The sequence below is a fragment of the Chryseobacterium culicis genome, assembly GCF_002979755.1.
In the GTDB taxonomy this organism is placed as follows: domain Bacteria; phylum Bacteroidota; class Bacteroidia; order Flavobacteriales; family Weeksellaceae; genus Chryseobacterium; species Chryseobacterium culicis_A.
Genome location: NZ_PCPP01000006.1, coordinates 50,958 through 108,628, shown reverse-complemented (window position 1 = coordinate 108,628; position 57,671 = coordinate 50,958). Strand labels below are relative to the sequence as shown.

The window sequence follows — 57,671 nt, the reverse complement described above, 5'->3', positions numbered from 1 at the left end:
CTCCACTTCCAGAACCAATCCCAAATTTTGCCCCAAAACAGAAGGTCCGCCTTTCAATTTGAGATCATGAGTGTACCAGACTTCAATCGTGTTTGAATTGACCTTTGTAACTGCTTTCTTACAGGTATAGCCCAGTATTTTTTTGGTTTCATTGGTGAGTTCAAAATCCTGTTTTCCTACTGATTCAGCATCTGATGTTGAGATAATCGATCCGGGTTTTAAAAAAGCATAAGAAACAATGGTGTTTGATGGTTTTTCTACCTTAGTGATCTCGTAGGGATAGCTGCTTTTTTGTTCTTTGATCGCACTGTTGAGAATGAAATTTTCTTTTTCATTGACCCAAACTATTGTTGAGGGTTGATCAGCTGTTGTTTTTCCGTTGTATGAACTTGTGTACTGAATTTCATATGTCTGTGCAGAAAACAGACAGTATAAGAAAACAGCCAGAAAATTGAGTGCAGTTTTTATATGCATAAATAAGTGAGTTTACTGCAAAGTTATTTTAAACTTTCTACAGCATCAAACAGTTTTAATCTATACAGTTAGTAGACAATTGGGGTGAAATGTTACAAAAATTGTTACATTTTTTTGAAAAGGGTTTTAAACAAAAAAACTACTCCAAAGAATAGAGTAGTTTTATGTATTGTTTGTTGGGTTTGGATTAAGAAATTCTCTCAATCAAAGCCATATAGAATCCGTCATAGCCTTCACTAGGCATTACTTTTTCATCTTTAATCATTTTGAATCCAGGATTGTTTTTGATGAATTCATCTACCTGAAGGTTGTTTTCAGAAGGAAGGATAGAACATGTAGCATATACCATTTTTCCTCCTTTTTTAAGCATTTTAGAATAGTCCTGAAGGATTTGTTGCTGTTCCTTTTTAATTCTGTCAATAAAATCCTGATCGATTTTCCATTTACTGTCCGGGTTTCTTTTTAAAACTCCCAGACCTGAACATGGAGCATCAATCAAAAGTCTGTCCGCTTTTTCATGAAGACGTTTGATCACCTTGTTATCAGCAATCATACGGGTTTCAATATTGTGCGCTCCGGCTCTCTTTGCGCGGCGCTTTAATTCAGCTAATTTCCATTCAAAGATATCCAGTGCTATAATCTGACCTTTGTTTTTCATGATGGCTGCTAAGTGAAGGGTTTTTCCTCCCGCACCCGCACATGCATCTACAACCCTTTGTCCTTCTTTAACATCAAGGAAATATCCAATCTTCTGAGAAGAGGCATCCTGAACTTCAAATAATCCTTCTTTAAAAGCGGTCGTAAGGAAAACATTTTTCTTTTCTTCCAGCTGAACAGCATCAGGATAATTTTTAATAGGAAAAGAAACAACCCCTTCATCCGAAAGATCAGAAATAAGTTCTTTGGTGGTGGTTCTTAAAGAATTGGCTCTTAAAACTGTTGGAGCCTGCTCATTTAAAGCAAGCATTTCTCTTTCCCATTTGGCACCCAGCTCTTTTTCAAGAGTTTCAGCCAGCCACTCAGGAATAGAATGTTCTATTGCTTTTGTAGGAACAGTATTTTTTTTAAGTTTGGTAAGAATGTCGGCAATCTTGATTCCGTCAAATTCTTCAAATTTTTTATAATTGGTTTTACTCCAAAGTAAATACGCAATAATCAATTTGTAAATATTGTTGGGTTTTACCCCTTCACCCATATAGTATTCAAGGCGTTTTTTCCAACGGATAATATTGTAAAAAATTTCAGAAACAACGGCTCTGTCCTGGCTTCCCCATTTTCTGTTTGCCTTCAAAAGTCTTTCAATAACTTTATCTGCATATTTGTTTTTCTCAAAAAATGTTTCGTGTAAGGCATCGTGAATCCCGATTGCCAAGTTTCTGTGAATAAGTTCCATAAATTTGCTTCGCTGTTTGAATCTGCAAAAATACGACTTTTAATTGAGAGTTGAAGATTGAGTTCGTAGTTTGGGAATTGGAGCCGTTTTGAGTAAGGAGTAATGTGATCTGATGGTATTGATCCAAGGTCAACCTGTTTATTGATTTTTTTAGGGGTCGAAATAAATTTTAATGCTGAATTTATAAAGATTTTCCGAATATTTATATTTTTTATTTGTTGACAATAGCCTTTCACTTTAAAACGAATAAACCTATGTTTTTGCTTAATGAAAAATTTTTGCTAACAAAATATACACTGTTCATTATTATCCTTTATTTTCTTTGCGGCAAGTTTATTTAATTTGTATTAATTCACTATATTGTGTAATGTTGACGTGTGCTTATTATCTACTATACTGAACTTTATCTCTTGACTTCAACCTCTAAAAAGCTCTACCTTTGCAAAAAATAAAAATATGAGTGATACAGTACTTTGTCCAAAATGCAGTTCTGAGTTTACCTACCCAAGCGATAATTTGATGGTATGTTCCCAGTGTTTCTACGAATGGGATCCTGCAGAGGTTGCTTCTGAAGCGGCAAACGAAGGAAAGATATTGGATTCGAATGGAAATGAACTTCAGGATGGGGATTCTGTAGTGGTAGTAAAAGATCTTCCTGTAAAAGGAGCTCCAAAACCGGTAAAAGCGGGGACTAAAGTGAAAAATATCCGTCTTAGACCAGGAAGCGATCATAATATTGACTGTAAAATTGATGGTTTCGGGGCAATGGCTCTTAAGTCAGAGTTTGTAAAGAAAGCGTAAGAAAACTGTGTTTTTTTATGGCCTAAAAATAAGAAAAGGAAAAAATTGGACAGTGTAATCTTTCATAAGACTTAATTGCAAGATTGCTAATGTCCGTCTGGAAGGCAGAAAGAGAAATAACCAAAAATTTCCTTATACTTTGGAAGTACAAATGTAAGAAAAAGTTTTATAACAGATTCTTATGTTTGTATTTTTTTTGTTGATAAGTATAAGTGAATGTATACGTTATGTGTAGAATAACGAAAAGGTATAATGGTGAAATTGATGATGATTTACCTTGGTGTTTTACCCTTTTGTACTCTAGTTTTTAGGTAAACGAAATGTTTACAAATCCTGATATTTTCTCATCAGTATACATTAAAAGTTCCTTTCCTTTTACGCTCAATTTATTCCAATAATAATTTCCTGCAAATCTGCTTTCCAGAACTTCGGCTTCAAGACCCGTTTCGGTGATTTTTATTTCTTTGGGATAGTAGGAAAATTTGGAAAGCTGGAAATCTTCAGCTTCACTGAAAATATTCACTTCTCCAAATAATTTTGCCACATAAGAATTATAAGGATTTCTGTAGGTCTCCTCCGGACTGTCATTCTGAATCAGTCTTCCATCCTGCAAAATGACAATCTGATCCAGCCATGGCATGATATCCTGAAGTTCATGAGTGGAAATAATTAAAGAAACTCCATGCTGCTTCACATATCTGAAAAGTCTTTCTCTGAGCTCAATTTTTCTCGGAAAATCCAGATTACTGAAAGGTTCATCTAAAATCAGGAGCTTTGGAAGCACAGACAGGGCTCTGGCAATAGCTACCCGCTGCTGTTGTCCGCCACTTAAATATTTAGGAAGTACATGCGCAAATTCCTGAAGTCCTACCACCTCAAGAAGTTCTGTTACCGTTTCTTTTTTTTGTTTTAAATTGATATTTGAAATAAATTTCCCTACGTTTTCAGCAACTGTAGCATAAGGCATAAGATCAAAATTCTGGGCTACGAATTTCATTTCGGGCTCTCCGGGAACAAGATTTCCTTTGGGGCCTAAAAGCTTTGTACCGTTAAAAATAATTTCTCCGCTTTCCCAATCCAGAAGACCATAAATCAGGTTGAGAAGAGTAGATTTTCCACATCCACTTTCTCCGGCAAGAGCTATAATTCTGTTTTCTTCAAACCTTAGGTTAAGGTTCTGAAACAGGGGATTTTCTTTGTTGTGAGAGAAAAATAAATTGTTTATTTCTAATAGCATATTACAAATGTAAGGTTTTTATGAAAACACAATTTTTTTTATTATATTAGCGGAACTAATAAAAATAAATCAAAAATGAGAAAAAAACTGTTTTCGATAGCTATTCCTGCATTATTTGTTGCTGCTGTAATGGTTTCTTGTAAAAAAGATAAACCGCTGACCAGTGAGAGTAATGAGGTGACGACTACTAAAGAAGGTAGCCAGTTCACTTTGGATACGCTAAACAGTAAGGTTGAATGGAAGGGATATAAAGTATTTAAATCTGAAAATACGAGCCATTTTGGAACTATCAGGTTTGAAAGTGGAGATGTGACGGTGAAAGACGGAAAACTGGAAAGCGGAAAATTCGTTGCTGATATGAACTCTTTAACTTCTGTGGATTTGAAAGACAGCCCGGAAGATTTAGGAAAATTAAATGGCCACCTGAAGAGCGGTGATTTCTTTGAAGTTGAAAAATTCCCAACAGCTTCTTATGAGATTACAAAGGTTACTCCAGCTACAGAAGGTGATTATAATACTCTTTTGGATGGTAATTTAACCATTAAAGGAATTACAAAACCTGTTCAGTTTAAAGCTAATGTTTCTGTAAAAGATGGAGAGGTAAGTGTAGCTACTGAGCCGAAAGATATCAAGAGAGAAGAGTTTGGGGTAAAGTTCCAGGCTCCTGCTGAAAACGGCGTGATTAAAGACGAGGTGACTCTTCAGATCAGCGTTAAAGCTTTAGAAAAGAAATAATTTTTTTATTTAAGTGAAATAAGTGATTGAAGTCTGCCTCCCGAAAAAGAGGCAGATTTTTTTATGACGGACTTAATATTCAACTTAAAAGTCGTATTTTTGCAAAACATTTTGAAAGGGTAAAATAATGATAGAAAAGATAGAAGAACTACTGGTCGAAGTAAACGGCTTCAATGCTACCTCTAAGGAAGATATCGAAAACTTCCGAATCAAGTACAACGGTAAAAAAGGGGTTCTGAATGATTTTTTTGAAAAATTTAAAGAAGTTCCTAACGACCAAAAGAAAGAATTCGGACAAAAGATCAATACTTTGAAACAGGCAGTGGCTGTAAAACTGGAGGATTTGAAAAATGCTTCAACATCTTCTGTGGTACTAGAAAAAGAAGATCTTACAAGACCTGCTTTTCCATTGGAATTGGGATCCAGACATCCAATCAATCTGGTAAAAAACAGAATTATTGAAATCTTTAAATCGATTGGCTTTGCCGTAGCAGATGGTCCTGAGATTGAAGATGACTGGCATAACTTTACGGCGCTTAACCTTCCGGAATACCACCCGGCAAGAGATATGCAGGATACGTTCTTCATTGAGCAGAATCCAGATATTCTTTTAAGAACACATACTTCTTCTGTACAAACCCGTTATATGGAAGAAAATCAACCGCCAATCAGAATTTTATCTCCGGGAAGAGTGTTCAGAAATGAGGCAATCTCTTCACGTTCTCACTGTATTTTCCATCAGATTGAAGGATTATATATTGATGAGAATGTAAGCTTTGCAGACTTAAAGCAAACGATTCAGTTCTTTACGACAGAGCTTTTCGGAAAATCTAAAATCAGAATGAGACCTTCTTTCTTCCCGTTCACAGAGCCAAGTGCTGAAATTGATGTGTATTGGGGATTAAACTCTGAAACGGATTACAGAATCACAAAAGGAACAGGATGGTTGGAAATCATGGGATGTGGAATGGTAGATCCTGCTGTACTGAAAAATGTGAATATCGATTCTGAGAAATATTCAGGATATGCATTCGGAATGGGAATTGAAAGAATTACGATGCTTCTTTACCAGATGAGTGACATCAGAATGTTCTTTGAAAATGATATCAGAACACTGGAACAGTTCAAAACATTATAAAAAATCAAACCTCCGGAGCTCCGGAGGTTTTTTGTTTTTAATTACTGACCTAAGAAACAAAACGTAACTAAAAACTGATCTTATTGAAAATTTACACGTGTCTGTTTCTTATGCCCATACTTCGGCAAAATTGAAGTATTGACATGCTGCAGCTTCATTATTGCTGCCTCTATAATAAAGACAACGGGTGTTAAGGATTTATTACATTTAGAAATAAAAAAAGCCTGTAAATGTTACAGGCTTGTATCTTTAAAAAAACGGATGATTGTTATTTACTGAACTTTAAAGGATATTTTACATTCTTGTAATCATCAATGCTTGCTTTCAATGCGCCTACTGCCAGTTCCGCCTTCAATAGCATAGGAACATGGTTCGCATCATTGGAAACCCACATCGTTACTCCTTCTTTTTCTTTAAATACTCTTCCGCTCTTCACAGATGGAATAATCTTCAAACAATTAATCGTACCGAATTTTGTTTTTAAATTTTCTGTCCCCACTACTTTAAGCTGGAAAGGAAACATTTCATCATCAATCCATACATTCATATTGATGATGGTTCCCACCTTCAATTCGTCCGGGCTTTTACTTCTCAAATAATAAAAGCATGAAAGCATATCCTGAACGCCTTTCACAGATTTTAAAACTTTAGAACCATTGGCCGGAGTTTTTTTATCTGTTAAAATCAACGTGTTATTATCATGATTGAAAACGGTTTCAAAATGCTGGCGGTAGCTTCCTTCACGTACATTTCTGACATAGAAGCTTGGTAACCCTGTCTGCGTATTGATGAAGCTTTCATATAAATCTTCCACTTTGAAGAATGCTTTTACGGCACCTGTCGTTTCTCCGGTTCCTTTTACATAGAGATGGGGTGCTCCTTTGTAAGTGGTCTGTTTTGTAGTAAGATTCGCTGTTCCTGCATTAAGGAAGCCGTAGTGGATCCTGAGAGTGATGGATTCGCCGTCCGCGATATTATCAATCTGGGCTGAACCTAAAAAGAATATAAATACTGCAAAAAGGTTTAAAATTTTCTTCATAACAAGACATTTACAAAAACATTGCCAAATTTAAAATCTTAAATGATAGATATTTGACAAATCTCAGGTTTTTATTTAGAATCAATTAAATATGCTTCGCATTAAAATTAGTAAATTTGCAGTTACATGTATAATTAAATTATCTTAAAGATTATGATAACCACTGATATATTGATCATAGGTGCGGGACCTACAGGACTTTTTGCAGTTTTTGAAGCTGGTTTATTAAAAATGAAGTGTCATATTATTGACGCACTTCCACAGCCGGGAGGGCAGCTGGCAGAACTTTATCCTAAAAAACCTATCTTCGATATCCCAGGTTATCCTTCAGTGAATGCTGGAGAATTGGTGGATAATTTGATGGAGCAGATCAAACAGTTTCAGCCTGGATTTACTTTAGGGGAAACCGCAGTTTCTTATACAAAGGTTGATGATGAATGGTTTGAGGTGATTACTAACAAAGGAACGGTTCACAGATGTAAAGCGATTGCTATTGCAGGGGGATTGGGAACTTTTGAACCTAGAAAACCTACTTTTGATAATCTTGCTGATTATGAAGAAAAAGGGCTTGAATATTTTGTGAAAGAGCCTGAGCATTTCAGAAACAAAAAAGTAGTAATCGCCGGAGGAGGAGATTCTGCACTGGACTGGAGTGTTTTCCTTTCTAATGTTGCAAGTGAAGTGACTTTGATTCACAGAAGAAATGAGTTCAGAGGAGCTTTGGATTCTGTAGAAAAAGTTCAGGATCTGAAAAACCAGGGGAAAATTAAATTAATTACGCCTGCTGAAGTTACCGGTATTAAAGGTGACGGAAAAGTAGAAGCTATCACTGTAGAAGTGGAAGGGCAGGAAGCTTATGATATTGAGACAGACTATTTCATTCCTTTATTCGGATTGACTCCAAAATTGGGTGAGATCGGAAACTGGGGATTAAATATCGAGAAAAATGCAATCGTTGTAAATAACGCTTTGGATTATCAAACTAACATTGACGGAATCTACGCAATTGGAGATATCAATACTTATCCTGGAAAACTGAAGTTGATCCTTTGTGGTTTCCACGAGGCTACTTTGATGTGTCAGAGTGTGTATAACAGACTCAATCCTGGTAAAAAATTCGTATTAAAATATACAACCGTAAGTGGTGTTGACGGATTTGATGGAAGCCGTAAAGAAGCAGAGAAGGCAGTTGTGAAAAAAATTGACTAATTTTGCAGAATTATGTCAGATGTTAATATTAAAATCACCGACAGAGAAGGTGTAATCCACGATGTCGTAGCTCCTACGGATATGTCCATGAACCTAATGGAAATTATCCGTTCCTATGAATTGGCAGAAGAAGGTACTATTGGTGTATGCGGAGGAATGGCGATGTGTGCTTCATGCCAGGTATATGTAATTAATGATCCCGGTTTGGAACCGATGGGAGATGAAGAAGATGCTATGCTTGCTGAAGCTTTCCACGTGAAAGACAACAGCAGATTAGGATGCCAGTTGCATATTGCTGATGCCATGGAAGGGCTCGAAGTGGAAATTGCTCCTTATCCTTAGAAAATATTTTTTAATCTTAATAAGAAACCCGTCCGAATTTTTCGGACGGGTTTTGTTTTTTATAAAGTTTTACCATTTATATCTCCTCCTTAGAAATCCACTTTCCAACCGTAGGAGCCTGATAATTTCTCATTTTTTCTAAAAGCTCATCGATAGTATCACTGATCAACAGCATGTCTCTGTTCACCTGCTTTAAGAATCCTTTATCCACCATGGTTTGAACCAGCTTGATCAGATCGTCATAAAATCCGTCAATATTCAAAATTCCGATCGGTTTTTTATGAAGTCCAAGCTGTGCCCATGTGATCATTTCAAAGAATTCTTCCAATGTTCCGTAGCCACCGGGAAGAACGATAACCCCATCACAAAGTTCATTCATTTTGGTTTTTCTTTCGTGCATGGTTTCCACAATGATAAGGTCGGTCAGGTTTTTATGGGCAATTTCTTTGGTTTGTAAAAAGTGGGGAAGGACTCCAATGACCTTACCTCCCTCTGTTAATGAACCATCTGCTATAGTTCCCATCAGGCCGACATTGGCACCCCCATAAATGAGTTGTATATTTTGTTTTGCTAAGGTCTGTCCAAGCAAAAATGCCTGCTCTTCATAAATTTTATCTGTTCCGAAACTTGAGCCACAGAATACGGTTATGCTTTTCATTGTATAAGGTTTTTTATGGTTTGGATGCTTTGACAGGCTCAGCATGACACAGCTAAAAATTCATCTCTAAAAAAAAGCATTAGTATTAGAGATGTCATGCTGAGCCTGTCGAAGCATCTTTATCATTAAATAAAAATATTTAGATTAAAACTAAAAATATCCAAAATCATAAGACTTTGGATATTTAATATTAGTTTATTCTATTTTGGTTATTTCCCAGGTGCCTTTCACTGCAAAAAGAAGATGAAATAATCTGTTGATGAAATCAGCTCCTTTAAATTTCCAATGTCCGGAATAAGAATTTTTAAGGTTTGAAATGCCAGTATAATAAATGGGTTTATGTTTCTCGTATTCATTTTCTATCCTTTTCCCATTCATAGACACTGTTGTTTTTATAGGCATTTGTTTAATGAATTCTATGTTTTTATCATTAATCTTTCCTGTAATAGTTCCTACACCTCTGGTTCCATAATCGTGATCATCATCCTGTACTGTTCCTATAAAATTTTCACCATCAAACTCTGTTATTTTTAATAAGAATTCAATTTCCTTATCATATAACTCAGAGTTTCGTCTAACACTATATTTATATTTTCCTTTCCAGGTTCCAATCATAACTTTTAATCTGTTTATTTCTGAGGAATATTCGCTAAAATATCTTTCAGGAAGCTCCAGAATTTTTGTGCTGAAGGGATGTTGGCTCTCTCATCAGGTGAATGTGCACCCCTAATGGTTGGTCCAAAGCTTACCATTTCCATTTCTGGATAGTTGGCACCAATGATTCCACATTCAAGACCTGCGTGGCAAGCTACCACATGAGGTTTTTCATTGAACTTGTCTGTATAAAGCTTCTCCATCAACTGTACAATTTCTGAACCTGGTTTGGGTTTCCATCCCGGATATGATCCGCTGAATTCAACATTCATTCCAGCTAATTCCGCTACAGATTTCAATTGCTCTGCCACTGAATATTTAGAAGAATCTACAGAAGATCTTGTAAGGTTTAAAATCTTAAGTTCTCCACCTTTCAGTTCTACTCTGGCTACGTTGTTGGAAGCTTCTACAAGATCAGCCACATCCGGGCTCATTCTGTATACTCCGTTATGAAGAGCTTTTAAAGTAAGGATCACTTTTTTAGAATCTCCTTCTGAAATCGCTTTGTCAGAAGAGGTAGAATTCTCAATATTGATTTGAAGTCCCGGTTCTACCGTAGCAAATTCTTCTAAGATATCTTTTTTAAGAGCAGTTACATTCTCAATAAATTCCTGAGCGTTTCTCACAGAAATTAGAGCAGCACCTTCTCTTGGAATTGCATTTCTCAAACCTCCGCTATCAATAGAAACCAATTCAATATTCTGATTTTCTAAACCTCTGTAAAGAAGTCTTCCTAAAATAATATTGGCGTTTCCGAAACCTTTATGAATATCCATTCCGGAGTGTCCACCCTGAAGTCCTTTTACTTCAATTCTTACAATTTGTCCTTTTGAAGCTTCTGTGGCATAAGTTCGAGTGATGGTTACATCTACACCTCCTGCACAGCCGATATCAATTTCATCATCTTCTTCAGTGTCAAGGTTCAATAGAATTTGTCCTGTCAGTTGTCCTGGTTTTAATCCTAAAGCACCAGTCATTCCTGTCTCTTCATCAATGGTAAAAAGAGCTTCCAGTGCAGGGTGTGGAATATCCGAGCTTTCAAGAATAGACATGATTGTTGCTACTCCTAAACCGTTATCAGCACCTAAAGTAGTTCCTTTTGCCTTTACCCAGTCACCATCAATTTCCATTTTAATTCCTTCCGTTTCAAAATCGAAATTAACGTCATTGTTTTTCTGACAAACCATATCAAGGTGCGATTGAAGCACAATCGATTTACGGTTTTCCATTCCTGCTGTGGCAGGTTTCTTAATAATAACGTTTCCTACTTCATCTACCGTAGTTTCCAGTCCTAAATTTTCACCAAATCCTTTGATAAAAGCGATTACTTTCTCTTCTTTTTTTGAAGGTCTTGGAACAGCATTTAATTTGGAGAAATTTTTCCAGATAATCTGCGGTTCTATATTAGATAATTCCATTGAAATTTATTTTTCTCAAATTTACAAAATAAAAAATGCTTCTGTGAGATACAGAAGCATTTTTGTGTGATTTCGCTTTTATTAACATCCGCATTCTCCATAGATCGGAGTTGTGAAAATGGTACCATCCGGTTTTTCAATCGTCAGAGTACCCTCGAATAATAGAGCTTCTTCACCTTTTATTTTTTTACCTTTTACAGAAATCTTATAATTATCATTTTCTATTTCTTTGGTAAGCAATTCATCTACTTCCATGTCACTTGATGAAATAAGATTCAGAGCCAGTCTTTTGCCATCCAGCATCATATAAGCTGTTTTTCCTGCGTCATCAGCATAGATGTATCTTTCGTTTTCAAAATCAGTTTTGCTTACTGCAAAATAGCAGGAACATTCTTTGATTTCTTTAGGAAACGGAATGGTTCCCACCAGGATATTTCCTGAAGAAGGACCAATAGAAGCAGTATCTTTTGTAACATGTAAAGAATCGGCAGGAGCAGAGCCTGAAGCCGTATCTTTTTCCTTTTTACACGCTACCAATAGAAATGCGGAAAATAAAATGATTAAATATTTCATGTGTTTGTGGTTTTATTATTTGTTTATCCTCTTGCTCTTTCAAGAAGTGTCATCATTAATAAAGAAAGGATTACCAGGCTTTCTTCTTCGTCATCAATGTCGATCAGCCTGTCCAGCTGGAATCTTCTTCCAAAGAATGAAGGCATTTTTTTCAGCTTGAAGTAAGCCTTTCCGTCAATACCTGTTACCGTATATGATGGATTCAGAAAATATCCTGTGAACATTCCGATGATAGGAAGTTCTCCTACAAAGCTGTCCCCAGAATCTTACCCATGCACTGTCTTCCTGAACCTTAAACTTAGGCTGATCATGAGCATCCAGAATATCATAACTCGCTTTCCAGATAGAACGCATTCCTTTTCTGGCTAATCTGCCGAAGTTTTTATTGTCAATAAGATCATTCAAAGAATACGAAGCATTGAAATCAATCCATTTATTTGCTCTGATTCTGAAAAGTTCTTTAGACTTGCTTTCATCATTGAAAACGACAACATCTTCTTTTAACTTGAACATTTTCTGACGAACATACGCTACATAATTACCGTTTTTGTCAGTAATGTTAAAGTCACTTGCTAAAGTAGTGATTTTGAATTTGAAATCCAGAGGATAATTAAGATTGTTAAGTACCATGTTAGTTTATTTTTTTCATATTTAATTTAAGCCGCAAATATAAAGGTTTTTTCCAGAGTTCTCGGCGATGGGAGAAATTTAAAATATCATAATGGGACATTAGTCTCATGGTCAATTGTCAATTTTTGCTGCGCAAAGTCAATAGTCAATAATCACTTTATACAAATTCACAAACGAAGTGAATTGACCATTCACGATTCACTATTAATTATCAACTTTAATCCTTATTTTTGTATCTATGGATTACCCTAGTAAAGTGTTGGCAAAGGCAGTCGATGAGATTTCAGGATTGCCCGGAATTGGTAGGAAAACGGCCTTGAGGTTAGCATTACATTTATTGAAGCAACCCAATTCCAGAGCTGTAAGTCTTGGAAACTCCCTGATTAATCTTGTCAACGAAATAAAGTACTGTAAAGAATGTCATAATTTCTCAGATTTTGAAATCTGTGAAATATGCAGCAATGAAAAAAGAAATGGTGAACTGATCTGTATCGTTGAAGATGTGCGTGATGTAATTGCTATTGAAAATACAGGGAAGTACACAGGGAAATATCTGATTCTTGGCGGAAAAATCTCTCCGATGGAAGGAATAGGGCCTGGACAGTTAAATATCCCAAGTATTGAGAAGAAGCTGAATGATGGAAAGGTGAAGGAATTTATTTTTGCATTGAGCGCCACCATGGAAGGAGATACCACCGCGTATTATATTTATAAGAAATTTAAAAATTTCAATGTAAATTTTTCAAGCATTGCAAGAGGAATTTCAGTAGGGGATGAATTGGAATATGCTGATGAAATTTCTTTAGGAAGATCTATTATCAACAGGTTGCCATACAACGAAAAAGACTAATATGAAGCTGTCTGTTATCATCGTTAATTATAATGTGACCCAATTGCTCAGAAGCTGTCTCGTATCTCTTCAGAAATACGTACAGGAGATAGAATATGAAGTTATTGTCATTGATAATGCTTCTACGGATAGTTCTTGGGGAGATCTTATTCCGGAATTTTCCAATGTACATTTTATCTCTTCTGAAACGAATGGCGGTTTTTCAAAAGCTAATAACCAGGCTATAAAAAAGGCAAAAGGAGAATATGTATTGCTTTTGAATCCTGATACTGAATTTGAAGGGTTTTATATGAAAGAACTTCTGGATTTTGCAGACTTACAGCCTTCTTTCGGATGTCTTGGAGTGAGAATGCATGATACACAAAGGAATTTTCTTCCTGAAAGTAAGCGTTCGGTTCCGGATATGTTCAATTCTTTTGAAAAGCTGTTTACCAATTTTAAAAAAAACAGCTCCAAATCCTATTACAGAGACGATATAGAAGAAGATGCTGTTGCAGAAGTGGAAGTGATTACCGGAGCATTTTTATTGGCTAAAAAAGAAGTTTATGAGAGAATAGGAGGGCTTGATGAAGCTTACTTCATGTATGGTGAAGATATTGATCTCTGTTATACGTTTTTAAGAAACGGATATAAGAACTTCTATTACGGGAAAGTTTCTATTCTTCATCACAAGGGTGAAAGCACGGTTAAAGATGAGGTATACCTCAATAGATTTTATGGAGCCATGCAGATCTTTATTGATAAATATTATAAAGAATCAAAACCTGTGCAGTATTCATTTTTAAAGGCAGGGTTGAAGCTCCGCCATCAGATTGAAAAGATCAAGTTAAAATAAAAAAGCAACTCAATTTGAGTTGCTTTTTTTGTATGTAAGATAATGTTCTTTTTATTTTGCCGGAGCAGCAGGAGTCTGTGCCGGAGTTGTTGTAGAAGAAGCAGGTGCTGACTGTTTTGCCGGAGCTTCTTTCTTTGCTGGCTGTTGTGTAGGAAGTGCCTGAGATGGCTTACCTGTAATAACAACGCTTAAAAGGATAAGAACGATGATAGTTCCGCCTAAAGTCCATGTTGCTTTTTCCATGAAATCATTGGTTCTTTGTACCCCGAACTGTGCTGATGATGCACCTCCGAATGTACTGGAAAGGCCTCCTCCTTTTGGATTTTGTGCCATAACGATAATTACCAATAAAACGCTGGCAACCATAACAAGAACCATCAATAGTGTAAATATAGTATCCATTAATTCTGATATCTTTTTGAATGGGCAAATTTAATCTTTTTTTACTGAATGACAAAAAAAGATGTCGCCAAATGTTGATAAAAATAAAAACGGCAACAATTGTTGCCGTTTTTTCTATAAAAATAGGATGTTATTATTTAAAATCAGCATCAGTAGCCTTATTGATCTCATAAGACTTCACGGCCATAGTCATATCCATTCCCATTTGGCTTACAGAGATGGTGTAAGGCATTTTCACCCCGTTTACCTCTTTGTAATTAGAAAATGTTGTTGGAATAGTCATTTCCTGACCTTTAGCCTTTACCTTTTTGGTTTCTCCGGTTTTTAATCCAGTTGCAACACTGTAGTAATAGGTAGTATCTCCGCCTTTAATTGCATAAGAATCTTCACCGCCGATTTTTTCAATTCCGCCTAATTTATAATCAGCAGATTTGGCGAAACCTAATTCTTCGAAGAGTTCAGGATTCTTTTGTTTTTCAGCAACTTCTTCCGGTGTAATGTCCACTTTTTGGCCCATTTGCATTGAGTAGCCCGTCTTTCCGTCGAATACCTGCTTCTGAACAACCTGTCCCATTGCTGTTACTGTAGTAAGCTCCTTTCCACCTTGTGCCCTAACGATTTTAAAATCGATGCTTTGTCCTTGCATAGACATGGACGCATTTGTTGTATAAGAAGTGATTTTTGCCAGATTAGCTTTTCCTCCGATAGCATTGATGTATTTGTCAACTACAGAAGCTACTGTTACGTTCGCATCTACTTTTTGTACCGTTGGCTTTGCTGCTGGGTTAGCTTCTTTATCGAAATATTTTACAGGATAACCTAGTTTTTCAAGACCTTCAGAAATATCAGATGCTTTACCAGCGATGAAAATTCTGCTTTGGTTCGGTAAAATAGTAGCTTTTACTGCATTGGAAACATCTGCTGCAGTTACTTTATCAATAGATTTTAAGTAATTGGTATAGAAATCAGCAGGCAGATCCTGAACTTTTTGATTTAAAGCAAATCTTGCGATCGTTGCTGGCTGCTCTAAAGACATGATGAAAGATCCTTTCAGTTTAGCCTTCGCATTAGCCAGCTCTTCAGGTTTTACTGTAGAAATAGCATTAAGCTCATTCATGAATTCTTTAACCGCTTTGTCGGTAACTTCATTTCTTACACTTGCGCTGGCAGAGAATTCCGGAGAGTATTTGCTGGCAACCATATTGGAGTAAGCCCCATACGTAAATCCGTTTTTCTCACGAAGGTTCATGAAAAGTCTTGCTTCACCACCTCCACCAAGGATATAGTTGGCAATGGTAGCCGGGAAGTAGTTGGCATCTTTCATTTTCAGGGTGTTCAGGTTGTTTAATGAAACAACAGACTGTACGGCTGAAGGAACGTCCACTACATTGATCTCTGTTTTAGCAACATTCGAAGCCGGCTCTAATTGAGCGATAGGAGTGTTTGCTTTTTTCCAGCCGCTGAAAGCTTTTTCGATCAAAGGTTTTACCTGGTCAAATTTTACATCTCCAACGATTACTAAGTAAGCATTATCCGGAGCGTAGTATTTTTTATAGATATTTTGAACGTCAGCTAACTGAATTTTGTTGATTGATTCAACGGTTTCAAACTCACCTCTTGAAGTATTTTTTCCGTACATTAAAGCTTTAGAAACTTTTTGTGCGATAGAAGAAGCATTTTTTTCTTCAGATTTTAATCCTTCAACAGCTCTTTCTTTAGAGTTTTGGATTTCTTCAGCAGAGAATTTAGGATTAATGATCGCATCAGCCATCAAATTCAAAATTTCAGGGAAATATTTTGAAAGAGAATTGGCAGAAGCTCCTCCCGAAGAAAAATTAAGATTTGCTCCAAGGTAGTCTACTTTTTTGTTGAAATCATCTTTGCTGATGTTGGTGGTTCCGTTTTCGAACTGTTCAGCCATAATTTCGCTTACTCCGGTTACAGCTCCCTCATGGTATGGAGGTCTGTCCATAGAAAGGCTTGCACTTACTCTTGGCAGTTTGTTGTTCTCTACTACCATTACCGTAAGACCGTTGCTTAGCTGGAAAGTTTTTGGCTTCGCTATGTTAATCGCAGGAGTAGGCCCTGGTTTTGGCATGGCATTAAGATCTATTTTTTGTGCTGAAACCATTCCTGTAAAGAAAAACGCTGCAGCTATATATGTTAATTGCTTTTTCATTTGTAAAAATTTAATTTTTAATAATCATATGGTAACCTAAAAAGTTGAAATGATTACTTTTTCTCAGGTACGTAATTAATGATTATTCTTTGGTTGGAATTAAGATACTTTTTAGCTGCATTTTGCAGATCCTGTTTTGTGATAGATCTGTAAATGTCGATTTCTTTGTTGATCAAATTCGTGTCACCCATCAATACGTGGTTGGTTGCCAATGAAGCAGCAATTCCCTGAATGCTTGAGTTCGCATTTACAAATTGGTTCTCGTATTGGTTTTGAAGTTTTTGGTAATCTTCTTCAGAAATTAAAGTAGTCTGAAGCTTTTTGATTTCAGCATCAATATCAGTCTGTAAAGCCTGTTTCGTAGTTTGTCCCATTGGAATCGCGAAGAAGGCAAAAATACTGTAATCTTCAAGGCCCTGATTGAAAGCAGCTACCTGAAGCGCTTTTTTATCCTGGTCTACTAATTTTTTGTATAAAACAGAAGACTTACCACTGCTTAAATAAGAAGAAAGCATATCTAAAACATACGCATCTTTTTCTTTGTTAGCCGGAGTTCTGTATGCGAAAACATAAGCCGGAAGCTGGATATTCGGGTCCGTAGCAGTAATCTCTTTTTCCTGTGTGATAGGAGCTTCTTTCGGGTAATCTTTTGGATAAAGTGTTCCTTTTGGAATTCCTCCGTAATACGTTTCAATCCATTTTTTAGTCTGTTCAGGTTTGATGTCTCCTGCTACTACTAAAGTTGCGTTATTCGGAACGTAATACTTTTTGTAGAAGGCCTGGAATTCCTCCAGTTTCGCTGAGTTTAAATCTTCCATAGAACCAATTGTTGGCCAGTTGTATGGGTGATTGGTAAATAAATTTTTCTGAATCGTTGTGAAAAGATTTCCATAAGGCTGGTTATCCATTCTCAATCTTTTCTCTTCTTTTACAACTTCTCTCTGTGTATCCACCCCAATCTGGTTGATTACAGCTTGACGCATTCTTTCAGCCTCCATCCAAAGTCCAAGTTGCTCATTGTTGGAAGGGAATGTTTCATAATAATACGTTCTGTCATTAGTCGTATTGGCGTTGTTTTGCCCTCCGTTTGAAGAAACGATTTTGAACCATTCTCCTCTCTTGATGTTAGGAGTTCCTTCGAATAAAAGGTGTTCAAAGAAGTGAGCAAAACCTGTTCTGCCTTTTACCTCATCTTTTGCACCTACATGGTACATTACACCTGTCGTTACAACCGGTGCCGAGTTATCCTGATGAAGAATTACGTGAAGACCATTAGGAAGGTCATACTCTTCGAATTTGATTTGCTGTGCATTCAGCATTAGCCCGAAGAAAGCTACGGCAGCAGCAGAAAGAAATCGCTTTTTCATAAAATTTAGAAATTGTTTACCAATTAGTATAAAAAGTGAATTAAATGTTACAAAATGTATAGAAATAGTTAGGTAAACGTGAGTGGTGAATGGTGAGTTCGCTTTGCTTGTGAATTTTTTGTTTCGGGATTCGGGTTGCGTGATTTAAGTTTATGAATAATCAATAGGAAGAAATTTTCTAATTGATGGTAATTCGCTGTGTTTGTTTATTTACGTGATTTGGGTTGTGAGATTTAAGGTTACCAATAATCATTATAGAGAAATTTTCTAATCGATGGGTAATCATTCACAATTCACTTGCGAAGCAAAATTGACCATTGACAAATAATCCCACGATCCAATCCTGGTACTCAAAATTTCGAACTTCTCTATGAAAGTTTGAATTCTGCTCTGAATACCTTAATTTTGTGTTCCCAAAATTTTTTTGCTGTATGGACTATTTGAAAGGACTCAACGAATCACAATATGAAGCCGTTACCTCTTTACAAGGACCTTTGATGGTACTTGCCGGAGCAGGTTCCGGGAAAACGCGTGTATTGACCATGCGTATTGCCCATTTAATTCACAATAGAATAGACCCTTTCAATATCCTGGCGCTTACCTTTACCAATAAAGCGGCACGTGAAATGAAAGACCGTATCGCAAAAGTAGTAGGAGACAGCAATGCAAGAAGTCTTTGGATGGGAACTTTTCACTCCGTTTTTGCCAGAATTTTAAGAATTGAAGCCCACTACCTGGGATATCCTTCCAACTTTACCATTTATGATCAGCAGGATGCCCTGAATGTGATCAAAAAAGTATTGAAGGATATGAACATTGATGCGGATCTTTATAAACCTAAAAAAGTTCAGGCAAGAATTTCAACGTATAAGAATAATCTGATCACCGTAAAAGCTTATTTCAACAATCCAGAGCTGATGGAAGCTGATGAAAAAGCGAATATGAAATTCATTGGACAGATTTATCAGAAATATGTAGATCAGTGTTTCAGAAACGGATCTATGGACTTTGATGACCTGCTACTGAAAACCAATGAGTTGCTTACCCGTTTTCCGGAAGTGCTGGCAAAATATCAGGATAGATTCCGATACATCATGGTAGATGAGTACCAGGATACCAACCACTCTCAGTATCTTATCGTAAAAGCTTTAGCTTCAAAATTTGAGAATATCTGTGTGGTAGGAGATGATGCACAGTCTATTTATTCTTTCCGTGGAGCGAATATCTATAATATCTTAAACTTTAAAAAAGATTATACTGATGCCAAAACGGTATCATTGGAACAGAATTACCGCTCTACACAGAATATTGTAAATGCGGCTAATGTAGTCATTGCGAAAAACTTACAGCAGTTTAAAAAAAATGTATTCAGTGATAATGAAGAAGGAGATAAGATTAAAATCTACCGATCTCTTTCCGATGCTGATGAAGCCAATTTCGTAGCAGGAAATATCTGGGAACTTCGTAACCGTGACCAGAGAAAGTACAGCGATTTTGCCATTTTATACAGAACCAACTCTCAGACCCGTGCTTTTGAAGATGCACTGAGACGTAAAAATATCCCATATAAAGTGTATGGAGGACTTTCTTTCTACCAAAGGAAAGAAGTAAAAGATCTTATTGGCTATCTTCGTCTTCTGATCAATGAAAATGATTCTGAAGCTTTAATGAGGATTATCAATTATCCTGCAAGAGGAATTGGGGAAACGACTCAGAATAAGCTGATCGTTTTTGCAGATGCTCACAATATTGCGGTTTCAAAGGTATTGGATAATCTTCCGATGTACGCACCTCAGCTAGGTCTGAACAATGGAGTTTTAAACAAACTGAATGACTTTTGGTCTATGATCAAGGCTTTTCAGGTATTGCTGAAAACAGAAACGGCTTACAGCGTTGCGATGGAAGTGGCAAAACGAAGCGGTTTAATTAAATTTTTAAAAGATGATCAGACTCCTGAAGGAATTTCCAGAGTAGAAAACGTACAGGAATTGATGAACTCTATGCAGGGATTCATTGAAGAACAGATGCAGCTTGAGGATGGAGATCCTAGTCTTTCTAATTTCCTTGAAAATATTGCTCTTTCCGCAGATACTCAGGATAAAAACCTGGAAGATGATATGGTTTCTTTGATGACTATTCACCTTTCAAAAGGACTGGAATTCCCGGTTGTACATTTGGTTGGGCTTGAAGAAAACCTGTTTCCTAGTTTTATGAGTTCTGCCACCAGAGAAGATCTGGAAGAAGAGAGAAGATTATTTTATGTAGCATTGACAAGAGCTGAAAAGCAAGTATTCTTTTCATATGCTGTTTCCCGTTTTCAATGGGGAAAAATTACCGATGCAGAGCCTTCAAGATTCTTAAGTGAAATTGATGATGAATATATTGAATTCCTTAACCCTGCTTTGGAAAAAAGGTTTATCAATAATTCAGGAGTAAGATCCAATATCTTTGATGAGCATCCTTCCGAAATGAAATCATTCAAAAAGGTCGAGAAAAAGTCAATTGACAGAGGAGATACCTCGAAACCGGCACCGGAAGTCAGAAAGCTGAAACCCGTAAGCACGGCTAAAATTATCAATCCAAGCGGTGCTTCTTCTCAGGATATTGAAGTAGGAGATAAAGTGAGACATGACCGTTTTGGGATAGGTGAAGTTAGTTTTCTGGATGGAACAGATCCTCAGAATATCAAAGCAAAAGTTATTTTCATTCATGAAGGAGAGAAAAACCTGATCCTGAAATATGCGAAACTGACTAAGATTTAATTTCAGAACAAAACAATATAAAACGAACGGATTCAATTTTTGGATCCGTTTTTTTATGGATGTTTCCTTAAATTATCTTAACTTTAAGTGAGGGATAGAAAGAAACAATAACCGTTTTTTACAAAAACAAAGTCTATTATTTTTGTAGACTAATAAATATGTTCTACATTTGCACCTTGTAAAAAACATAAATGTTATCAAATTCTAAACTATGAAAAATAAGAAAACTATTCTTTCGGCCTCTGTTTTATTTTTCCTAGGCGTATTTACTTACGGACAGGAAAAAGACAGCATAAAAGCAAATAAAGACACCATAAAAACCAATACGGTTGAAGAAGTAGTTGTATTGGGTTCAAGAGCCGGAGCCAGATCTAAAGTAGACAGCCCGGTTCCTGTAGACGTATTCAATGTGAAAGAATCTTCAATCATCCTTCCGCAAACCAATATCGGACAGATTCTGAATGCGGTAGCGCCTTCGTTTACTTCTACTATTCAGACTAATTCCGATGGAACAGACCATTTGGATCCTGCACAGCTGAGAGGATTAGGTCCGGATCAGGTTTTGGTTTTGGTGAATGGGAAAAGAAGACATACTTCAGCATTAGTGAATGTAAACGGAACACCCGGAAGAGGTACTGTAGGAACCGATTTGAATGCTATTCCATCTTTTGCTTTAAACAGAATTGAAGTATTAAGGGACGGTGCTTCTGCCCAATATGGATCTGATGCTATTGCCGGAGTAATCAATCTTGATCTGAAAAGAGACACCGGAAAACTGGCAGGACAGATCAGTTATGGAGGAAATTTAACGCCAACAGCTAATGACCATACCGGAGATTTTGACGGACAGAATATTCAGCTGGATTTAAACTATGGTAATAAAATCGGTACTAAAGGAGGTTTCTTTAATATTACCTGGTCTTCACAGTTCAGAAACCCAACATACAGAGCCGGAACTGAAAGTGGTCCTATTTATAATGCTTATAACGCCATTGAACAACGTGCTTTGAATGACGGAGTGAATCTTTCTTCTCTTTTTACAAATATCAACAATACTCCCAATTCACAGCAGATTGTAAATTATGTACATCAGTATGCGCAAAATGTAAGCTATTTCTCTCCGGATCTGCAAAATTCAATCCAGGGAGCCAATACCATTTCTGCGTTACAAAATGTTTTGAAATCTGCAAATTTCACCAGAGATCAGCTTAATTATATCACAGATCAGGAGCTGGCTTACAGAGGACAGACGAGAAAGGATTTTAATATGCAGGTAGGGCAGTCTAAGCTTAATAATCACCAGCTTTTTGTAAATGCTGAAATTCCTGTAAGTGACAACTGGAAAGTGTATACTTTTGGAGGATATAGCTTAAGACACGGAACTTCCGGAGGGTTTTACAGAAGGCCAAGCGAAAGCAGAACCTTTACAGGATTATATTCTAGTGGTTATCTACCACAGATCGGAACAGATATTCAGGATATTTCATTAGCAGCCGGAATCAAAGGAAAATGGGACGGCTGGAATATTGATTTCAGTAATACTTACGGACAGAATTCCTTTACCTATAACATTCAGAATACAGGAAATACCTCTTTGCGTTTTGCTTCACCAAGAGAGTTTAATGCGGGTGGACTGCGATTTTCTCAAAATACCATCAATTTAGATTTTTCTAAAAAATATGATGTATGGGAAGGAATCAACGTAGCATTTGGAGCTGAACACCGTTATGAGAATTTTAAAATTACTCAGGGTGAGGAAGCTTCTTATGCCACATATGATGTTTCCGGAAATGTATGGAACGGAAATTCTGTGAGACCTACAGACTTCTTCGGAGCAGCGCTTCCCGGGGGATCACAGGTCTTTAACGGATTTAAACCTGGAAATGCCGTGGATAAAAACAGACAGTCGGTGGCAGCCTATGCAGATGTTGAATTTAATTTTACCAACTGGTTACTGGTAGATGCGGCAGCGAGATATGAAAACTATTCGGATTTCGGATCGACTTTCAATTATAAACTGGCTTCAAGAATCAAGGTAGCCCCTAATTTCAATGTGAGATTTGCAGGTTCTACAGGGTTCAGAGCACCATCTATTCACCAGATTTATTATAACGTAACGTCTACATTGTTTACGAATAATCAACTTCTGGAAGTAGGAACTTTCAGTAATGATTCGCAGCTGGCAGGGCTATTAGATATGCCAAAACTGAAGCAGGAGACCTCAAAATCGGCAAGTGTAGGATTTACTTACAGAATCCCTGCTGTTGGACTTAGCTTTACTGCAGACGGATATTTCACGAGAATTGATAACCGTATTATTCTTACTGACCAGTTCCTGAGAGCAAGCGTTCCTCAGAAAGCACAGGAAGCTTATGATCAGTTGGGAATCAATGCCGCACAGTTCTTTACCAACGCCATTGATACTGAAACAAAAGGTTTAGATGTGGTAATTTCACATAATGCAAGATTCTCAGGATTTAAACTGGATAATAATTTTGCGATTAACCTTAATAAAACCAAGCAGGTAGGAGATATCCATTCTGCAGGACTTTTGCAGTCGCCACAGCTTGAGAAAGTATACTTTTCTGAAAAATCAAGAGTGTATCTGGAAGAAGCTGTACCGAGAGTGAAAGCCAGTCTTTCGCACACGCTGTCATGGAAGAATGCAACTTTCTACCTGAGAAATACCTATTTCGGAAAAGTAACAGGCGCTGATATTATTGATGTGAATGGAGATGGAATCATTGATTTTAATGAACACCAACCGATCGGAGATAAGATCATCACTGATTTATCTGCTGCCTATCAGTTTACTAAAAATGTAGGATTAACTTTAGGGGTAAATAATTTGTTTGATATTTATCCGACAAAAAACCTTACCGCTTCTACCAATAACGACCAATTCATCTATTCACGTTCCACTTCACAGTTTGGACAGAATGGAAGGTATGTTTTCGCAAGACTTAATTTCAATTTTTAAATAAAAACAAAAGATAATGCTTAAAAAAAACAGTTCAGAAATCCTGAACTGTTTTTTTATGTAATATGAATTAAACTTTTATTTTTGAACCATTAAGATATAATAAGAGCTTAAGAGTATTAAGATAAGCTTCGCTTTTAGCTTAAGAATCAGAAAGATTCATCTTAACTATACTTATTTCTTCAATCCTCCTTAATGGTTTTTCTTTATAAAATTTGAATTTTACCTTTCTACCAGCTCCTTCACGGGTTCACCATAATGATCAATTTCAGTGGTGTTGATTTTAAGCAGCTGATACCACTTGATGAAAGCTCCTATAAATACAATAAGCATAAGAGCCATTGCTGTGGCTGCTAAAACTGCCAGTAAATACTGTCCTTTTGGAATATAAATAGCTGTTACCTGAATATAGCCCGCCCAGAATGTAATTCCAGCCATAAAAACGCCGGGAATAGCCGAGCATAAAGCATATTTTCCTCTGTTCATCCTGATCAGCATTGTTGTGCAGACAATGAGTCCGCAGGCTGCCAATAGCTGATTACTGATTCCAAATAATGGCCAGATACTGTTTACATTTCCGGTATACACCAGATATCCCCAGGCAAAAGTGAAAAGAATACTGCTGATAATAATTCCCGGAATCCAGTTTTTATCATTGAATTTTGGAACTACTGACCCCAGCATTTCCTGTAAAAAGAAACGTCCCACCCTTGTTCCCGCGTCAATAGCGGTAAGAATAAATACTGCTTCAAACATAATGGCAAAATTATACCAATAAGCTGTCAGCTGATCCATGTACGGGATTTTATTGAAAATATGAGCCATTCCTACAGCCAGAGATACAGCACCTCCGGTTCTTCCATAAAGATCAATACCAATTTTCTGTGAGTAATAATCAATATCTACTCCGTGTAGTGATGGATGGGCTGCAAGAAATGAATCATAAGCTTCTTTTGGAGTATTGATGGCAAAATAATCACCAGGCATTAGCGTACAGGCAGCAATAAGTGCCATTAAAGCTACAAAACCTTCCACAAGCATGGCTCCATATCCCACGAAAAGAATTTCTCTCTCTTTGTTAAGCATTTTCGGAGTGGTTCCTGTTGCAATCACAGCATGAAATCCGGAAATGGCTCCACAGGCAATCACAATAAAGATAAAAGGAAGTACGGGGCCGCCAATAATAGGGCCACCACCATTTACAAAAGCTGTAATGGCAGGCATCTGTATCGTAGGATGAATAACAATTACCCCGATAGCCAGCATAATAATAGTTCCGATCTTTAAATAGGTTGAAAGATAATCTCTAGGAACTAAAAGAAGCCAAACCGGTAATACAGACGCAATAAAACCATACAAAGGAATTGCAATAGAAATTGTTTTAATATCCCATGAAAATAAACCATTCATCGTAGGATTCTGCATGAGCGTATGTCCCCCAATAATTCCGGCAATCAGGAGGATTCCTCCAAGGATACTGGCAAACAGAACACTGTTCTTTTTATAGCGCATAATCAGTCCCATAATGATGGCAATGGGCATGGTAATTACAACGGTAAAAAGAGACCATGAAGCTTCATGCATAGCATTGATACAAGCCAGAGACAATCCTGCCAATGTGAGAATCAAAATAAAAAGGATGGCAAAACCTGCTACAGTTCCTGTTGTTTTTCCTATTTCTTTAGAGGCGATAGTGGCAAGACTCTGTCCTTTATGTCTTACTGAAGCAAAAAGTACGATCATATCATGTACTCCGCCACCCAGTACGCATCCTATCAGTATCCATAAAGCACCGGGAAGATATCCGAACTGTGCTGCAAGAACAGGCCCTACCAAAGGTCCGGCAGCAGCAATAGCAGCAAAGTGATGTCCGAAAAGTACATTTTTATTGGTTGCCACATAATCTTTACCATCTGCAAATTCCACGGCAGGGGTGGTATTCTGGTCGTTGAGCCGGAGGACTTTATTGGCAATAAAAATACCATAGAAACGGTAAGCTATTGCAAAAATAAGAACAGATACAAATATGAGAGTAAGCGCATTGATATTGTTTAAAGATTCCATATTGCTTATTTTTATTGATAAATAATTAATTGATTGGTGTTTTTGTTGTTAATAATTTAAACAATAGCCAAGGTAATTAATTCTCAATGAAAAAATATCAATATGTATATCAATCTAGCAAATTTGTTGTTGAAATGTATTTTATTATATTGATTTATAGTTATTTGAATTTAAAATGGATAGGTAAATGTATATTACTTCTTTTGTGAAAGAACAAAATCTACCATTTCATCCGTGAGTTTATCCAGATAAGCTTTATCAGTTGTTCCAAAACCATGTACTCCGCCATCAACAATGATGAGAGCGTTTTGTATTTTGGCTCTGTTTAATTTTCTGTGAAGTTTTTTAGATTGGTTTAAAGGAACAATTTTGTCATTATTGCCCTGAACAATTAAAGTTGGAACTCCTTCCGAAACAAAATTAACTGGAGATAAGGTATTCAGATAATCGATGGCTCTGTCCTGATCTTTTCTGATATCATACCCGGAAATTCCTTTTACCAGATTTTCCTGTAAACCGACAATCTTTTTTGACATTAATCCGATCAGTGCTACAGGGATTGTTCCTAGTTTTGTGTGGAAAAGTTTGTTGAGATCAGCAGGACCATAATGATCAATTACATAATTTACTTTGGCAGAATAAGACGAAAGCTCCGGACTTCCAAGATAAGTATTGTCGGGAGTATAAGCCGCCATCAGGGAAAGGTGAGCTCCGGCTGAAGCTCCGAAAAGACCTATATTATTGGTATCGAAATGATATTTATCTGCATTTTTTCTTACCCATCTGATAGCATCTTTGGTATCTTCCAGAGGCAGTGGAAAATGAGTACTGTCATTCAGCAGCGTATAATTAATACTGATCACGGCATATTGCTTTGCCAATAATTTTTCAACAGTGGTTTCCAGATAATTGTCTGCATGAACTACTTTATCACCTTCAATCCATCCGCCTCCATGAACATAGATCAGTACAGGTATTTTTTCAGCGGCAACATTTTTAGGAATATATAAATCCAGGGCAAGAGGATTCCCTTTTTTATTGGTTTTATATACGATATCCTCAGACAGATTGGCTATTTCAGGAAGTAAGGTGCTTTTTACAGGAGGAGTTTTAACCTGTACCTGTGAAAAGTTCTGGGCAAAAAATAAATTAGAAAAACCTAAGAATAAAACAAAAAACAGGTTTGTAAAAAACCTGTAGATTGATATGTTGTTTATCGATGAATTCATAATAAATTTTTAAGGATGTGTTATTTTACTAACTCCTCAAAAAGCTTACCAAAAGTAGTATCCAGATCTTTGGATTTTCCAGGATGAGGTCTTGAGGTCTGTACCACAGAACTTCTTACAGCCGTAAGCCAGCGGAAGCGTTCCGGAATATCCAGAAAAGAAATAGGTCCACCATCTTTATCTCCATTCGCAATTTTCTGAAAACTTTCCAGATTTTGGATAATGTCATCATAATCCAGTTTGCTGTGCATCAGTTTGAATTTGTCCGGACACAAATAGAATTCTGCTTTGATGAATTTTTCCTTCTTAGAAAACATCACCAGTCCGATATTGAAAAACTCTTCTCTTTCAACTTTGGGCACCAGGCGTATTACCGCGTATTCATATATTTTATCCTCTTGCATTTTTCGCTTCGTTTACAAAGATTTGAGAATTTTCTAATCTGGTTTTCATAAACTGAAAATAGATCTCACGGATTTCATCGGGTGTTTCATCGGCATCATTCCAATGTAACCAGTCTTCAGGAATCATATTGACAATTTCTCTGAAAAGAGTATCATTCAGGATTTCATGAGCAAATGCATCTGCTTCATCAAGCATTTTTGCCTTAGGAAGAAGCACATGGTCTTTCACATATTTGAAAGGTGTTTTTGCTGCTGTATCAAAATTCTGCCATGAGTGGTGGAAATAGAACGAAGCACCATTATCAATGATCCAAAGTTCTTTATGCCACATCAGCATATTGGTATTTTTAAAAGTACGGTCGATGTTGGTAATGAATGCATCCAGCCATACAATTTTCGAAGCCAGAAGCGGATCTACACTTACTCCCGGGTCATAGGTAATAGAACCGGAAAGATAATGCAGCCCAAGATTCAGGCCTTCAGAATGTTTCAGAAGATCCTGTATTTCTTCATCGGCTTCCGTTCTCCCAAAATCAGCATCCAGATTCACAAAAACAAGTTCAGGAATTTTAAGTCCTAAAGCTTCCGTAATCTTTCCGCCTATAAGTTCGGAGATCAGCATTTTTACTCCATGGCCTGCACCACGGAATTTTAACACATACTTGAAATCATCATCAGCTTCTGCCAGAGCGGGAAGAGACCCTCCCTCTCTCAATGGCAGAATGTAACGCATTACGGTTACAGTTCTTAAATTCTGCATGAAGCAAAAATAAGGTTATTTTTTAATAATTTTTTTAGTGAACTCCTTTTCATCTGTTTTATATTGCAGGAAATAAACTCCACTCGTTAAATGCTGAAGTGAAATACGGTAGCCAGTCTCTGTCTTATTCAAACGATAAGGCATGATTTTTCCTGAGGCTTCAGTAAGTGAAATTACTTCAAATTTCTTTTTAGAAACAATGTTAATATGGTCCAGCGCCGGATTGGGATAAATTTGAATCCCGTTCTCCAGAAGTGTTTCTGCGGTATTTAATGTACTTACAACCACCAGTTTCGTTTTGGTCGTAGTAGCTCCACATGCATCTGTTGTAAGTTTTACGTTATAATTTCCGCCTGTAGGATAGGTGTGTGCTGGATTTTCCAGAGTAGAAGTCGTTCCGTCACCAAAATCCCATGAATAGTTGGTTGCATTCTGTGTGGTATTGGTAAATTGAACGGTTCCTGCTCCATTTATCTGATAGGTGAATCTGCTGTGAACATCATTGTTCGTTATATACCATTTACCAGGCTGATTATACACCTCTGTTTTAACAATATCTTTAATCAATTGAGCCTTTGCCTGACTAAGATTCCCGTTAAAAGGAATCTGTGTGGGATCTTTTTTAAATATAATGGTGTAAAATGTATATGCAGCAGCCATAGAACCAATGTAACTCGGATGTGATTCGTCCTGATCATACAATTCAATAGCCGGATTCTGTTCTCGGATCGTTCTCCAAACCTTGCCTACGGGAGAGATAATCCCTTCATTATTCATGGCCATTTCCATGTAGCGTGCATAGATCAAATCATCCATTCCCTGATATGTACAGACTGATGGCCAGCCCGGGCAGATTGTTCCATCCCCATTTTTACGGCCCCAGGTCATGTAAAAGATTACATTTCCACATGCATTTGCATTTTTAAAAAGATTTGAAAGTTGAAGAGCAAAAGGATATACCTCATTTTGAACCTGAGAATAAGGAAAGGATGGCAGCTGGCTCTGTTCCTGCAATACCACGTAATCCCAGTTTCCCTGATTCATGTCTGAAGCAACATTGGGATTATTGGCATGGTTCTGTAGGGTAGCTCCTCCCGGAGTCTGGCTATGGTGTTCCAGTACATCTCCGTTAGAAGCCGCAATACTTTGGATGAGGTTAGGCAAATCATTAACGTAAGTATAACTGTTTCCAATAAAGAAGACCCTTTTGGTGGTCTGACTGAGGAGTAAAGAAAAAGTAATTAAAAATAAAAAAAGTAGAGTTTTTTTCATAAATTTCAGTTTAAATTAACGTTATAAATATAAATATTATTAAACAAAATTTAATTATATTATGAATTTGATTGTTGAAAAGAATATATACTTAGAAAATAAAGAAACAAAAGGTTTTCTTGCTGATGTTTTTTATAAAGACACCACAGAAAAACTTCCCCTGATCATATTTGTTCACGGATATAAAGGGTATAAAGATTGGGGAGCCTGGAATCTGATGGCTGAAAAATTTGCTGAAGCAGGTTTTTTCTTTGTTAAGTTTAATTTTTCACATAATGGAACTACGGCTGCTGATCCGTTACACTTTGCAGATCTTGAAGCCTTTGGTCATAACAATTATTCTAAAGAGCTTTCCGACCTTGGTGTGGTCATTGATCATTTTAGTGGAAATCCTCATGTGGATGGGGAAAAGATTGTTTTGATAGGACATAGCAGAGGAGGAGGGATTTCTATTATTAAAACCTTTGAAGACGAAAGAATCAACGGATTGGTTACATTGGCCAGTGTAGACACATTAGAACGTTTTCCCAAAGAAGCGGCGTTCGAAAACTGGAAGAATACGGGGGTGTATTATGCTCTGAACGGACGTACGAAGCAGGAAATGCCTCATTATTATCAATTTTATGAAGATTATGAGAACAATATTCACCGTTTTGATGTAGAGCGGGCTACAGAAATGGCTAAAGCTCATATGCTTATTATTCATGGAACAGACGATGAAGCGGTAGAGGTGAAACAGGCGGAACACCTTCATATTCTTCATCCGAATTCTGAACTGTTTCTGATTGAAAATGCCAATCATACCTTCGGAGCAAAAGAACCATGGGCAGAAAAGGATCTACCAAAGGATCTGCATACTGTAACCGAAAAATGTATTGATTTTATCAAGGAAAAATTGAAATAAAACAGATGAAAATCCGTTATTATAAATTAACCACCATATCAGTATAATTATGAAAAAAGTTATTGCGGGCGCATTCGCACTGTCATTATGTGTTGTTTCCTGTAAAAAAGAAACTAAAACAGAATCTTCAACAAGCACAGATACTTTGGCTACAGTAATGCCTAAAGATTCTGTGTCCACTCCAAAAAATGACTCTGTTGCACCACCACCACCTTCTGCTACATCTGCTCGGATTATTACTAAAAATGTAGGGAAATATCCTCATGATATTAAATTTTTTGAAGATAAAAGTATTACAGAAAGACTGAAAAAGTTGGTAGGAACTCAATATGATGAAATGGTAAAAAATTTCAATGTAGAAAGTCCTGTGGCTTCGGAAAATGGAATTTATAAACTGACAGGATGTAAGCAGCACGACTGTCCGGGATATGCTACCAACATTTACTATGATGCTAAAAATGATAATCTGAATGTTTCCATTGATAAAAATGGTAAGATAACAGACTTTGCTGAAAAAGGAAAAATTGTTGTTTCAGAAGCATTGAAAGCGAAATAATATAAGTTGGGAAGATAGAAGCTGGAAGTCATTAACGGTGTTTCCTATCTATTGAAATCAAAATAGAACTGTTTTCCAAAAGGTCATTAATTTGGAGAAAAGTTATTCAGAAGACTTTATGAACTTCCAGCCTTCCACTTCTGGCTTCCCGCATACAATAAAAAGGCGGCCTGAAATTTCAGGCCGCCTTTTTATTGTATTGTGAGTAAAACCCACGCTTCTTCAACTTTGCTGTCCAGAAGCAGTTTCTGAACCTCTATGTGAATGTTTTCATCAGCATGGAAGTCACCTGCAGGTAATACCTCTGTATTGGCTAGCATCCCAAGATCGTTTCCTGTAAATACTTTGCTGTATTTGATAGAATCAGGTAACAGATCAAAACCAATTCCTTTTGTGACCAAAGGTTTCGGTACTTCAAAGAGATTGTTTTCATTGCTTCTGGAATACCAGTTGCTGCCTAAACGGGCTACCATATCCAGTTTTTTCTGATCCAGATTTCCTGCTTCATTCAGATATTCTTCTCTGATGTGGATTTTCTGAACTTCGCAGATCACCAGATTTCCGGCACCACCCTGATCTCCCAATGGTTTTACCTCTAAAACTTTACATTCAAAGTTGACAGGACATTCTTCAATCAGTTTAGGCTGTACAAGATCTGCATCCTTCATGGTAAGTCCGGATTTGATAAATTCATTGACTCCGGTTTCATATTCTGTAGAAGCTAAAGATATCTGCTGTACAATTGGAAAATTCACTGTTCCAATGACTACTTCAGGTACTTCAAGAACATTTTCCAGTGTATGTTTAGTCGTATTGTCACGGACTCTCCTTGATGGTGAAAAGATAAGGATAGGTGGAACAGTACTGAACATATTGAAAAAACTGAACGGAGATAAGTTATTATTGCCGTCTTTATCTACAGTAGAAGCCAGTGCAATCGGACGTGGTGAAACGGCAGTCTGCATGATCGTCTGTAGTTGTACGGAGGTTATCTCGGAAGGGATTACTGTTTTCATATTTTATTTAACCACAAAAGGCACAAAAGTTTTAAGTAAAATAGCTTTAATCTTTAAAGTTTAAAAAAGCATATCATAATATTGATTCACAAAGGTTTCCTGTCCTTCGTGGTATAGATTTTTGACATTAAAATTGACTAAAATACCTTTGGGTTTCTTCATTAAATTAATATAGTTAAGAAGTTGAGCTCTATGAATATCATTAAGCTTTGCAACTGACTTTAATTCTACCACAATTAAGTCTTCAATTAAAAAATCACAAAAGAAATCACAGTTAATTTCTTTTCCTTTATAATGTACCGGAACTTTAAACTCAGATTTAAAATTAATATTTCTTAATCTAAATTCTTCTTCCAGACATTTATGATATACGCTTTCCAATAAACCAGGCCCTAAAACTTTGTGGACTTCTATACAAGCACCATTTATGTTATAGGTAAGATCTGTTAAATATGACTGCGTAATCATAAATCCTTTTGTGACTTTTGCGGTAAAAAAAATTAAAGTGTTGGAATAATTTTACCGGAAACTTCCCCGAAACCTACTCTTACACCATCTTTTTCAGCCCATGCTTTCATGGTAATGGTATCATTATCTTCGATGAATTTTCTCTCTTCTCCGTTGCTTAATGATAAAGGATTCTGTCCTCTCCATGTCAGTTCAAGCATAGATCCGAAAGATTTTGGATCACTTCCCGAAATAGTACCGCTGGCATATAGGTCACCCACTTCTACATTACATCCGTTTACGGTGTGGTGTGCCAGCTGCTGGGTCATATTCCAGTACATGTGTTTGTAGTTGCTTTCGCTGATGAGGTTGTGATCTCCGTTTTCAGGCTGAATATATACTTCAAGGTTGATATCGTAGTTTTTATCACCTTCGAATTTTAAATAATCTAATACTTCAGGATCCTGATCTGGAGAAGCTGTTCTGAATGGCTCCAAAGCTTCAAGGGTTACTACCCATGGAGAAATAGATGAACCGAAGTTTTTGGCAAGGAATGGCCCTAGTGGAACATATTCCCATGATTGGATATCTCTTGCAGACCAGTCGTTGAAAACTACCATTCCGAAGATGGCATCTTCAGCATCTTTGGTAGAGATACTTTCTCCCATCTCTGTATTTCTGTTGATGATGAAGGCCATTTCCAGTTCAAAGTCAAGCTGTTTACAAGGCCCGAAAACAGGTTTCTCCACATCTGCAGGTTTCATCTGACCTTTCGGACGGTTGATCTCAGTTCCGGAAACTACGATAGAAGAGGCTCTTCCATGGTAGCCTACCGGTAAATGTTTCCAGTTTGGCAATAGAGCATTTGCAGGATCACGGAACATTTTTCCTACGTTGGTAGCATGTTCAATGCTGCTGTAGAAATCGGTGTAGTTCGGGATGTGAACAGGCATCATCATTTTTACTTTATCCAGGTCATAGAAAGCTTCTTCAATGGTTTTCTGATCTTTTGATAAAGTAGACCCTTCCTGTAATAATGTTTGAATTTTGGTACGAACAGCATTGGTAACCGGTTTACCCAGTTCGATAAATTCATTGATGGTATACGCTTCAAAAACATTGTCGTCTAATCCTTCAATATCTTCAAAATAACCAAGATCGTACAACGTAGCAAGATCAATTACCTGATCTCCGATTCTTGTACAGCATCCGATATATTCTTTGTTAAAAACTGCGACTCCGAAAGGAATATTGTGTATAGAAAAATCCGAATTTGAGGAATAGTCTACAAATGATTTCATAAGTTTAGATTTTAGTTAGATTAATGATCCTCCAGAGGAATTCCCCGGAACATTTATTTTGTCTTTTTTGAGTAAGATGCTTCATCAATCCATCTGTCTCTGGTATTGACATCGATGAGGTACAGAATATTATCCTGTTGTGTCAGCAATAAGGTTTTGGTGACAGGCATTGGGATTTTTTTATTTTCAAGCATATCTGCCCGTAAAGAAATAATATTTTTTTTTCTGATAATATCACCGCTGAAAACATTAGAGCTGGTTTCTCCAGTTGCTTTATCATCGAAAACTTCTACATAAGTGGCATTATTTCCTTTGATTATAATAAAGTCCCGTTCTGTATGATCGGCTTCATCTTTAATGAAAACAAACTTTTTGTTGTCAATATTTACATTTTCAAGATGCTGATTGATGCCTTTTCTTTGCTCAAGTCGATTAAGGATTTCATTCAGGGTTCCATACTGAGCTTGAAGTCCCAGTGTTCCCAGAAGGAAAGTTCCTATTAAAAGTTTTCTCATATAGTGTGTTTTATAAAAAAGTTTTGCCAGAATACTGTATCCTGACAAAACTTATATTTTTTAATGTAAAATTAAAGATTACCTCTTCTTTCCTGTTCTCTCTCTAATGCTTCGAACAAAGCTTTGAAGTTTCCGGCACCAAAACTCTGTGCACCGTGTCTTTCAATAATTTCGAAGAATAGAGTAGGACGGTCTTCTACAGGTTTTGTAAAAATCTGTAACAAGTATCCTTCTTCATCATGATCAATAAGTATACCTAAATCCTGAAGTTTTTTAAGATCTTCATCAATATGACCTACTCTTTCAGGAACCATGTCGTAATAAGCCTCTGGTGGAGCAGAAAGGAATTCAACACCACGTTTTTTCAATTCCGTTACGGTGTGGATAATATCTTTCGTTGCTACAGCAATGTGCTGTACCCCTTCACCTTCATAGAAATCAAGGTATTCTTCTACCTGAGATTTCTTTTTACCTTCTGCAGGTTCGTTAATCGGGAATTTTGCATATCCGTTTCCGTTTGACATTACTTTAGACATCAATGCAGAATATTCTGTGTTGATCTGCTTGTCATCAAAAGAAAGGATGTTTACAAACCCCATTACTTTTTCGTACCATTCTACAGTTGGGATCATTCTGTTCCAGTCAACATTTCCTACACAGTGGTCTACATATAATAAACCTGCTTCTTCAGGCTTATAATCACTTTCCCACTTTTCATATCCAGGCATGAAAGCTCCGTTGTAATTTTTTCTTTCCACAAACATGTGAACGGTTTCTCCATACGTGTAGATACCGGACATTCTTACCTCACCATGCTCATCAGTTAACGTTACAGGCTCTAAATAAGGTTTTCCACCTCTTTTAGTTGTTTCTTCGAAAGCTGCATAAGCGTCATCTACCCAAAGTGCCAAAATTTTTACTCCGTCACCATGTTTTTTTACGTGCTCGCTGATAAGAGAGTCAGACTTTAGTCCGGTAGTTAATACCAATCTGATTTTCCCCTGTTGAAGTACATAAGATGCGCGGTCTCTTACTCCTGTTTCAGGACCGGCATAAGCTACAGACTGAAAACCGAAAGCGGTTTTGTAATAATGGGCAGCCTGTTTTGCATTTCCTACATAAAACTCAATATAATCTGTACCGTTAATCGGTAAGAAATTTTCTGCTTGAGCTATTTTCTCGGCAAATGTAAGTGTTGACATATTTTCTCTTTTACTTTTATTTTATTGGTATGCAAATTACAAAATTCTTAGATATCGCGAAAATATTACCACGGATTCATTGAATATATTTAACATAACGTTAAAGAAGAGTTTACTTAAGTATATTTAAGTTTCTTAAGTTTGAAATAGGCTGACTACATTTGTTATACAAAAGACAAATGAAAAAAAATATTTCGAAACATGAAAGCCGTAGATACTCTCTACGGCTTTCTTATTTTAGATGGTCTCAATTTTTCTGTTGAGCATTCCTGCATCGGGATTATAATTATCCCATATTTTCCAGATGTTATTTACTTTTCGGATAAAATAGATTTGGGTACTCAGCTGATTCACAAAATGTTCCTCTCCTGTTTCTCCCACTTTGAAGAGAAGATTCCAGAATTCCTGGGATTCTAATATTTTCTTATCGGGCTCATCGGTAACAACATGTATATCAAAAACTTCGTAGTTGGATCTGTTGTTTTTGGTAACTAGATGAAAATCTTTATCACACAGCTCTTTACTGAATTGTGAAGCCCTTTCCAAAAAAGGAGAATCATCAAATACCAGACCTTTTAAGAGTTCCGTATTATGGGTGGGAAACAGTTTATAAAACTCAAAAGCTGCTGCACAGTAGTCGTACACCATCTGGGTAAGGTAGGATTGGTCATCAGTTTCCTCCTTGCCCTGTTTCTTGTATCTTATCGTAAGAATATAATCGTTAAGGTCTTTGTGTCCTAAGAAAATACATATTTTATCCAGTGTTTTCAGAAACCTAAGATCACTATGGGTTTTATCCTGGTAATCATTTTCAAAAAAACGCTGAAGCGTAACATGGGAAATCGTATTTCCAATTTCAAATTTCTTTCCTCCTTTCAGTTCCTCTGCTTCAGAAAGCTCATCCTTAATAATTTCAGAAAGAATAATATAATGGCTTCTCTTCCATTCATTCACATTCCCCAAAACAGAATTCCTTACTTTGGAATGCTTTACAACTTCTTCTCGTATCGAATTATATATAGTTTTCAATTTCCTTGTTTTTGAAAGAGTTTTATCAAATATACTGCCAAATTATTAATGTTTTTTGATCATTCTATGATGATGAATTCAAAATTTATTTTTAAGTCCTTGGTTAAAAAACCTTTTTGAGATCTTTTATGATTGATTGTCAGTGTTTAAATCTTTCAAAAGCAGCCCTCTCCAGCATTTCTCTGTCATCCGGATGGGCTATACTGATGAGTTCCTGTGCTCTCTGGCGGAGATTTTTTCCATACAGGTAAGCTGTTCCGTATTCAGTAACGACATAGTGGATATGACCTCTGGTTGTTACTACACCAGCTCCCTGTTTAAGAAAAGGAACGATTCTGGAAATTCCTTTTTTCGTTCTTGCGGTAATGGCTATGATAGGTTTTCCATCGTCACTTAGAGCGGCTCCACGCATAAAGTCCATTTGTCCTCCGATTCCGCTGTATTGCATGGTTCCGATAGAATCTGCACATACCTGTCCCGTAAGGTCTATTTCAATGGCAGAATTGATGGCTACCATTTTTTTGTTTCTCATGATATTGATTGGGAAATTGACTTCACTTACATCTCTGAACGCAAATACGGTATTGTCATCCACATAATCATAGAGTTTTCGGGTTCCGAAACAGAAACTTGTTATGGTTTTGTTATCGTTGTAGCCTTTGTATTTATTGTTGATTACATCATCCTGAATAAGGTCAATAACACCATCACTCAGCATTTCTGTGTGGATTCCCAGGTCTTTATGGTTGGTAAGGCATTTCAAAACAGCATCTGGAATTGTACCAATACCCATCTGAAGGGTAGATCTGTCTTCAATCAGCTCAGCTACATTTTTTCCTACCAGCATTTCTTCAGGACCTACTTTTGAGCCATAGTCTACAGTTGGAAGTTCTTCTTCATGCCAAACGAGTTTGTGGATTCTGCTGATATGGAGCATTCCATCTCCATGGGTTCTGGGCATTCTTGGATTGACTATGGCAACAATAATCTTGGCTGTATCCACGGCTGCTCTTGCAATATCCACAGAAGTTCCCAGTGTACAAAAACCATGTTTATCCGGTGGAGAAACTGTGACGATGGCTACATCCAGAGGTAAAATATTTTTTCTGAATAAAATAGGAATTTCACTTAGAAATACCGGTAAAAAGTCTCCTCTGTCAGAATTTACAGCATCACGTACAGGAGTGGAAACAAATAAAGAATTGATGAAAAAGCTGTCTTTGTACTCAGGTTTTGCAATTTCCACATTTCCCTGCTGGGTAATAGAAACCATTTCCACATTTTGTAATCGTCCAGCCTGTCTTGCCAGTTCATCAATCAGATAATTGGGAGTACAAGCACTGCCGTGGAAAAATACACGGTTTCCGCTTTTTATCGTATATATTGCTTCTTCTGCACTGATGTAATTATTCATATTTTATCTTTTTTAAAAGGGTGTTAAGAGTATTTTTCTGCCTCAAAAAATACTTCTATTCTTTCAAAGATAATCTTATAATTTTATATTCAGATAAATATTTTTAGGATATTATACAGACTTTTGTCATACAAAATGAACCAGATTCAGTATAAAAGATAAAGGACCAAATGCATTGGCATTCAGTCCTTTTATTCTGTTTATTATTTTGCTGAAAATCTTAAAGGGCAGTTTCAACAGCTGTTTTCTGCTTCATACTTCCTGTTTCTGCAAATCGAAGATGCCAGCTGAAAGCTTCCTGCAGCAAATGAGGAGTATGACCTCCTTTTTCACAGGCTCTGTCGAAATAAGATTGTAATTCTTCTTTATAGTCCGGATGAACACAATTGTCGATAATCTTTTGTGCTCTTTCTCTCGGTGCTAAACCTCTTAAGTCTGCCAATCCCACATCTGTTACCAGAATATCCACATCATGTTCTGTATGATCGGTATGAGATACCATTGGGAGAACGTGAGAAATATTATTGCCTTTTGAAGCAGCCTGAGTCACAAAAATACTTAAATAAGCATTCCTTGCGAAGTCTCCGGAACCTCCGATTCCATTCATGATTTTTGTACCTCCGATATGGGTAGAGTTTACATTTCCATAAATATCGAATTCAATAGCAGTATTGATGGCTATTACTCCCAATCTTCGGATCAGTCCCGGAGTATTGGAAATATTCTGAGGTCTTAGAACAAATTTGTCTTTATATTTTGAAAGATTTCCCAGGACTCTTTCATAGCATTCCTGAGATACGGTAATGGATGATGCGGAGGCGAAACTCAGTTTACCGGAATCGATCAGATCAAATGTACTGTCCTGAAGTACTTCGGAAAACATTGTCAGATCATAAAAATTACTGTCTTTGAATCCTGTCAGAACAGCATTGGCTACTTTACCAATCCCTGCCTGAAGAGGAAGCAATCGGTCTGTAAGACGTCCTAAAAGAACTTCATTCTCAAAGAAGGCAAGAAGGTGTTTGGCGATGGCTGTTGTTTTTTCGTCCGGTTCTGCGATATCTGCCGGGCTGTCTTTACGATTGGTAAATACAATGGCTTCAATTTTTTCAGGGTCAACAGGAATACTTTTTCTCCCGATTTTGTTCCATGGGGCAACAATAGGAATAACATTTCTGTACGGATAATCTTCTGCCTGGTAGATATCATGGATGCCATATACTTCTTCAGGAACCTCTGTATTGATTTCAATGATTACTTTTTTAGCCAAAGCAGCGAAGGTTACTGAATTACCCACAGAAGTGGTAGGAACAATGCTTCCGTCTCTTTCAATATAGGCTGCTTCAATAATGGCGACATCAATGCTCTGAAGATTTTTGGTGTGAAGAAGCTCGGCGCTTTCGCTCAAATGCTGATCGATGAAGAGAATCTCACCGCTGTTGATTTTGTTTCTTAAGATGGGATCTACCTGAAACGGCATTCTTTTCTTCAGAACATTAGCTTCTGCCAGTTTTCCATCGGTACCGTGACCCAGTGAGGCTCCGGTCATCAAAGTAACTTTAAGGTCTTCTGTTTTTCCTCTTTCTGCGAGTGCGGGCAAAATGGCCTTGCTGTCACCTGCTTTTGTAAAGCCGCTGGACCCGATAGTCATACCGTCTTTAATGATTTTTACAGCATTTTCCGCTGTAGTAACTTTTTCGCGTAAACTTTCTAATCTGATTCTTTCTAACATGTAATATTGATTTTGTTTTAAACCACCATTACTTAGGATGCGTTATGAAAAATAATGATGGTTAAATATGTTAACCATACCTTACAAATTTACGAAAAAAGACGCTTTAAATAAAGGATTTAAAGCGTCTTTTGTATGTATTCAGTAATACTTTTTGATATGAACCTGATAGACTTTTTTACTGTTGAATAAATCTATTAGAATTTTTAACCACAAAAGTCACAAAAGTTTATTTTTGAGTACTTTAGCCCACTGAGAGAGTTAATAAAAATGCTGCATAAAGTACACATCAGAAGAAAATCTTCGATTTTCAAAACTTTAGTGTTCTTTATAATCACTAAAGATTCACTTATAACCTTTAGTGTTTAGATCTTTTGTGACTTTTGTGGTTGATATCAAAATTTAAAGTTGTTTTAATTTTATTGTTTTATTCCAACCATGAAGTTTTATAAGAAGGATCTTCTACTTTTAAAGCTTCTTCTGTAATTTTTAAAGGACGGAAAGGGTCAACCATTACCGCATATTCTTCCGTGAATTTTTTACCGATACTTCTTTCCATAGCACCAGGGTGAGGACCGTGTACAATTCCTCCCGGGTGAAGGGTGAAATCCATCAGATCAATATGGTTACGGCTCATGAAATCTCCTTCTGTATAGAACAATACCTCATCAGAATCTATATTGGAGTGATTGTAAGGAGCAGGAATTGCCAGTGGATGATAGTCATACATTCTTGCGCAGAATGAGCATACTACGAAATTATGTCCTTCAAAATTCTGGTGAACCGGTGGCGGTTGGTGAATTCTTCCGGTAATCGGTTCAAAGTTTTTAATATTAAATTTATAAGGATAAAAATAGCCGTCCCAGCCAACTACATCAAACGGGTGTGTTGCGTAGATAAAATCTGTAATCTGGTTTTCTTTTTTTACTTTAATCAGGAATTCTCCTTTTTCATCAATGGGTTCTTTATAAGTAGGAGCAATCATATCTCTCTCGCAGAATGGAGAGTGTTCCAGAAGCTGCCCGAATTCATTTCTGTATCTTTTCGGAGTGTAAATAGGAGAGTGACTTTCTAATACAAAGAAAACAGTATCATCAGATTTCAGCTCTACCTGATAGATGGTTCCTCTCGGAATAATAAGATAATCTCCGGTTACGAATTCAAGATCACCTACAAATGTTTTTAAAATTCCGGTTCCGTTATGAACATACAAAAGTTCATCACATTCTGCATTTTTGTAGAAATAATCCATCGATTTTCTTGGCTTTGCCAATCCCATTTTCAGGTCGTTGTTCATCAAAAGGATCTTTCGGCTGTCCATGAAATCATCTTCAGGAGTGACATTCATTCCCTTAAACATTCTCGGAGCAACATTCTTTTCCACTGCTATTTTGGGAGTAACATCTTTCGGTTCACCGATAGATTTAATCTGAGTAGGGCGGTGGATATGATATAACAGCGAAGAAATACCATGGAAGCCTTCTGTACCGAAAAGCTGCTCATAGTAAAATTTATCTTCCGGAGACTTAAAGATCGTATGCCTTTTTTGTGGGATATTTCCCAATTGATGATATCTCATTTTACTTTCATATGTAGTTTCTCAAATTTAATCATTTTTCACGAATTGGCTTAACCTATATTTTTGGGATTAAGTTTTGTATTTGAAAAATAATTGTTAGATTTGTCTAACAATTTTAATTTCATGAAGCGAATATTATTTTCTATTACTTTTTTATCAACCTATTGTTTTGCGCAGGAAACAGACAGTTTGAGCTTACAACAGACTAAAACTCCGGATTCTGCAAAAGTTATGAAGAGGGAATTCAAGACAAGTAACATTGAGGATGTAGTGGTTACCGGTACCATAAAACCGATGAGCAGGTCTAAAAGTCCTGTAGCGGTAGAGATTTACAGTCAGAAATTTTTTCAGAAAAATCCTACTCCCAGCATTTTTGAGGCGATTGCTATGGTAAACGGAGTAAAACCTCAGCTGAACTGTTCCGTGTGTAATACGGGAGATATTCACATTAACGGATTGGAAGGACCTTATACCATGATTCTGATTGACGGAATGCCCATTGTAAGTTCATTATCTACGGTGTATGGTTTGAGTGGGATTCCCAATAGTCTGGTTGACAGAATCGAAGTAGTGAAAGGGCCAGCTTCTTCAATTTATGGTTCTGAAGCAATGGGAGGAGTGATCAATATTATCACTAAAAATGCTTTGACTGCTCCTAAATTAAGTGTTGACCTGATGACATCGAGCTGGTTTGAAAATAATCTGGATCTTTCCACCAAGTTTAATGTAGGGAAGAATGCCGCTTCATTATTAAGTTTAAATTATTTCAGTTTTCAGGAAAGAATAGATCAAAACAAAGATAATTTCACGGATACCACTTTACAAAGCAGAATTTCCGTATTCAACAAGTGGAACTTTAAGAGAAAAGAAAACAGACAGGCAAGTTTTGCTTTGAGGTATCTGTATGAAGACCGTTTTGGGGGAGAAATGCAATGGAATAAATCTTTCCGTGGAAGTGATGAAGTGTACGGAGAAAGTATTTACACCAACAGGGCAGAAGTTTTTGGTTTGTATGAATGGCCAATGAAAGAGCATATTGTGACTCAGTTTTCTTATAATTATCATGATCAGAACTCTTTTTATGGATCAAATCCTTTCAATGCAACACAAAAAGTAGCTTTCGTACAGACCTATTGGGACAGAAGCTTCGGAAAGCATGATATCACTGCCGGGCTTACCTTCAAAAGAACTTTTTATGATGACAACACTCCGGGAACTTTAGCTTCAGACGGAATTACCAATGCTCCGATGAAATCTCCAATCTGGGGAGCTTTTATCCAGGATCAGTGGGAAATCAACGATAAAAATACTTTGTTGATTGGCTACAGATACGATTACGATAAAGTACATCATTCTGTACATTCACCAAGGTTTGCATGGAAATTCAATCCTAATCCATATCATACTTTACGTTTTAATTTTGGAACAGGGTTCAGAGTGGTGAATTTATTTACGGAAGATCACGCAGCCTTAACAGGTTCAAGAGAAGTTGTGGTAAAATCTGATCTGAAACCGGAAAGATCTGTTAACGGAAATCTGAACTATATCTGGAAAATCCCTGTAGGCAACAGAATGGTGAATCTTGATGCTTCTGCATTTTATACTTATTTCAGTAATAAAATTGTAGGAGATTTTGATTCCGATCCTAATAAAATTATTTATGACAACCTTCACGGATACGGAATTTCAAGAGGAGCTTCCCTGAATGTGGATTTCAGTTTTCAGTTTCCTTTAAGTGTTAATCTAGGAGTTACTTATCTGGATGTCTATCAGAAATTTGATAACGAAAATCAAAAAACACAACAGCTGCATGCTCCGAAATGGAGTGGTACGTATAACCTGACGTATAAATTTCCAAGTAATCTGACTATAGATTTTACAGGACAGTTTTACGGACCTATGAGGCTTCCGGTTTTAGTGAATGACTACCGCCCTGAATATTCACCATTTTATTCTTTGGCTAATATCCAGGTGTCCAAGAGTTTCAAATCAGGATTTGAAGTGTACTGTGGAATGAAAAATTTATTCAATTTCAGGCCTAAAGATCCTTTGATGAGACCCTTTGATCCATTTGACAAGCATGTTGATGATCCAATCAACAATCCTAATCATTATACTTTTGATACGGCATACGGCTATGCACCTATGCAGGGGATCAGAGGTTTTCTGGGAGTAAAATATACTTTAAAATGAAAAAATTAGCTTTATTTTTAATGTTAGTGCCCTGTTTTTATCTGTCTCAGATGAAGACAGGCACTTTTTCTGATCTTGAGGTTCAGCAGAAAGAAAATCCTAAACCGGTTGTAATCCATCTTTATACGGACTGGTGTTCGGTTTGTAAAATTGAATCCTTCCGTTTAAGTAAAGATAAAGAGTTGGTTAATATGATCAATGACCATTTTTATTTCGTCAATTTTGAGGCGGAGAAGACAAAGGAGAAAATCTACTTTCAGAATCAGGAGTTTGAATATCTGCAAAATGGAAATTCTGGAATTCATGAATTGGCACTGGCGTTGTCAAAGAATAAAAACCAGCCTGTTTATCCTTTATGGGTATTTCTGGATAAGCACCAGAACTTAGTGTATTATCAGGAAGGGCAGATGACACCTGAAAAAATGAAGCAGAAACTGTTGGAGATTTCTGCGTTGTAAGGTGGAATATTTTGTTGGAAAACGCAAAGGCGCAAAGTTTTTTTCTTTTCTTATGTTTTAAGGCATAAGGATTTTATCTGCAATAAAATTGTATATTCCTAATACTTTATAGATTATTTCTTGCTAAAAATCTTTGATTTTCTTGGGCCTTAAAAAACAACACATTATTTATTTTTCTTTGCACCTTTGCGTTTTTCTAACCTTGCAAAATTTTTTTTATTTCCCACAGATTACACAGATTACACAGATCCCACAGATTTTTTAGTTTGCTGAACTTTTAAAATTTGAGAGAGTGATCCCAATTTTTAAATCTTTAAATAATTAAATTTTTCAATTATTTTATCCCTCTGCATCTATGAGAACAGCAAGCTGAATGCAAGGTTCATCAGAGCGATTGCTCCATGCATGATTGGTACCTCTTTGTATGACGATATCTCCCGGTTTCAGAAGCGTTTCTCCTTCTTCCATGATGAGATAGAGCTCACCGGATAGGATGATGATGTAATCCAGTGTTGGCGTTTGATGCATCATGGGGTGAGGTTCATTCTTTTTCCATTCTACTCCTAAATCTTTATCCGGAGGGATTACTACATATCGGAAATAAGTGCCGTTTTTAGGAGTTTGAGGAAATCCGGTATTGGGAATTTTCGTTTCAAGTTCTAAGCTTGTCGGCATTTTCTGGGTATTCCATACATCAGAAATAATAAGTCCAGGAAGATGTTCCACAGCGTTTTCTACCTGTTGGTCTTCAATAATAATCGATTTTCCTTCTTTAATTCCTGTTACGATTCGTCTTGGTATTTTGTTCATAGATTAATGTTTCATGATAAGTTTATGCCCTTGGGTCTGATTATTTTTCAATATAGAATGTGCCTGCAGAACGGTATCCAGAGAAAGGTTTCCTACGAGTTTATGCTGAGGAGGAAGAATCGTTCCGTTTTCAATAAGTATTTTTATTTCTAGTAAACTGTTTTTATAATAGTCATATTTTTTTACCATTCCATACGTATAATTGGAGATATTCATGATCAAAGTTCCCTTGTTAAAAAGCATTTCATGAGCATCTTTAGTGACTAAAGCGGTCACATCCACATAAGTTCCGTTAATTTTTAAAACTTCGGCCGTCACTTCAGACATAGAGTTTCCAACCAGATCAATTCCAAATTCAAAAGGCTGATCGTTATTGGCTTTTAAAATATTTTGAATAAGATTTTCTTCCCTGTAATTGATAATCTGATGCTCTTTGAGTCCTATATTGATCAGCATCTGTCTGTTTTCTTCACTTCCCACAGTGGTGGTAATTTGCCGGATGCTATGGGATAACAAAAGTTTGATCAGAAATGAACCCACACCTCCGGCGGCACCCGTTACAAAGACGGTGTTTTCCGGATTTAATTGTAAGCGCTTAAAGATCTGTAAAGAAGTAAGCCCTGCGGAGGGAATGGAAGCTGCCTGTTCAAATGAAATATTCTTAGGTTTCAAAGAAACAATAGCTTCCGGAACAGCAATATATTCAGCGTAAGTACCGTTGCTTCCCATAGAGCCGCTTCCACTATATACTTCATCACCAATATTGAATTCTGTAACTTCGGAGCCTTTATCTATTACAATTCCGGACAACTCTCTTCCTAATATCGGGGAACTGATCAGTTTCCGTTCCAGTTCGTTTTCCAGCATCTGATAATCGATGGGATTGAAACCGCTTGCTTTAATCTGGATTAAAACTTCATTGCTTTTGGGTTTGGGCTGTTCTGTAAATCCGTCTTCCAGTTTTCCGTTTTTATTTAAAATAACTGCTTTCATAAGTAAGTATTTGTATTTGAGAAATCGTGACGATTTCATATTCCTGATTTGATACACAAATGTAAAGAGGGAATAGTTTATATTTGCTACTAGTTAACTAATGGTAACTAGTTACCTTCATGAAACTATTATGGCAAAAATCATTGAAAATGGTATCGAAAGAGAAGCCAGCTGCACAGAAGAATTGTTCGCGATGCGAGACAGTCTGGACGTTTTGGGAGGAAAATGGAAGCTGATGATTTTACGGTATCTGACCAACAGGCCGGATCAAATGATTCATTTTAAAAAGCTGGAACGAAGTATTGAAGGAATCTCTGCTAAAATGCTGAGCAAAGAATTGAAAGAGCTGGAAACCAATCTTCTGATCACCAGAACCATTCAGGATACGAAGCCTATCACTGTAACGTATGCCGTAACCGAATATGGAAAGTCTGTTTTTCCGGTGACAGAAACTTTGGTAAACTGGGGGATTCTTCATCGGGAGAAGATCAAGGAATCAATGGGGTAGTTGTGAGATATTGGAAAACGCAAAGACGCAAAGTTTTTTCTTTTCTTATGTTTTAAGGCGCAAGGATTTTATCTTTGATAAAATTTAATTCTGTTGAATTTTGGATGAAATAAACTTGCTGAAAATCTTTGATTTTCTTGCGCCTTAAAGCAGTATGTTATTAAATTTCTTTGCGCCTTTGCGATTACTAATAAATATTGCTTCCTAGAGAAAAAGTAAAAAGAATCTGTGAGTTCTTCTGGCGCATTGATGAAAAAATCCTCAGACCCGTTTAGAGTTGAGGATTTTAAATGATACCAAATTGTTTATTAATTTTTATCTAACCATAAATTTACCAGTTCAGAGTGATCTTCCACCCATTCTCTGGCAGTAGCTTCTTTGTTTTTACTCTGTTCCATTTTCATTAAAAGATCAGACATATTTTCATCATCAAAATGAAGTCTGGAAAAGAACTTGGCCAGCTCCGGATGATCCTTTACAAAACTTTTTCTGGAATAGGTTTTAATCTGTTCTGCTTCACCAAATATCTTTTTAGGATCGTCAAGAAATTTAAGTTTCATTTTGCCGAACATCCAGTGAGGCTGCCAACCCGTTACCACAATCCATTGTTTACGTTGTATGGCATTTTGCAATTCGGTGATCATGGCAATGGTAGAAGAGTTGATCTGTTGATAATCCAACTTATAATCAATAATAGCTTTATCTGTTCCGGTGGTTAATCCCGCTCCTTTTTCAATTCCTATGATTCTGTGGCTGAATTGCTCCTGATGCTGATTGAGTTCTCCAATGGAATTAACAGGAACGTATTCCGGAACGACCAATCCTATACGGCCGTTGTTGTAATTGGTGCCAATATGGGTTAATCCCGGGAATTTTGCCAGTTTTTTAGCGTGAGTGTAAGGAAGCCAGACTCCCATGAAAAGATCTGTGTCTTCATTATTCATTGAAGCCATAATCATATCGGTAGACGCTTTTTGAATTATGACATGATAGCCCTGTTTATCCAGAATGGCTTTGGCAACATGCGTCATGGCAACATCTTCTGCCCAGCCATCTACCATTCCTATGGTGATGTATTTGGAGTTTTTTATATTTTCACACGAATTTAATGCTGCAAATACTAACATTAAAACGGGAAAAAATAGATATTTTAATTGTTTCATCTTATTGCTTTTTCTTTACAAATCCCTGAGTAATACGGTCGAGGATAATGGCTAAAATCACAACGGATAATCCACTTTCAAATCCTAGTCCGATATCCAGATTATTAATTCCTTCCAATACTTTCTCCCCTAAACCTCCTGCGGCAATCATTCCTGCAATAACCACCATGGATAAGGATAACAATATGGTTTGATTGATTCCGGTTAAAATTGTTTTCATGGCTAAAGGAAGTTCTACCTTGAACAGGATCTGACGGTTGGTAGCTCCAAAAGCTCTGGCCGCTTCTACAATATCTTTTGGAACGGCTTCAATTCCCAATGTTGTTAATCGAACCGCAGGTGGCATGGCAAAAATGATGGTTGCAAAAGCTCCCGGAACTTTACCGATACTGAAAAACAGAACGGCAGGAATCAGGTAGACAAATGCGGGCATGGTCTGCATCAAATCCAGTAAAGGACGAATGATTTTGTCGGCTATTTTGCTTTTAGCCGCTAAAATCCCAAGTGGAATAGAAAGAATAAGGGCGGTAATGGTAGATACAAAGATAAGTGCTAGCGTTTCCATGGTTTCTTTCCATAGACCCATTAAAAATATTAAACTTAATCCGGCGGCCGTTACTACAGCAATGCCTTTTCCGGCTTTCCATAATGCCAGCAGAGTAAAGAAGAGAATGATAACATAAAAGGGAGTATGTACCAAAACCCATTCAATCCCCATAATAGAGGCGTTTCCTAAGTGTTTTATGACATCAAATACAGGTTTTCCATTTTCTGTGAGCCAATTGATAGCAGTTTCTACATATTGACCTATATCTATAGTTTTATTCATCTTATTGATTGTTTGCGATTTCTTTTAATTCTATAATCTCCTCTTCGTTAAACTTGGTCGCTTCTATAACAAGTGATAACTGCGTAACAAGGCCTAAAAATTTATTGTCTTCATCAATTACAGCAATGGACGATTTATTTTCAGAGATCAGTGGCAACATTTCTTCTACAGTTACTTCCGGATAGACTGAAGGAACGTTGCTGTTGATAATGGATTCCACGGTAGGTTCTTTCTTTTTGGCAATTCGGACAACGTCATTAAGCGTTACAAACCCCAGAAATTTATTCTGAAAATCTACTACAGGTAAGTTTTCAATCCCTGTAGCTCTCATTTTTCTTAAAGCTCCTTCAGGACCGTCTTTTCTGAAACGTACCACCGTAGCTTTATCAAACATTAAAGATCTGGCTGTAATAATTGTTTTACGGTCTACTTTCTCTACAAAAGCTTTTACATAATCACTTGCAGGATTGGTTAAAATCTCTTCAGCAGTTCCTATCTGTTCGATGACACCATCTTTCATGATGACAATACGGTCTCCTATTTTAATGGCTTCATCAAGGTCGTGGGTAATAAAGACAATGGTTTTTTGCAATGTATTCTGCAGTTCAAGCATCTGATCCTGCATTTCAGATTTGATCAATGGATCCAGCGCGGAGAAGGCTTCATCCATAAGCAGTACTTCCGGGTCATTCGCCAAAGCTCTTGCCAATCCTACTCTCTGCTGCATTCCTCCTGAAAGTTGGGATGGGTATTGATTTTCGAAACCGGTTAATCCTACAATATCCAGTGCTTTCTGTGCTTTTTTATCGCGGGATGCTTTGTCTTCACCTCTGATTTCCAGTCCAAAACCTGCATTGTCCAAAATAGTATGATGAGGCAGCAACCCGAATTTCTGAAATACCATACTCATTTCTGTTCTTCTTACTTCCAGAAGTTGTTTATTGTTTTTACCGGTAATATCGTCGTCATTGATGTATACTTTTCCGGAAGTGGGTTCGTTCAGTCTGTTGAGGCAGCGTAATAAAGTTGATTTTCCACTTCCTGAAAGTCCCATGATGACAAAAAATTCTCCTTCATAGATTTCAAAACTTGCTTTGTTGATTCCAATGGTACAGCCTGTTTTTTCAAGAATTTCCTTTTTGGAAAAACCTTTGTCCAGAAGTTCCTGTGCTTTTTCTTTGTTTTTACCAAAGATGATGGTCAGGTCTTCCACTTTAAGTTTTACTTTTCGAGTGTTTTCATTTTTTTCCATATTCAGAATTTTTCAATTAATAATTTGATATAATATATTGTACACCAATTCATTATATACATTTAGCATTCGTTGTTCTGCTGATGACGATAGGATAAAATAATTTGCTAAGCCTTTAGTGACAAAAGCTTTAAACAAAAAAATAACAGCATAAAGACCTGCTGGCCTTATGTTTATTTTAAATATTTCAATAGATTATACTCTAGAAAAAGAGTGTATCATGTAAAAAGAAGTTAATCTTTTACATAGATTCTACAATTAAATTACTGATGAGGTAATTACAGATATGTGTACTGAACAACTTGAATGGCTACATTTCATCAAAATGCTTGCCAGCATCAAAAAACTGTATATCAATTTTTTATGACGCTGCAAATTTACGAATTTTATATTAAATGGATTTTTAAGGATGTAATGTGTTGATTTTCAGTATGATTTTAAAAGCGATAGTTCACGGTAATTTTTCCCTTATCATTAAAGTTAAGAGAAGAATGAAATTGTAAATATGTTTACAGAAATTTTATGATATGACGAATGAAATTATTTTAGTAAAACTGCAATTATTGCCAATATCGCTGGAAGTGCCTGTACAAAAAATATCTTCTTAGTTGCAGAGATGGCTCCATAGATTCCGGCTACCGCTACACATCCTAAAAAGAATAGGGCAACATTGGTTTGCCATTGCGGATCTTTAATCAAAAATGACCAGATCAGTCCGGCTGCCAGAAAACCATTGTAAAGTCCCTGATTGGCCGCTAATCCTTTGGTAGGTTTAAACATCTCTGCAGGTAAAGCTGCTTTGAAAACTTCCTTTCCTTTGGTTTCCCAGGCAAACATTTCCATCCAAAGAATATAAATATGTTCCAGTGCAACGATTGCGATCAGAATTTTAGCAACGATTTCCATAATAAATATTTTCTCATTGTAAAACTAAAAAAATAAAGTTAAGTTTGAGTATTAATTTATAAGATGGACTCATTCAAATCGCATTTAAATAAATTTATTACTATAACCGATGAGGAATTTGTTTCCATCATGTCTTTTTTTCAGGTTCTCGATGTGAAAAAGAAACAAAATCTGGTGCTGGAAGGAGAGGTCTGCCGAACGATGTATTTTGTGTTGAAAGGATGTTTGAGAAAATTCTTCATCAATGAAAAAGGGGTAGAGCAGACTACAGAATTTGCCATTGAAAACTGGTGGATTACAGATACATTTGCTTACGAAAGACAAATACAGACAGATTTTTCAATACAGGCGGTAGAGCATTCTTCTATTTTGGTGATTGATCTGGAGCGTCAGGAAGATTTATTAAAAAAACATCCTGTGATGGAAAGGTATTTCCGGATGGTCTATCAAAGGGCATATGCTGCTTCGGAACGGAGAATCCGTTATTTGTATGAGATGTCCAGAGAAGAACTTTATATGCATTTCAGTACTTTATATCCGTGGTTTATCCAGAGAATTCCTCAATACCTGATTGCTTCCTTTTTGAATCTTACTCCGGAATATCTGAGTGAAATCAGAGCAAAATTACGATCTTAAACCAGTTTAAGTTTTTTACGAATCAGAAGTCGGAAATTTGTCATGTTATTAAAAGCTAATGCAATGACAGATAAAAAAAATCAATTTCCGCAACTCTTTTTAAGGCTGGCTCTTGCCGTTACAATGCTTTCTGCGGTGGCAGACCGATTCGGATTATGGAGCAAAGAAAATTCGTCATGGGGAAACATGGAGAGTTTTAAAGAATATACAAGACAGCTAACCTATTTCCTTCCGGAAGCTTTGAGCACAGTCTCAGCATATGCTGCAACGTTATTAGAAATTCTTTTCCCTTTAATGCTGATTTTAGGGTTTAAAACAAAAATAGCAGCGTACGGAAGCAGTATTTTACTCTTGATTTTTGCGATATCGATGACCATTGCATCAGGACCCAAAGCTCCACTCAACTATTCCGTGTGGGTAGGAAGTGCTGCCGCGCTTTTACTGGCGGTACAACAACATTATTCTTTAAGTATAGATCAATTAACCAAAAAATAATAATATTATGAGCGCAAGATTGAATATTGCAACAGTGGATTCAGCAGCTTACAAAGCGATGATGGGATTAGAAGGATATTTACAAACTACTTCTTTGACCCATATTCAGAAGGAATTAATTAAAATCAGAGCTTCACAGATCAATAAATGTGCTTTCTGCCTTGATATGCATACAAAGGATGCCATCAAATATGGTGAAACGCCTCAGAGAATTTTTATTCTGAACGGATGGACGGAAGCCAGAGAATTTTTCACAGAAGAAGAACAGGTACTTTTAACAATGACTGAGGAAATTACTTTAATCAGCCATCAAGGGCTTACTGAGGAAACTTTCCAAAAAGCAAAGTCATTTTTTGATGATAATCAGATTGCTCAGATCATTATGGCTATCGTAACGATCAATGCATGGAACAGAATTGCAGTAAGTACTCATCTTCCGATTGCAAAATAATTGGAAAACAGTGAAGATGGGTGATGGGAGATGGATGTTAATGAAGACTGCATCATCTACGGATGTTTACTTTATTTAAAAAAACGGCCTTTCAAATTTTGAAAGGCCGTTTTGATGCAAAATACAAAGTGGCAGTGTAACACAGTTTAGGTATTAATTCTAAAAATAAATTCTTTGATTCATTTTATTTTTTAAACCGGAATTACATTGTCTCTCCGCTTCTCGGATATAAAAGTTGTTTGAATTTTACCCAACCACAAAAGTCACAAAAGGTTTCATTTTAAAACACTTGAGTTCACTTAAGTAAGTTTAAAATGATACCGCAGAAAAGTTCACACAAGATGAAAATTAAAGATTTTCACAAAACTTAGGTGTACTTATTACGCATAAGGCCTGGTTCTGAAAAAACTTAAGTGTTTAAAACTTTTGTGCCTTTTGTGGTTAAAATAATGAATATAAAAGTTTAAACAACCTCATACTGTAAGTATTTAATTTAATAAATCGCTACAGGATTTACATTCACCTGAGTAGAACCTACATATAAAGGCTGTCCCAGTACGAATAAAAATTCCCAGATTTTTTGTTTAACTAATGGACGGCTGTCAATCAGTTCCAGGTTATAGATTCCTTTTTTAGCCAGCATAAACTGGTTGATAGGGAATTCTTCTTTACTTTTCGGGTTGGGATATACTTCGGAAGCCCAGGTATCACCGCCAAAAGCAACAATTCCCTGGTCGGCAAGCCATTTTGCGGCATCCATTCCGATTCCCGGTTCTGTTTCAAGAAATTGCTGGTTATTTTTACCAATCAATTCAAGCCATCCTGTATTGAAAAGGACAATATCACCTTTTCGTAGGGTAAGTTTCTGTTTCTTTAAAACGGATTGGATATCTTCTACGGTAAATTCTGTTCCTCCCGGCACAATAGATTTTCCATAATGAGCGGTCATGTCAAGAACTACACCGCGGGTAACGAATGGAGGTACTTTTTCAACACCCAGTTTTTTTACTCCTTCTACGGTTACAAAGTCTGTGGCTTTATTTCCATTGTAGTACATGTTATCAATCCCGATGTGTCCGATACCGTTTAGTTGTGTTCCTACTCCGGTCCATCCGTTGACCAATTCGTCATTGAAGGTGAATTTATTGGGACCTATGCTTTTTCCGGCCTGTTCTCCGGGCTGAATATTGTATAAATTAAAGCTTCTGTGTCTAAAAGCGGGAAGGTTTTTATCAATAGGAACGGCAAGGGCTAATGTTTTACCTTGTTTTACTAAACCAAGGGCTTGTTTTACCACTTCAGGAGTCAGTAGATTGGCGGCTCCGATTTCGTCTTTTGCTCCATAAGCAGACGGATACCATGATTGGTCTTCCGGGTTTACAAGAGTCTGAGCTTTTAAAGTAACGCTGCTAATAGTCAACAGAGTTGCTAACCCGAATACTTTGATCAGATTATTTTTCATTTTTTGTAAGGTTTGGGGTTGGGGAAGTGAAGTGGGAAGCTGGGGGAGGGAAGTTATATTAGTATATTGATAAAAAGTAGATTTCTATTGCACTATTCTGTAGATAACAAAGAGATTCCTCCTTCGTCGGAATGACAATTGAAGTTAATTGTAAACCAATCTATTTATTATCCGACATCAATAACTTCCAGCCTCCTTCTTCCAGCTTCCAGCCCTATTAAATTTCGCTCAACGCTGAATTGATGAAATTCAATTCTTCCTGTGAAAGGTCAATCGACATTGCTTTTGCATTCTCAATAGCTTGCTGTGCATTTCTTGCGCCTGCCAGTACCACTGTAATAGCGGGTTGCAGAGTAGTCCATCTTAATACCAATTGAGAAAGGCTGGCTCCTTTTTCCTGAGCGATAGGTTCAATTTTTTCTAAGAAAGCTTTCACTTTACTCAAATCAAACTGAGAGAAATATCCGTTTCTATGGTCGTTATCCTTTAATTGAGTTTCTTTGAAATATTTACCGGTCAAAAGACCTCTTTCCATTGGGCTGTACACGATAATTCCTGTATTGTTTTCTAAAGAATAAGGAACAAGATCGTTTTCAATAGCACGGTTCAGCATGCTGTAAGAAACCTGGTTGCTGGCAAGCTGTAAAGTTCTGTTAGCTTCTTCCATTTGAGCCACACTATAGTTGCTTACTCCTGCAGTACGGATTTTTCCCTGCTGGATTAAAAGCTCCATGGCTTCCATGGTTTCGGAGATAGGAGTTGTACTATCCGGCCAGTGAAGCTGCAAAAGATCAATATAATCTGTTCCCAATCTTTGTAAGCTCTCTTCAACTTCTTTGATGATATTTTCTTTAGAAGCTAATTTATAAACGGGAATTGTTTTTCCTTCGTCTTGCGCGTCGAAGAAAAATTCTCCTTTTCCATTGTTACTTCCGTCCCATACCAATCCGAATTTTGTTAAAAGCTGGATTTTTGAACGGTCTTTTCCTTTGATCGCTTCACCAATCATTTCCTCGCTTAACCCGAAACCATAGAAAGGTGCCGTGTCAATAGAAGTTACGCCATGATCCAATGATGCGTGAATAGAATTGATAGAATCCTGCTTTTCATTACCGCCCCACATGTTTCCGCCAATAGCAAAAGCACCGTGTGTGATGGTTGATAATTCTAAATCGGTATTTCCTAATTTTCTATATTCCATTTTGTTTGTTTTAAAATTGTTGTTGTATTAAACCACCCCGTCAAAAATTCTTTGAATTTTCGCCACCCCTCCAGAGAAGGGGAATTCTCGCCGTTTCAATTATAGTATTCGCGAAAATCGTAGATTTTCAAAAACTTAAGTGTTCTTATAACAGTCAGTATGATAGCTTTATTTACTTAAGTGTTAAAAAACTTTTGCGACTTTTGTGGTAAAATTATTTGTTATGTAATTCTTTTAAGATAGCTTCTCCAACGCTCTTTGCAGATTGTGGATTCTGTCCTGTAATAACTCTTTGATCTGCCACTACATGATTCTGCCAAAGTCCTGATTTTTCAAATTTTGCTCCTCTTTCTTTCAGTTTATCTTCCAGTAAGAAAGGAACAACGTTGGTTAATTTTACTTCAGATTCTTCTTCATTGGTGAATGCATTGATTTTCTTTCCGTCCACAAGATATTTCCCGTTATTCAGTTTGATATTCACAAGCCCTGCAGGACCATGACATACCCCTGCTACAATACCTCCGTTTTCATAAATTTTTGAAGCGATATCTGCCAGTTCCTTATTGTCTGCAAAATCCCACATCGCTCCGTGTCCTCCTGCATAAAATACCGTTGAATAGTCTTTTGGATTCACCTGAGATGGAGTCATAGAATGATCAATCTTGTTTTTGTATTCTTTGTTTTCCCAGAACTCCTTGTTTACAGGATCTTTCAAATCAAATCCGTCTACCGGAGGAGTTCCTCCTTTTGGACTTACAAAATCAATTTCATATCCTGCTTTGTGGAGAACTTCCCATGGATGAGAAACTTCCCCCAGATAATATCCTGTATCTTCACCGGTACTTCCTTTTTTATCGTGGCTGGTTACGACAAATAAAATTTTCTTTTTCATATTTTTTGATTTTTTGGTTTGGGCCTGAACGAATCCTATGCTAAAGATTGCCAGTACTAACAACGCTAATTTTTTCATGGTTAAATACTATTTGTAAGATAAATCTGTGGTTTCTCCTGAAGTTTTTCGTCTACCAAAGCTCCGAAAGCCTGGATGTAGGGCTGCTGATTATGCTGAGCCAGTCCTTCTTCATTTTTCCAGATTTCATAGAAAACAAATTCATTTTTGTCTTCAATTCCCTGATGTAAGCTGTAAAGTTCACAAGCTTCTTCTTTTCTTGTTTCTTTTACCATGTTCTGAAGAACTTCCAATACTTCTGTCTGATGTTCTTCTTTGGCTTTTATAATTGCGGTAAGATGAATTTTCATAATTAAATAAAATTTTCAATTGAGTTATAGATAGGGTTCCAATCCAGTTCTGTTCTGGCTTTGTCTGCGCTGCATATACTGTTAGATGCAAAGCCGAAATAACCTCCTGCAGGACCGAATTTATTAACAGCATCCTGTATGCTTAATGATTTTGCAGGTTTAAGATTGTATTTTTTACTAATGTTTTCAGCAATATTTTTTATGGATGACGAACCATTTTCAGCATAATAAATGGAACCTCCTTTTGCTTTTTCCAATGCGAGTACATATAAATCTGCCAAATCTTCAACATGTAAATTAGACCAGATATTTTCCCCTTCTTCAAAGTAAACTCCATGTCCTTTTTCCTGAGAAAAATTAACGAGAGCCGGGATCTGAATACTGTCTTTTTTAATGCCTAAGCCTTTACCATAAACCATTGTAGGAACAATAACGATGCTTCTTATATCTTTTTGTACAGATTGCAGTACATAATTGTTGATCAGTACTCTTGAGGCCATTTCCAACCTCGGAGTTAATGGAAAGTCTTCCGTATAAACGAAATTACTTCTTTTACCATTTTCTTTACCTCCGAAAATAGCTGAACCTGAAGTGAATATAAAAGTTTTATGACTTCCTTCCAGTGCCTTGATCAAATTGTCTGCAGCATAGGCATCATCTGCGGAATCGGCATTATGGATGACCGCATCAACATCAGCAACAGCCGTTTTTATAAGGTCTTCATTATGAATATCTCCCACAATAGCCTTGATTCCTAACGATTTCAGTTCCTGTACATGCGCTTCATTACGTACCAGCCCTGTTACCTCATAATTTTTGTCCAGCAGTTTCTTTGCGATAGTTCCGCCAATATAGCCGGTAATTCCTGTGATCAGTACTTTTTTCATGATACTAATTCTGGTTTTAATTCTTTTTCAAAAACAGTTTTCACATGGTCTCTGTAGCGTTTCATATCACGCTCTACATTGGCATTTTTCTCTACATCATGGAAGTGGAAACTTTCCATTTTTTCTAAAGATACAAAAGCATTCATTCTATGGAAACCAAATAAAGGACCTTCATCTACACTTTTTTCACTGAAAAATTCTCCGGGAAGCGTAAAGGCTGTTGCAGGAGCATTCCAGCTTGTAGTCAGCATATACTTTCTGCCACCAAGCATTCCTCCTGTACCGTAATTGATCTCCGGATTTTCAGCATTTCTTCCGTCACTCATATAAATTCCTTTTGCATGACCTGCAGTGAAAACTTCGTCAATGTATTTTTTCAATCCGTTGGGAAGCTGAAACCACCAGATAGGAGTATGGTAAATGATGTAATCTGCCCACACAAACTTTTCTACTTCTTCATTTTTATCATAATTTTCGCTTACATTGGTGATCTTTACTTCTACGTTACCCAATTCTTTAAGAACTGCTAATGTATTTTCTGTAATAGTCTGATTATATTTTCCTCCGGAATGTCCGAAATTCTGTCCTCCGTTGATGATTAGTACTTTTTTCATTTTTTTTATGATTGTTTAAATTTTACTCTGCAAAGTTAGAACGGATGTTTGTATAATAAAAATAATATAAATTATAGGGAAGTATTATTTAAATTATAGTTTTTGATTTAAGGTTATGGGGTTAAAGTTGAAGATCGAGAGTGAATGGTGAATAGTCAATAGTCAATCCGCTTCGCTTGTGAATTTTTATAAGTATACCGATTCACTATTGACTTTACGAAGTAAAAATTGACCATTGACGGCACTAATGGTGAATGGTGAATAGTCAATTCGCTTCGCTTGTGAATTTTTATGAGTATAGCGATTTATCATTGACTTTACGAAGTAAAAATTGACCATTGACGTCACTAATGGTGAATGGTGAATAGTCAATTCGCTTCGCTTGTGAATTTTTATAAGTATACCGATTCACTATTGACTTTACGAAGTAAAAATTGACCATTGACGGCACTA

At 36.7% G+C, this 57,671-nt stretch carries 57 protein-coding genes (1 of these 57 only partly in view); 17 read left to right on the top strand and 40 right to left on the bottom strand.

The window, feature by feature from the left end; all coding sequences use genetic code 11:
- A protein-coding gene (locus tag CQ022_RS21430; RefSeq protein WP_105684502.1) for a GLPGLI family protein crosses the window boundary here: on the bottom strand, positions 1-474 show its 5' portion. The gene continues 1,194 nt to the left of window position 1, outside the view; only the first 474 of its 1,668 coding nucleotides appear in the window; the start codon lies at positions 472-474; the stop codon falls past the left edge of the window.
- A 187-nt stretch (positions 475-661) separates the two neighbouring features.
- Entirely contained in the window at positions 662-1,867 is a 1,206-nt protein-coding gene (locus tag CQ022_RS21425; RefSeq protein WP_105684501.1) for an RsmB/NOP family class I SAM-dependent RNA methyltransferase, read from the bottom strand.
- 456 nt (positions 1,868-2,323) lie between these two features.
- Between CQ022_RS21425 and CQ022_RS21420 the strand changes: the two genes are divergently transcribed.
- Positions 2,324-2,668, top strand: a complete 345-nt coding sequence (locus CQ022_RS21420; protein WP_105684500.1) for a zinc ribbon domain-containing protein YjdM — start codon at positions 2,324-2,326, stop codon at positions 2,666-2,668.
- A 307-nt stretch (positions 2,669-2,975) separates the two neighbouring features.
- Here CQ022_RS21420 and CQ022_RS21415 read toward each other — a convergent pair whose 3' ends face one another.
- Positions 2,976-3,905, bottom strand: a complete 930-nt coding sequence (locus tag CQ022_RS21415) for a sulfate/molybdate ABC transporter ATP-binding protein (protein WP_105684499.1) — start codon at positions 3,903-3,905, stop codon at positions 2,976-2,978.
- 75 nt (positions 3,906-3,980) lie between these two features.
- Between CQ022_RS21415 and CQ022_RS21410 the strand changes: the two genes are divergently transcribed.
- Positions 3,981-4,640, top strand: coding sequence for a YceI family protein (locus CQ022_RS21410; RefSeq protein ID WP_105684498.1), 660 nt, complete (start codon positions 3,981-3,983; stop codon positions 4,638-4,640).
- A 127-nt stretch (positions 4,641-4,767) separates the two neighbouring features.
- Positions 4,768-5,778: a phenylalanine--tRNA ligase subunit alpha gene (pheS, locus tag CQ022_RS21405; protein WP_105684497.1), complete on the top strand. Its 1,011-nt coding sequence runs from the start codon at positions 4,768-4,770 to the stop codon at positions 5,776-5,778.
- Between the two features lie 268 nt (positions 5,779-6,046).
- Here the strand turns inward: pheS and CQ022_RS21400 are convergent, their stop codons facing one another.
- Positions 6,047-6,817, bottom strand: coding sequence for a DUF3108 domain-containing protein (locus tag CQ022_RS21400; protein WP_105684496.1), 771 nt, complete (start codon positions 6,815-6,817; stop codon positions 6,047-6,049).
- Between the two features lie 153 nt (positions 6,818-6,970).
- Between CQ022_RS21400 and CQ022_RS21395 the strand changes: the two genes are divergently transcribed.
- Positions 6,971-8,026: an NAD(P)/FAD-dependent oxidoreductase gene (locus CQ022_RS21395; protein WP_034697025.1), complete on the top strand. Its 1,056-nt coding sequence runs from the start codon at positions 6,971-6,973 to the stop codon at positions 8,024-8,026.
- A gap of 12 nt (positions 8,027-8,038) precedes the next feature.
- The gene (locus CQ022_RS21390; RefSeq protein WP_076356547.1) at positions 8,039-8,368 is read left to right on the top strand and encodes a 2Fe-2S iron-sulfur cluster-binding protein; all 330 of its coding nucleotides are present in this window, start codon (positions 8,039-8,041) and stop codon (positions 8,366-8,368) included.
- A 76-nt stretch (positions 8,369-8,444) separates the two neighbouring features.
- On the opposite strand, the gene CQ022_RS21385 is transcribed toward CQ022_RS21390, so the two are convergent.
- The 6 genes from CQ022_RS21385 to CQ022_RS21365 form a co-directional block, all read right to left on the bottom strand.
- Entirely contained in the window at positions 8,445-9,026 is a 582-nt protein-coding gene (locus tag CQ022_RS21385; protein ID WP_105684561.1) for a TIGR00730 family Rossman fold protein, read from the bottom strand.
- Positions 9,027-9,221: 195 nt separating this feature from the next.
- Positions 9,222-9,641, bottom strand: coding sequence for a hypothetical protein (locus CQ022_RS21380; RefSeq protein ID WP_105684495.1), 420 nt, complete (start codon positions 9,639-9,641; stop codon positions 9,222-9,224).
- A gap of 14 nt (positions 9,642-9,655) precedes the next feature.
- Complete coding sequence (locus CQ022_RS21375) at positions 9,656-11,098, bottom strand: aminoacyl-histidine dipeptidase (protein WP_105684494.1); 1,443 nt, start codon at positions 11,096-11,098, stop codon at positions 9,656-9,658.
- An 81-nt stretch (positions 11,099-11,179) separates the two neighbouring features.
- Complete coding sequence (locus CQ022_RS21370; RefSeq protein WP_105684493.1) at positions 11,180-11,671, bottom strand: hypothetical protein; 492 nt, start codon at positions 11,669-11,671, stop codon at positions 11,180-11,182.
- A gap of 23 nt (positions 11,672-11,694) precedes the next feature.
- The gene (locus tag CQ022_RS23290) at positions 11,695-11,817 is read right to left on the bottom strand and encodes a hypothetical protein (protein WP_262483584.1); all 123 of its coding nucleotides are present in this window, start codon (positions 11,815-11,817) and stop codon (positions 11,695-11,697) included.
- Positions 11,818-11,845: 28 nt separating this feature from the next.
- Positions 11,846-12,301 carry a hypothetical protein gene (locus CQ022_RS21365; RefSeq protein ID WP_228421848.1) on the bottom strand — a complete coding sequence of 152 codons (456 nt, stop codon included), beginning with the start codon at positions 12,299-12,301 and terminating at the stop codon, positions 11,846-11,848.
- A gap of 238 nt (positions 12,302-12,539) precedes the next feature.
- On the opposite strand from CQ022_RS21365, the gene recR reads away from it, so the two are divergent.
- Together recR and CQ022_RS21355 are read left to right on the top strand one after the other, a co-directional pair.
- The gene (recR, locus tag CQ022_RS21360) at positions 12,540-13,151 is read left to right on the top strand and encodes a recombination mediator RecR (protein ID WP_105684492.1); all 612 of its coding nucleotides are present in this window, start codon (positions 12,540-12,542) and stop codon (positions 13,149-13,151) included.
- Position 13,152: 1 nt separating this feature from the next.
- Entirely contained in the window at positions 13,153-13,986 is an 834-nt protein-coding gene (locus CQ022_RS21355) for a glycosyltransferase family 2 protein (protein ID WP_105684491.1), read from the top strand.
- A 51-nt stretch (positions 13,987-14,037) separates the two neighbouring features.
- Here CQ022_RS21355 and secG read toward each other — a convergent pair whose 3' ends face one another.
- From secG to CQ022_RS21340, 3 genes are all read right to left on the bottom strand, one after another.
- Positions 14,038-14,388, bottom strand: coding sequence for a preprotein translocase subunit SecG (gene secG, locus CQ022_RS21350; protein ID WP_105684490.1), 351 nt, complete (start codon positions 14,386-14,388; stop codon positions 14,038-14,040).
- Between the two features lie 133 nt (positions 14,389-14,521).
- Positions 14,522-16,567: a M16 family metallopeptidase gene (locus CQ022_RS21345; protein ID WP_105684489.1), complete on the bottom strand. Its 2,046-nt coding sequence runs from the start codon at positions 16,565-16,567 to the stop codon at positions 14,522-14,524.
- Positions 16,568-16,620: 53 nt separating this feature from the next.
- Entirely contained in the window at positions 16,621-17,934 is a 1,314-nt protein-coding gene (locus CQ022_RS21340) for a M16 family metallopeptidase (protein ID WP_105684488.1), read from the bottom strand.
- A 431-nt stretch (positions 17,935-18,365) separates the two neighbouring features.
- Here CQ022_RS21340 and CQ022_RS21335 point away from each other — a divergent pair, with 431 nt between their 5' ends.
- Together CQ022_RS21335 and CQ022_RS21330 are read left to right on the top strand one after the other, a co-directional pair.
- Positions 18,366-20,696, top strand: a complete 2,331-nt coding sequence (locus CQ022_RS21335; protein ID WP_105684487.1) for an ATP-dependent helicase — start codon at positions 18,366-18,368, stop codon at positions 20,694-20,696.
- A gap of 211 nt (positions 20,697-20,907) precedes the next feature.
- Positions 20,908-23,676 (top strand): TonB-dependent receptor plug domain-containing protein, encoded by a 2,769-nt coding sequence (locus CQ022_RS21330; RefSeq protein WP_105684486.1) that lies wholly within the window; start codon positions 20,908-20,910, stop codon positions 23,674-23,676.
- Between the two features lie 222 nt (positions 23,677-23,898).
- Here CQ022_RS21330 and CQ022_RS21325 read toward each other — a convergent pair whose 3' ends face one another.
- The 5 genes from CQ022_RS21325 to CQ022_RS21305 all read right to left on the bottom strand — a co-directional run bounded on the left by CQ022_RS21325 (position 23,899) and on the right by CQ022_RS21305 (position 29,405).
- Positions 23,899-25,740, bottom strand: a complete 1,842-nt coding sequence (locus CQ022_RS21325) for a carbon starvation protein A (protein ID WP_185126840.1) — start codon at positions 25,738-25,740, stop codon at positions 23,899-23,901.
- A 194-nt stretch (positions 25,741-25,934) separates the two neighbouring features.
- The gene (locus CQ022_RS21320; protein ID WP_105684485.1) at positions 25,935-26,969 is read right to left on the bottom strand and encodes an alpha/beta hydrolase; all 1,035 of its coding nucleotides are present in this window, start codon (positions 26,967-26,969) and stop codon (positions 25,935-25,937) included.
- A 20-nt stretch (positions 26,970-26,989) separates the two neighbouring features.
- Positions 26,990-27,373 carry a DUF3037 domain-containing protein gene (locus tag CQ022_RS21315; protein WP_105684484.1) on the bottom strand — a complete coding sequence of 128 codons (384 nt, stop codon included), beginning with the start codon at positions 27,371-27,373 and terminating at the stop codon, positions 26,990-26,992.
- The gene (locus tag CQ022_RS21310; protein WP_105684483.1) at positions 27,360-28,133 is read right to left on the bottom strand and encodes a HipA family kinase; all 774 of its coding nucleotides are present in this window, start codon (positions 28,131-28,133) and stop codon (positions 27,360-27,362) included. Before CQ022_RS21310 ends, CQ022_RS21315 begins: the two co-directional genes overlap by 14 nt.
- Before the next feature lie 15 nt (positions 28,134-28,148).
- Positions 28,149-29,405, bottom strand: coding sequence for a PKD domain-containing protein (locus tag CQ022_RS21305; RefSeq protein WP_105684482.1), 1,257 nt, complete (start codon positions 29,403-29,405; stop codon positions 28,149-28,151).
- Positions 29,406-29,466: 61 nt separating this feature from the next.
- Between CQ022_RS21305 and CQ022_RS21300 the strand changes: the two genes are divergently transcribed.
- Both CQ022_RS21300 and CQ022_RS21295 read left to right on the top strand, forming a co-directional pair.
- Entirely contained in the window at positions 29,467-30,309 is an 843-nt protein-coding gene (locus CQ022_RS21300; RefSeq protein WP_105684481.1) for an alpha/beta hydrolase family protein, read from the top strand.
- Positions 30,310-30,358: 49 nt separating this feature from the next.
- Positions 30,359-30,865 carry a hypothetical protein gene (locus CQ022_RS21295; protein ID WP_105684480.1) on the top strand — a complete coding sequence of 169 codons (507 nt, stop codon included), beginning with the start codon at positions 30,359-30,361 and terminating at the stop codon, positions 30,863-30,865.
- A 191-nt stretch (positions 30,866-31,056) separates the two neighbouring features.
- Here CQ022_RS21295 and CQ022_RS21290 read toward each other — a convergent pair whose 3' ends face one another.
- The 10 genes from CQ022_RS21290 to CQ022_RS21250 form a co-directional block, all read right to left on the bottom strand.
- Positions 31,057-31,881, bottom strand: coding sequence for a flavin reductase family protein (locus CQ022_RS21290; protein ID WP_105684479.1), 825 nt, complete (start codon positions 31,879-31,881; stop codon positions 31,057-31,059).
- 60 nt (positions 31,882-31,941) lie between these two features.
- On the bottom strand, positions 31,942-32,349 hold the full coding sequence (locus tag CQ022_RS21285; RefSeq protein WP_105684478.1) for a GxxExxY protein: 408 nt from the start codon (positions 32,347-32,349) through the stop codon (positions 31,942-31,944).
- A 32-nt stretch (positions 32,350-32,381) separates the two neighbouring features.
- A complete protein-coding gene (fahA, locus tag CQ022_RS21280) occupies positions 32,382-33,629 on the bottom strand; it encodes a fumarylacetoacetase (protein WP_105684477.1) in 1,248 nt (415 codons plus the stop codon).
- Positions 33,630-33,682: 53 nt separating this feature from the next.
- Positions 33,683-34,144, bottom strand: coding sequence for a hypothetical protein (locus CQ022_RS21275; protein ID WP_105684559.1), 462 nt, complete (start codon positions 34,142-34,144; stop codon positions 33,683-33,685).
- A gap of 71 nt (positions 34,145-34,215) precedes the next feature.
- Entirely contained in the window at positions 34,216-35,346 is a 1,131-nt protein-coding gene (hppD, locus tag CQ022_RS21270; protein ID WP_105684476.1) for a 4-hydroxyphenylpyruvate dioxygenase, read from the bottom strand.
- A gap of 135 nt (positions 35,347-35,481) precedes the next feature.
- Positions 35,482-35,562, bottom strand: coding sequence for a hypothetical protein (locus tag CQ022_RS23370; protein ID WP_410492657.1), 81 nt, complete (start codon positions 35,560-35,562; stop codon positions 35,482-35,484).
- A gap of 21 nt (positions 35,563-35,583) precedes the next feature.
- Positions 35,584-36,375: a hypothetical protein gene (locus CQ022_RS21265; RefSeq protein ID WP_105684475.1), complete on the bottom strand. Its 792-nt coding sequence runs from the start codon at positions 36,373-36,375 to the stop codon at positions 35,584-35,586.
- Between the two features lie 139 nt (positions 36,376-36,514).
- Positions 36,515-37,789, bottom strand: a complete 1,275-nt coding sequence (locus CQ022_RS21260) for an acetyl-CoA hydrolase/transferase family protein (RefSeq protein WP_105684474.1) — start codon at positions 37,787-37,789, stop codon at positions 36,515-36,517.
- Positions 37,790-38,009: 220 nt separating this feature from the next.
- Positions 38,010-39,521 carry a succinate CoA transferase gene (locus CQ022_RS21255; RefSeq protein WP_105684473.1) on the bottom strand — a complete coding sequence of 504 codons (1,512 nt, stop codon included), beginning with the start codon at positions 39,519-39,521 and terminating at the stop codon, positions 38,010-38,012.
- Positions 39,522-39,948: 427 nt separating this feature from the next.
- Positions 39,949-41,100, bottom strand: a complete 1,152-nt coding sequence (locus tag CQ022_RS21250; protein WP_105684472.1) for a homogentisate 1,2-dioxygenase — start codon at positions 41,098-41,100, stop codon at positions 39,949-39,951.
- Positions 41,101-41,223: 123 nt separating this feature from the next.
- On the opposite strand from CQ022_RS21250, the gene CQ022_RS21245 reads away from it, so the two are divergent.
- Both CQ022_RS21245 and CQ022_RS21240 read left to right on the top strand, forming a co-directional pair.
- Positions 41,224-43,293, top strand: coding sequence for a TonB-dependent receptor plug domain-containing protein (locus tag CQ022_RS21245; RefSeq protein WP_185126839.1), 2,070 nt, complete (start codon positions 41,224-41,226; stop codon positions 43,291-43,293).
- The gene (locus tag CQ022_RS21240; protein ID WP_105684471.1) at positions 43,290-43,751 is read left to right on the top strand and encodes a thioredoxin family protein; all 462 of its coding nucleotides are present in this window, start codon (positions 43,290-43,292) and stop codon (positions 43,749-43,751) included. The genes CQ022_RS21245 and CQ022_RS21240 overlap by 4 nt, the downstream gene beginning before the upstream one ends.
- Positions 43,752-44,090: 339 nt before the next feature.
- Here CQ022_RS21240 and CQ022_RS21235 read toward each other — a convergent pair whose 3' ends face one another.
- Both CQ022_RS21235 and CQ022_RS21230 read right to left on the bottom strand, forming a co-directional pair.
- Complete coding sequence (locus tag CQ022_RS21235) at positions 44,091-44,561, bottom strand: cupin domain-containing protein (protein ID WP_105684470.1); 471 nt, start codon at positions 44,559-44,561, stop codon at positions 44,091-44,093.
- A gap of 3 nt (positions 44,562-44,564) precedes the next feature.
- Complete coding sequence (locus CQ022_RS21230) at positions 44,565-45,554, bottom strand: NADP-dependent oxidoreductase (protein ID WP_105684469.1); 990 nt, start codon at positions 45,552-45,554, stop codon at positions 44,565-44,567.
- A 130-nt stretch (positions 45,555-45,684) separates the two neighbouring features.
- Between CQ022_RS21230 and CQ022_RS21225 the strand changes: the two genes are divergently transcribed.
- Positions 45,685-46,062 (top strand): winged helix-turn-helix transcriptional regulator, encoded by a 378-nt coding sequence (locus tag CQ022_RS21225; RefSeq protein WP_105684557.1) that lies wholly within the window; start codon positions 45,685-45,687, stop codon positions 46,060-46,062.
- Positions 46,063-46,370: 308 nt separating this feature from the next.
- On the opposite strand, the gene CQ022_RS21220 is transcribed toward CQ022_RS21225, so the two are convergent.
- The 4 genes from CQ022_RS21220 to CQ022_RS21205 form a co-directional block, all read right to left on the bottom strand.
- Complete coding sequence (locus CQ022_RS21220; RefSeq protein ID WP_105684468.1) at positions 46,371-47,225, bottom strand: glycine betaine ABC transporter substrate-binding protein; 855 nt, start codon at positions 47,223-47,225, stop codon at positions 46,371-46,373.
- Position 47,226: 1 nt separating this feature from the next.
- Positions 47,227-48,054, bottom strand: a complete 828-nt coding sequence (locus CQ022_RS21215) for an ABC transporter permease (protein ID WP_105684467.1) — start codon at positions 48,052-48,054, stop codon at positions 47,227-47,229.
- A 1-nt stretch (position 48,055) separates the two neighbouring features.
- A complete protein-coding gene (locus CQ022_RS21210; protein WP_105684466.1) occupies positions 48,056-49,306 on the bottom strand; it encodes a glycine betaine/L-proline ABC transporter ATP-binding protein in 1,251 nt (416 codons plus the stop codon).
- 540 nt (positions 49,307-49,846) lie between these two features.
- Positions 49,847-50,212, bottom strand: coding sequence for a DUF1304 domain-containing protein (locus tag CQ022_RS21205; protein WP_105684465.1), 366 nt, complete (start codon positions 50,210-50,212; stop codon positions 49,847-49,849).
- Positions 50,213-50,275: 63 nt separating this feature from the next.
- On the opposite strand from CQ022_RS21205, the gene CQ022_RS21200 reads away from it, so the two are divergent.
- From CQ022_RS21200 to CQ022_RS21190, 3 genes are all read left to right on the top strand, one after another.
- Positions 50,276-50,848 (top strand): Crp/Fnr family transcriptional regulator, encoded by a 573-nt coding sequence (locus tag CQ022_RS21200; RefSeq protein WP_105684464.1) that lies wholly within the window; start codon positions 50,276-50,278, stop codon positions 50,846-50,848.
- 63 nt (positions 50,849-50,911) lie between these two features.
- The gene (locus CQ022_RS21195) at positions 50,912-51,343 is read left to right on the top strand and encodes a DoxX family protein (protein WP_228421846.1); all 432 of its coding nucleotides are present in this window, start codon (positions 50,912-50,914) and stop codon (positions 51,341-51,343) included.
- 7 nt (positions 51,344-51,350) lie between these two features.
- A complete protein-coding gene (locus CQ022_RS21190; RefSeq protein WP_105684462.1) occupies positions 51,351-51,794 on the top strand; it encodes a carboxymuconolactone decarboxylase family protein in 444 nt (147 codons plus the stop codon).
- Positions 51,795-52,287: 493 nt separating this feature from the next.
- Here the strand turns inward: CQ022_RS21190 and CQ022_RS21185 are convergent, their stop codons facing one another.
- From CQ022_RS21185 to CQ022_RS21160, 6 genes are all read right to left on the bottom strand, one after another.
- Positions 52,288-53,256 (bottom strand): cyclase family protein, encoded by a 969-nt coding sequence (locus CQ022_RS21185; RefSeq protein WP_105684461.1) that lies wholly within the window; start codon positions 53,254-53,256, stop codon positions 52,288-52,290.
- A gap of 217 nt (positions 53,257-53,473) precedes the next feature.
- Positions 53,474-54,457 (bottom strand): aldo/keto reductase, encoded by a 984-nt coding sequence (locus CQ022_RS21180; RefSeq protein WP_105684460.1) that lies wholly within the window; start codon positions 54,455-54,457, stop codon positions 53,474-53,476.
- A 214-nt stretch (positions 54,458-54,671) separates the two neighbouring features.
- Positions 54,672-55,349: a type 1 glutamine amidotransferase domain-containing protein gene (locus CQ022_RS21175; protein ID WP_105684556.1), complete on the bottom strand. Its 678-nt coding sequence runs from the start codon at positions 55,347-55,349 to the stop codon at positions 54,672-54,674.
- An 80-nt stretch (positions 55,350-55,429) separates the two neighbouring features.
- Positions 55,430-55,717: a putative quinol monooxygenase gene (locus CQ022_RS21170; protein WP_105684459.1), complete on the bottom strand. Its 288-nt coding sequence runs from the start codon at positions 55,715-55,717 to the stop codon at positions 55,430-55,432.
- Positions 55,718-55,719: 2 nt separating this feature from the next.
- A complete protein-coding gene (locus CQ022_RS21165; RefSeq protein WP_105684458.1) occupies positions 55,720-56,604 on the bottom strand; it encodes an NAD-dependent epimerase/dehydratase family protein in 885 nt (294 codons plus the stop codon).
- Positions 56,601-57,218 (bottom strand): NAD(P)H-dependent oxidoreductase, encoded by a 618-nt coding sequence (locus tag CQ022_RS21160; RefSeq protein WP_105684457.1) that lies wholly within the window; start codon positions 57,216-57,218, stop codon positions 56,601-56,603. Before CQ022_RS21160 ends, CQ022_RS21165 begins: the two co-directional genes overlap by 4 nt.
- Positions 57,219-57,671: the final 453 nt, after the last annotated feature.

What these genes read in the sequence shown, in the direction of transcription:
- CQ022_RS21310 (WP_105684483.1), bottom strand. Translation starts at nt 28,133, where the DNA reads ATGCAGAATTTAAGAACTGTAACCGTAATGCGTTACATTCTGCCATTG.
- CQ022_RS21185 (WP_105684461.1), bottom strand. Translation starts at nt 53,256, where the DNA reads ATGAAAAATAATCTGATCAAAGTATTCGGGTTAGCAACTCTGTTGACT.
- CQ022_RS21300 (WP_105684481.1), top strand. Translation starts at nt 29,467, where the DNA reads ATGAATTTGATTGTTGAAAAGAATATATACTTAGAAAATAAAGAAACA.
- CQ022_RS21245 (WP_185126839.1), top strand. Translation starts at nt 41,224, where the DNA reads ATGAAGCGAATATTATTTTCTATTACTTTTTTATCAACCTATTGTTTT.
- CQ022_RS21275 (WP_105684559.1), bottom strand. Translation starts at nt 34,144, where the DNA reads ATGAGAAAACTTTTAATAGGAACTTTCCTTCTGGGAACACTGGGACTT.
- CQ022_RS21295 (WP_105684480.1), top strand. Translation starts at nt 30,359, where the DNA reads ATGAAAAAAGTTATTGCGGGCGCATTCGCACTGTCATTATGTGTTGTT.
- CQ022_RS21170 (WP_105684459.1), bottom strand. Translation starts at nt 55,717, where the DNA reads ATGAAAATTCATCTTACCGCAATTATAAAAGCCAAAGAAGAACATCAG.
- CQ022_RS21290 (WP_105684479.1), bottom strand. Translation starts at nt 31,881, where the DNA reads ATGAAAACAGTAATCCCTTCCGAGATAACCTCCGTACAACTACAGACG.
- CQ022_RS21210 (WP_105684466.1), bottom strand. Translation starts at nt 49,306, where the DNA reads ATGGAAAAAAATGAAAACACTCGAAAAGTAAAACTTAAAGTGGAAGAC.
- CQ022_RS21260 (WP_105684474.1), bottom strand. Translation starts at nt 37,789, where the DNA reads ATGAATAATTACATCAGTGCAGAAGAAGCAATATATACGATAAAAAGC.
- CQ022_RS21230 (WP_105684469.1), bottom strand. Translation starts at nt 45,554, where the DNA reads ATGAAAGCAGTTATTTTAAATAAAAACGGAAAACTGGAAGACGGATTT.
- CQ022_RS21205 (WP_105684465.1), bottom strand. Translation starts at nt 50,212, where the DNA reads ATGGAAATCGTTGCTAAAATTCTGATCGCAATCGTTGCACTGGAACAT.
- CQ022_RS21325 (WP_185126840.1), bottom strand. Translation starts at nt 25,740, where the DNA reads ATGGAATCTTTAAACAATATCAATGCGCTTACTCTCATATTTGTATCT.
- CQ022_RS21390 (WP_076356547.1), top strand. Translation starts at nt 8,039, where the DNA reads ATGTCAGATGTTAATATTAAAATCACCGACAGAGAAGGTGTAATCCAC.
- CQ022_RS21420 (WP_105684500.1), top strand. Translation starts at nt 2,324, where the DNA reads ATGAGTGATACAGTACTTTGTCCAAAATGCAGTTCTGAGTTTACCTAC.
- CQ022_RS21345 (WP_105684489.1), bottom strand. Translation starts at nt 16,567, where the DNA reads ATGAAAAAGCAATTAACATATATAGCTGCAGCGTTTTTCTTTACAGGA.
- CQ022_RS21240 (WP_105684471.1), top strand. Translation starts at nt 43,290, where the DNA reads ATGAAAAAATTAGCTTTATTTTTAATGTTAGTGCCCTGTTTTTATCTG.
- CQ022_RS21400 (WP_105684496.1), bottom strand. Translation starts at nt 6,817, where the DNA reads ATGAAGAAAATTTTAAACCTTTTTGCAGTATTTATATTCTTTTTAGGT.
- CQ022_RS21285 (WP_105684478.1), bottom strand. Translation starts at nt 32,349, where the DNA reads ATGATTACGCAGTCATATTTAACAGATCTTACCTATAACATAAATGGT.
- CQ022_RS21250 (WP_105684472.1), bottom strand. Translation starts at nt 41,100, where the DNA reads ATGAGATATCATCAATTGGGAAATATCCCACAAAAAAGGCATACGATC.
- pheS (WP_105684497.1), top strand. Translation starts at nt 4,768, where the DNA reads ATGATAGAAAAGATAGAAGAACTACTGGTCGAAGTAAACGGCTTCAAT.
- CQ022_RS21220 (WP_105684468.1), bottom strand. Translation starts at nt 47,225, where the DNA reads ATGAAACAATTAAAATATCTATTTTTTCCCGTTTTAATGTTAGTATTT.
- hppD (WP_105684476.1), bottom strand. Translation starts at nt 35,346, where the DNA reads ATGTCAACACTTACATTTGCCGAGAAAATAGCTCAAGCAGAAAATTTC.
- CQ022_RS21375 (WP_105684494.1), bottom strand. Translation starts at nt 11,098, where the DNA reads ATGGAATTATCTAATATAGAACCGCAGATTATCTGGAAAAATTTCTCC.
- secG (WP_105684490.1), bottom strand. Translation starts at nt 14,388, where the DNA reads ATGGATACTATATTTACACTATTGATGGTTCTTGTTATGGTTGCCAGC.
- CQ022_RS21160 (WP_105684457.1), bottom strand. Translation starts at nt 57,218, where the DNA reads ATGAAAAAAGTACTAATCATCAACGGAGGACAGAATTTCGGACATTCC.
- CQ022_RS21335 (WP_105684487.1), top strand. Translation starts at nt 18,366, where the DNA reads ATGGACTATTTGAAAGGACTCAACGAATCACAATATGAAGCCGTTACC.
- CQ022_RS21255 (WP_105684473.1), bottom strand. Translation starts at nt 39,521, where the DNA reads ATGTTAGAAAGAATCAGATTAGAAAGTTTACGCGAAAAAGTTACTACA.
- CQ022_RS21340 (WP_105684488.1), bottom strand. Translation starts at nt 17,934, where the DNA reads ATGAAAAAGCGATTTCTTTCTGCTGCTGCCGTAGCTTTCTTCGGGCTA.
- CQ022_RS21215 (WP_105684467.1), bottom strand. Translation starts at nt 48,054, where the DNA reads ATGAATAAAACTATAGATATAGGTCAATATGTAGAAACTGCTATCAAT.
- CQ022_RS21410 (WP_105684498.1), top strand. Translation starts at nt 3,981, where the DNA reads ATGAGAAAAAAACTGTTTTCGATAGCTATTCCTGCATTATTTGTTGCT.
- CQ022_RS21330 (WP_105684486.1), top strand. Translation starts at nt 20,908, where the DNA reads ATGAAAAATAAGAAAACTATTCTTTCGGCCTCTGTTTTATTTTTCCTA.
- CQ022_RS21305 (WP_105684482.1), bottom strand. Translation starts at nt 29,405, where the DNA reads ATGAAAAAAACTCTACTTTTTTTATTTTTAATTACTTTTTCTTTACTC.
- CQ022_RS21190 (WP_105684462.1), top strand. Translation starts at nt 51,351, where the DNA reads ATGAGCGCAAGATTGAATATTGCAACAGTGGATTCAGCAGCTTACAAA.
- CQ022_RS21195 (WP_228421846.1), top strand. Translation starts at nt 50,912, where the DNA reads ATGACAGATAAAAAAAATCAATTTCCGCAACTCTTTTTAAGGCTGGCT.
- CQ022_RS21175 (WP_105684556.1), bottom strand. Translation starts at nt 55,349, where the DNA reads ATGAAAAAGAAAATTTTATTTGTCGTAACCAGCCACGATAAAAAAGGA.
- CQ022_RS21165 (WP_105684458.1), bottom strand. Translation starts at nt 56,604, where the DNA reads ATGAAAAAAGTACTGATCACAGGAATTACCGGCTATATTGGCGGAACT.
- CQ022_RS21315 (WP_105684484.1), bottom strand. Translation starts at nt 27,373, where the DNA reads ATGCAAGAGGATAAAATATATGAATACGCGGTAATACGCCTGGTGCCC.
- CQ022_RS21180 (WP_105684460.1), bottom strand. Translation starts at nt 54,457, where the DNA reads ATGGAATATAGAAAATTAGGAAATACCGATTTAGAATTATCAACCATC.
- CQ022_RS21415 (WP_105684499.1), bottom strand. Translation starts at nt 3,905, where the DNA reads ATGCTATTAGAAATAAACAATTTATTTTTCTCTCACAACAAAGAAAAT.
- fahA (WP_105684477.1), bottom strand. Translation starts at nt 33,629, where the DNA reads ATGAAATCATTTGTAGACTATTCCTCAAATTCGGATTTTTCTATACAC.
- CQ022_RS21425 (WP_105684501.1), bottom strand. Translation starts at nt 1,867, where the DNA reads ATGGAACTTATTCACAGAAACTTGGCAATCGGGATTCACGATGCCTTA.
- CQ022_RS21320 (WP_105684485.1), bottom strand. Translation starts at nt 26,969, where the DNA reads ATGAATTCATCGATAAACAACATATCAATCTACAGGTTTTTTACAAAC.
- CQ022_RS21370 (WP_105684493.1), bottom strand. Translation starts at nt 11,671, where the DNA reads ATGAAATATTTAATCATTTTATTTTCCGCATTTCTATTGGTAGCGTGT.
- CQ022_RS21380 (WP_105684495.1), bottom strand. Translation starts at nt 9,641, where the DNA reads ATGATTGGAACCTGGAAAGGAAAATATAAATATAGTGTTAGACGAAAC.
- recR (WP_105684492.1), top strand. Translation starts at nt 12,540, where the DNA reads ATGGATTACCCTAGTAAAGTGTTGGCAAAGGCAGTCGATGAGATTTCA.
- CQ022_RS21355 (WP_105684491.1), top strand. Translation starts at nt 13,153, where the DNA reads ATGAAGCTGTCTGTTATCATCGTTAATTATAATGTGACCCAATTGCTC.
- CQ022_RS21365 (WP_228421848.1), bottom strand. Translation starts at nt 12,301, where the DNA reads ATGGTACTTAACAATCTTAATTATCCTCTGGATTTCAAATTCAAAATC.
- CQ022_RS21225 (WP_105684557.1), top strand. Translation starts at nt 45,685, where the DNA reads ATGGCAAAAATCATTGAAAATGGTATCGAAAGAGAAGCCAGCTGCACA.
- CQ022_RS21395 (WP_034697025.1), top strand. Translation starts at nt 6,971, where the DNA reads ATGATAACCACTGATATATTGATCATAGGTGCGGGACCTACAGGACTT.
- CQ022_RS21200 (WP_105684464.1), top strand. Translation starts at nt 50,276, where the DNA reads ATGGACTCATTCAAATCGCATTTAAATAAATTTATTACTATAACCGAT.
- CQ022_RS21385 (WP_105684561.1), bottom strand. Translation starts at nt 9,026, where the DNA reads ATGAAAAGCATAACCGTATTCTGTGGCTCAAGTTTCGGAACAGATAAA.
- CQ022_RS23290 (WP_262483584.1), bottom strand. Translation starts at nt 11,817, where the DNA reads ATGCCTTCATTCTTTGGAAGAAGATTCCAGCTGGACAGGCTGATCGAC.
- CQ022_RS21235 (WP_105684470.1), bottom strand. Translation starts at nt 44,561, where the DNA reads ATGAACAAAATACCAAGACGAATCGTAACAGGAATTAAAGAAGGAAAA.